52 protein-coding genes (1 of these 52 cut by a window edge) are annotated in these 56428 nt (G+C 61.1%); 34 read left to right on the forward strand and 18 right to left on the reverse strand.

Annotated elements, in window-relative coordinates:
- On the reverse strand, nt 1-462 hold a 462-nt coding region (gene mobF / locus MNBBLIKP_RS05805), incomplete at its 3' end, for a MobF family relaxase (RefSeq protein ID WP_140420534.1).
- Nucleotides 463-465: 3 nt separating this feature from the next.
- Nucleotides 466-771: a hypothetical protein gene (locus MNBBLIKP_RS05810; RefSeq protein WP_088308412.1), complete on the reverse strand. Its 306-nt coding sequence runs from the start codon at nt 769-771 to the stop codon at nt 466-468.
- A 766-nt stretch (nt 772-1537) separates the two neighbouring features.
- Here MNBBLIKP_RS05810 and MNBBLIKP_RS05815 point away from each other — a divergent pair.
- Nucleotides 1538-2455, forward strand: coding sequence for a carbon-nitrogen hydrolase family protein (locus tag MNBBLIKP_RS05815; RefSeq protein ID WP_088308414.1), 918 nt, complete (start codon nt 1538-1540; stop codon nt 2453-2455).
- Between the two features lie 8 nt (nt 2456-2463).
- On the opposite strand, the gene MNBBLIKP_RS05820 is transcribed toward MNBBLIKP_RS05815, so the two are convergent.
- A complete protein-coding gene (locus MNBBLIKP_RS05820; protein WP_088308416.1) occupies nt 2464-3468 on the reverse strand; it encodes a helix-turn-helix domain-containing protein in 1005 nt (334 codons plus the stop codon).
- A gap of 215 nt (nt 3469-3683) precedes the next feature.
- Here MNBBLIKP_RS05820 and MNBBLIKP_RS05825 point away from each other — a divergent pair, with 215 nt between their 5' ends.
- From MNBBLIKP_RS05825 to MNBBLIKP_RS05870, 10 genes are all read left to right on the forward strand, one after another.
- Nucleotides 3684-6023, forward strand: a complete 2340-nt coding sequence (locus tag MNBBLIKP_RS05825; RefSeq protein ID WP_088308418.1) for a TonB-dependent receptor — start codon at nt 3684-3686, stop codon at nt 6021-6023.
- Between the two features lie 89 nt (nt 6024-6112).
- Nucleotides 6113-7450, forward strand: a complete 1338-nt coding sequence (locus MNBBLIKP_RS05830; protein ID WP_088308420.1) for an MFS transporter — start codon at nt 6113-6115, stop codon at nt 7448-7450.
- A 3-nt stretch (nt 7451-7453) separates the two neighbouring features.
- On the forward strand, nt 7454-9073 hold the full coding sequence (locus MNBBLIKP_RS05835) for a GMC family oxidoreductase (RefSeq protein WP_088308422.1): 1620 nt from the start codon (nt 7454-7456) through the stop codon (nt 9071-9073).
- The gene (locus tag MNBBLIKP_RS05840) at nt 9070-10560 is read left to right on the forward strand and encodes an aldehyde dehydrogenase family protein (protein WP_088308424.1); all 1491 of its coding nucleotides are present in this window, start codon (nt 9070-9072) and stop codon (nt 10558-10560) included. Before MNBBLIKP_RS05835 ends, MNBBLIKP_RS05840 begins: the two co-directional genes overlap by 4 nt.
- Nucleotides 10560-11657, forward strand: coding sequence for a M14 family metallopeptidase (locus tag MNBBLIKP_RS05845; protein ID WP_088308426.1), 1098 nt, complete (start codon nt 10560-10562; stop codon nt 11655-11657). The genes MNBBLIKP_RS05840 and MNBBLIKP_RS05845 overlap by 1 nt, the downstream gene beginning before the upstream one ends.
- A 15-nt stretch (nt 11658-11672) precedes the next feature.
- Nucleotides 11673-12662: an MDR family oxidoreductase gene (locus MNBBLIKP_RS05850; RefSeq protein WP_088308427.1), complete on the forward strand. Its 990-nt coding sequence runs from the start codon at nt 11673-11675 to the stop codon at nt 12660-12662.
- Between the two features lie 9 nt (nt 12663-12671).
- On the forward strand, nt 12672-14207 hold the full coding sequence (locus MNBBLIKP_RS05855; RefSeq protein ID WP_088308429.1) for an AMP-binding protein: 1536 nt from the start codon (nt 12672-12674) through the stop codon (nt 14205-14207).
- Nucleotides 14204-15400: a thiolase family protein gene (locus MNBBLIKP_RS05860; RefSeq protein WP_088308431.1), complete on the forward strand. Its 1197-nt coding sequence runs from the start codon at nt 14204-14206 to the stop codon at nt 15398-15400. The genes MNBBLIKP_RS05855 and MNBBLIKP_RS05860 overlap by 4 nt, the downstream gene beginning before the upstream one ends.
- Nucleotides 15397-15828, forward strand: a complete 432-nt coding sequence (locus MNBBLIKP_RS05865) for a Zn-ribbon domain-containing OB-fold protein (RefSeq protein ID WP_088308432.1) — start codon at nt 15397-15399, stop codon at nt 15826-15828. The genes MNBBLIKP_RS05860 and MNBBLIKP_RS05865 overlap by 4 nt, the downstream gene beginning before the upstream one ends.
- Complete coding sequence (locus MNBBLIKP_RS05870) at nt 15821-16201, forward strand: hypothetical protein (protein ID WP_088308434.1); 381 nt, start codon at nt 15821-15823, stop codon at nt 16199-16201. Before MNBBLIKP_RS05865 ends, MNBBLIKP_RS05870 begins: the two co-directional genes overlap by 8 nt.
- Nucleotides 16202-16606: 405 nt before the next feature.
- Here the strand turns inward: MNBBLIKP_RS05870 and MNBBLIKP_RS05875 are convergent, their stop codons facing one another.
- The 8 genes from MNBBLIKP_RS05875 to MNBBLIKP_RS05910 all read right to left on the reverse strand — a co-directional run bounded on the left by MNBBLIKP_RS05875 (nt 16607) and on the right by MNBBLIKP_RS05910 (nt 25165).
- The gene (locus MNBBLIKP_RS05875; protein ID WP_088308436.1) at nt 16607-17767 is read right to left on the reverse strand and encodes a DmpA family aminopeptidase; all 1161 of its coding nucleotides are present in this window, start codon (nt 17765-17767) and stop codon (nt 16607-16609) included.
- 166 nt (nt 17768-17933) lie between these two features.
- Nucleotides 17934-19211: a fumarylacetoacetase gene (gene fahA / locus MNBBLIKP_RS05880; RefSeq protein ID WP_088308438.1), complete on the reverse strand. Its 1278-nt coding sequence runs from the start codon at nt 19209-19211 to the stop codon at nt 17934-17936.
- Nucleotides 19208-19756 carry a VOC family protein gene (locus MNBBLIKP_RS05885; protein ID WP_088308440.1) on the reverse strand — a complete coding sequence of 183 codons (549 nt, stop codon included), beginning with the start codon at nt 19754-19756 and terminating at the stop codon, nt 19208-19210. Before MNBBLIKP_RS05885 ends, fahA begins: the two co-directional genes overlap by 4 nt.
- Nucleotides 19753-20853, reverse strand: a complete 1101-nt coding sequence (gene hppD / locus MNBBLIKP_RS05890; protein ID WP_088308443.1) for a 4-hydroxyphenylpyruvate dioxygenase — start codon at nt 20851-20853, stop codon at nt 19753-19755. The genes MNBBLIKP_RS05885 and hppD overlap by 4 nt, the downstream gene beginning before the upstream one ends.
- A 102-nt stretch (nt 20854-20955) precedes the next feature.
- Entirely contained in the window at nt 20956-21603 is a 648-nt protein-coding gene (locus MNBBLIKP_RS05895) for a CoA transferase subunit B (protein ID WP_088308445.1), read from the reverse strand.
- Nucleotides 21604-21605: 2 nt separating this feature from the next.
- A complete protein-coding gene (locus MNBBLIKP_RS05900) occupies nt 21606-22580 on the reverse strand; it encodes a 3-hydroxybutyryl-CoA dehydrogenase (RefSeq protein ID WP_088308447.1) in 975 nt (324 codons plus the stop codon).
- A 2-nt stretch (nt 22581-22582) separates the two neighbouring features.
- Nucleotides 22583-23665: an NAD/NADP-dependent octopine/nopaline dehydrogenase family protein gene (locus tag MNBBLIKP_RS05905; RefSeq protein ID WP_088308449.1), complete on the reverse strand. Its 1083-nt coding sequence runs from the start codon at nt 23663-23665 to the stop codon at nt 22583-22585.
- A 96-nt stretch (nt 23666-23761) separates the two neighbouring features.
- Nucleotides 23762-25165, reverse strand: a complete 1404-nt coding sequence (locus tag MNBBLIKP_RS05910) for an FAD-binding oxidoreductase (RefSeq protein ID WP_176399670.1) — start codon at nt 25163-25165, stop codon at nt 23762-23764.
- Between the two features lie 238 nt (nt 25166-25403).
- Here MNBBLIKP_RS05910 and MNBBLIKP_RS05915 point away from each other — a divergent pair, with 238 nt between their 5' ends.
- From MNBBLIKP_RS05915 to MNBBLIKP_RS05925, 3 genes are read left to right on the forward strand one after another with little or no spacing between them, the layout of a single operon-like run.
- The gene (locus tag MNBBLIKP_RS05915) at nt 25404-25919 is read left to right on the forward strand and encodes a YybH family protein (protein WP_088308453.1); all 516 of its coding nucleotides are present in this window, start codon (nt 25404-25406) and stop codon (nt 25917-25919) included.
- Complete coding sequence (locus tag MNBBLIKP_RS05920) at nt 25916-26752, forward strand: SDR family NAD(P)-dependent oxidoreductase (RefSeq protein WP_088308455.1); 837 nt, start codon at nt 25916-25918, stop codon at nt 26750-26752. The genes MNBBLIKP_RS05915 and MNBBLIKP_RS05920 overlap by 4 nt, the downstream gene beginning before the upstream one ends.
- A 6-nt stretch (nt 26753-26758) precedes the next feature.
- Complete coding sequence (locus MNBBLIKP_RS05925) at nt 26759-27904, forward strand: trans-sulfuration enzyme family protein (protein WP_088308457.1); 1146 nt, start codon at nt 26759-26761, stop codon at nt 27902-27904.
- A gap of 12 nt (nt 27905-27916) precedes the next feature.
- Here MNBBLIKP_RS05925 and MNBBLIKP_RS05930 read toward each other — a convergent pair whose 3' ends face one another.
- Together MNBBLIKP_RS05930 and MNBBLIKP_RS05935 are read right to left on the reverse strand one after the other, a co-directional pair.
- The gene (locus MNBBLIKP_RS05930; protein ID WP_140420535.1) at nt 27917-28888 is read right to left on the reverse strand and encodes an ester cyclase; all 972 of its coding nucleotides are present in this window, start codon (nt 28886-28888) and stop codon (nt 27917-27919) included.
- An 80-nt stretch (nt 28889-28968) separates the two neighbouring features.
- Nucleotides 28969-31275 (reverse strand): TonB-dependent receptor, encoded by a 2307-nt coding sequence (locus MNBBLIKP_RS05935; RefSeq protein ID WP_088308461.1) that lies wholly within the window; start codon nt 31273-31275, stop codon nt 28969-28971.
- A gap of 169 nt (nt 31276-31444) precedes the next feature.
- On the opposite strand from MNBBLIKP_RS05935, the gene MNBBLIKP_RS05940 reads away from it, so the two are divergent.
- Nucleotides 31445-32089, forward strand: a complete 645-nt coding sequence (locus tag MNBBLIKP_RS05940; protein WP_088308463.1) for a c-type cytochrome — start codon at nt 31445-31447, stop codon at nt 32087-32089.
- Here the strand turns inward: MNBBLIKP_RS05940 and MNBBLIKP_RS05945 are convergent.
- The 5 genes from MNBBLIKP_RS05945 to MNBBLIKP_RS05965 all read right to left on the reverse strand — a co-directional run bounded on the left by MNBBLIKP_RS05945 (nt 32075) and on the right by MNBBLIKP_RS05965 (nt 37347).
- Nucleotides 32075-32497 (reverse strand): Zn-ribbon domain-containing OB-fold protein, encoded by a 423-nt coding sequence (locus MNBBLIKP_RS05945; RefSeq protein ID WP_088308465.1) that lies wholly within the window; start codon nt 32495-32497, stop codon nt 32075-32077. The two genes, MNBBLIKP_RS05940 and MNBBLIKP_RS05945, sit on opposite strands and share 15 nt — an antisense overlap.
- Entirely contained in the window at nt 32494-33693 is a 1200-nt protein-coding gene (locus MNBBLIKP_RS05950) for a thiolase family protein (RefSeq protein WP_088308467.1), read from the reverse strand. The genes MNBBLIKP_RS05945 and MNBBLIKP_RS05950 overlap by 4 nt, the downstream gene beginning before the upstream one ends.
- Nucleotides 33694-35229, reverse strand: a complete 1536-nt coding sequence (locus MNBBLIKP_RS05955) for an AMP-binding protein (RefSeq protein WP_088308469.1) — start codon at nt 35227-35229, stop codon at nt 33694-33696.
- Between the two features lie 26 nt (nt 35230-35255).
- Nucleotides 35256-36290: an MDR family oxidoreductase gene (locus MNBBLIKP_RS05960; RefSeq protein WP_088308471.1), complete on the reverse strand. Its 1035-nt coding sequence runs from the start codon at nt 36288-36290 to the stop codon at nt 35256-35258.
- Nucleotides 36291-36351: 61 nt separating this feature from the next.
- Entirely contained in the window at nt 36352-37347 is a 996-nt protein-coding gene (locus MNBBLIKP_RS05965) for a helix-turn-helix transcriptional regulator (RefSeq protein WP_088308473.1), read from the reverse strand.
- A 237-nt stretch (nt 37348-37584) separates the two neighbouring features.
- Between MNBBLIKP_RS05965 and MNBBLIKP_RS05970 the strand changes: the two genes are divergently transcribed.
- The 19 genes from MNBBLIKP_RS05970 to MNBBLIKP_RS06060 all read left to right on the forward strand — a co-directional run.
- Nucleotides 37585-39207 (forward strand): GMC family oxidoreductase, encoded by a 1623-nt coding sequence (locus MNBBLIKP_RS05970; RefSeq protein WP_088308475.1) that lies wholly within the window; start codon nt 37585-37587, stop codon nt 39205-39207.
- Nucleotides 39204-40685, forward strand: a complete 1482-nt coding sequence (locus MNBBLIKP_RS05975) for an aldehyde dehydrogenase family protein (RefSeq protein ID WP_088308477.1) — start codon at nt 39204-39206, stop codon at nt 40683-40685. Before MNBBLIKP_RS05970 ends, MNBBLIKP_RS05975 begins: the two co-directional genes overlap by 4 nt.
- Nucleotides 40682-41521, forward strand: coding sequence for a TauD/TfdA dioxygenase family protein (locus MNBBLIKP_RS05980; protein WP_088308479.1), 840 nt, complete (start codon nt 40682-40684; stop codon nt 41519-41521). Before MNBBLIKP_RS05975 ends, MNBBLIKP_RS05980 begins: the two co-directional genes overlap by 4 nt.
- Entirely contained in the window at nt 41518-42867 is a 1350-nt protein-coding gene (locus MNBBLIKP_RS05985) for an MFS transporter (RefSeq protein WP_088308481.1), read from the forward strand. The genes MNBBLIKP_RS05980 and MNBBLIKP_RS05985 overlap by 4 nt, the downstream gene beginning before the upstream one ends.
- A complete protein-coding gene (locus MNBBLIKP_RS05990) occupies nt 42867-43799 on the forward strand; it encodes a carbon-nitrogen hydrolase family protein (protein ID WP_176399672.1) in 933 nt (310 codons plus the stop codon). The genes MNBBLIKP_RS05985 and MNBBLIKP_RS05990 overlap by 1 nt, the downstream gene beginning before the upstream one ends.
- Nucleotides 43796-44860 (forward strand): DUF2817 domain-containing protein, encoded by a 1065-nt coding sequence (locus tag MNBBLIKP_RS05995; RefSeq protein ID WP_088308485.1) that lies wholly within the window; start codon nt 43796-43798, stop codon nt 44858-44860. The genes MNBBLIKP_RS05990 and MNBBLIKP_RS05995 overlap by 4 nt, the downstream gene beginning before the upstream one ends.
- A complete protein-coding gene (locus tag MNBBLIKP_RS06000) occupies nt 44851-45840 on the forward strand; it encodes a threonine ammonia-lyase (protein WP_088308487.1) in 990 nt (329 codons plus the stop codon). Before MNBBLIKP_RS05995 ends, MNBBLIKP_RS06000 begins: the two co-directional genes overlap by 10 nt.
- Entirely contained in the window at nt 45840-46811 is a 972-nt protein-coding gene (locus MNBBLIKP_RS06005; RefSeq protein WP_088308489.1) for an ornithine cyclodeaminase family protein, read from the forward strand. Before MNBBLIKP_RS06000 ends, MNBBLIKP_RS06005 begins: the two co-directional genes overlap by 1 nt.
- Before the next feature lie 104 nt (nt 46812-46915).
- Nucleotides 46916-48031: a muconate/chloromuconate family cycloisomerase gene (locus MNBBLIKP_RS06010; protein WP_088308491.1), complete on the forward strand. Its 1116-nt coding sequence runs from the start codon at nt 46916-46918 to the stop codon at nt 48029-48031.
- Between the two features lie 12 nt (nt 48032-48043).
- Nucleotides 48044-48331, forward strand: coding sequence for a muconolactone Delta-isomerase (gene catC, locus MNBBLIKP_RS06015; RefSeq protein ID WP_088308493.1), 288 nt, complete (start codon nt 48044-48046; stop codon nt 48329-48331).
- A gap of 15 nt (nt 48332-48346) precedes the next feature.
- Nucleotides 48347-49252 (forward strand): dioxygenase family protein, encoded by a 906-nt coding sequence (locus tag MNBBLIKP_RS06020; protein ID WP_088308495.1) that lies wholly within the window; start codon nt 48347-48349, stop codon nt 49250-49252.
- Nucleotides 49253-49261: 9 nt separating this feature from the next.
- Nucleotides 49262-49963, forward strand: a complete 702-nt coding sequence (locus MNBBLIKP_RS06025) for a CoA transferase subunit A (RefSeq protein WP_088308497.1) — start codon at nt 49262-49264, stop codon at nt 49961-49963.
- A complete protein-coding gene (pcaD, locus tag MNBBLIKP_RS06030) occupies nt 49960-50754 on the forward strand; it encodes a 3-oxoadipate enol-lactonase (protein WP_088308499.1) in 795 nt (264 codons plus the stop codon). Before MNBBLIKP_RS06025 ends, pcaD begins: the two co-directional genes overlap by 4 nt.
- Complete coding sequence (locus tag MNBBLIKP_RS17975) at nt 50751-51911, forward strand: LysR substrate-binding domain-containing protein (protein WP_176399673.1); 1161 nt, start codon at nt 50751-50753, stop codon at nt 51909-51911. The genes pcaD and MNBBLIKP_RS17975 overlap by 4 nt, the downstream gene beginning before the upstream one ends.
- On the forward strand, nt 51905-53185 hold the full coding sequence (locus MNBBLIKP_RS06040) for an MFS transporter (protein WP_088308501.1): 1281 nt from the start codon (nt 51905-51907) through the stop codon (nt 53183-53185). Before MNBBLIKP_RS17975 ends, MNBBLIKP_RS06040 begins: the two co-directional genes overlap by 7 nt.
- Before the next feature lie 81 nt (nt 53186-53266).
- The gene (locus MNBBLIKP_RS06045; RefSeq protein ID WP_254912929.1) at nt 53267-54403 is read left to right on the forward strand and encodes an amidase; all 1137 of its coding nucleotides are present in this window, start codon (nt 53267-53269) and stop codon (nt 54401-54403) included.
- Nucleotides 54403-55542, forward strand: coding sequence for an acyl-CoA dehydrogenase family protein (locus MNBBLIKP_RS06050; protein ID WP_217896656.1), 1140 nt, complete (start codon nt 54403-54405; stop codon nt 55540-55542). The genes MNBBLIKP_RS06045 and MNBBLIKP_RS06050 overlap by 1 nt, the downstream gene beginning before the upstream one ends.
- Before the next feature lie 13 nt (nt 55543-55555).
- Nucleotides 55556-55912: a hypothetical protein gene (locus tag MNBBLIKP_RS06055; protein WP_176399674.1), complete on the forward strand. Its 357-nt coding sequence runs from the start codon at nt 55556-55558 to the stop codon at nt 55910-55912.
- Nucleotides 55909-56428, forward strand: partial view of a nuclear transport factor 2 family protein gene (locus MNBBLIKP_RS06060; RefSeq protein WP_088308505.1) — the 5' portion only. Its footprint extends 8 nt past the window's final position; the window shows 520 of its 528 coding nt (coding positions 1-520); the start codon lies at nt 55909-55911; its stop codon lies beyond the right edge, outside the window. The genes MNBBLIKP_RS06055 and MNBBLIKP_RS06060 overlap by 4 nt, the downstream gene beginning before the upstream one ends.

Consider the following 56428-nt stretch of genomic DNA (forward strand, 5'->3'; position numbering starts at 1 on the left):
GTTGGGTTCCTGGTTGCGGTTGGTATCGTGCTGGAACAGGGCAACGGTCAGGTTGTCGGTCTGGACCAGTCGCTCCTTGCCGCCGCGTTCCACCCGCATGAACGCCGCGTTGGCCTCGGCCCATTGCAGGGTCTCGATCACCGCCGAACGGTAGGCAGCGACGATCCGTTCGTCCTTGCCGACCAGCGCCAAGAGCGACCATGACTTGGGCAGCGAGAACGTCAGATCGGTCCCCGCGCGGTGTTGCGCCCCTTCGCGCCCGATGCGCCCGCCTTGGGGCAGTTCGCCGCGCAGGATCGCCTCGAACAGGCGGGGCTCCACCGTCCCCGACAGACCCAGTCGTTCGGCACCTTTGCCAACCCACACGCCCGATCGATCGGCATCGGTCTGAGCATAATAGTTGTCCTTGGCGAAGTACCCTGCAGCACCTCCTGCGGAGCGGACATTGGCCATCGACAGCATGGCTCAATCGCCTCCTCTCGATGCACCAAAGCGCTCGCGATACTCGCGCAGCCGCTTGCCGTGCGCAGCCTGGACCCGCGCCCTGATTTCCTTGTCGGCTTGGGCCATCAGTAGCCCATCGGCCGCGGCCGAAGTGAACAGCACATGGGACATCAGCCGATCCCGGAACGCTGCCTCATCTTGCCCTTCGATGGTTCCGATCACCGCAAGCTTGAGCCACTGGCTGACGCTCATGTGCGCCGCCTCGGCAGCCATTTTCACTGCCTCGTAAAGCTCCTGATCGACATAGCATTGCAGCGCAAAGCGCATGGGGCGTTCTCACATAGGCCGCCCACCTCGGCCGGAAACCCCTCAGCCACGAGACATCACGCTACTGTCTCTGCTGACCTGTAGGAAAGTTGTTTTTATCAAAGCCGGATCAATGCGTTAGACGTATTCTACTTTGATCTGAGTTGGGCAATCTGGCCTGACATTAGATGACATCAGGCGGGGACTTCGCGGCAAACCTCAAACGAATGGCGGAATTGCGCCAACCCCCAACACCGGGCTCCCGGGTACGGTGTGCTTGTAAGCCAGCTGCTCATAGGGTCCCGGAAAATCAATTGTTTCTCTAGTCGAAGGAATGAAGAATGTCCCGCATGGGGGTGCAGCCTGGCGAGGTTTGAGCCTGCCTGGCTTCGTTGGCATGGCAGGCATTCGTCCAAATAATGGGTAGCTCCGATTCCCTTCATTCATTCAGCTACCCTAGCTCAGTGGTAGAAGTTCATGGCGCAATCTGATGGCCGGTAACGTAGAGTGGCACCGACCAGAGACCAGTGCACTTAGGCCGATCGCACCACCATGCGTAGTCGCGACTTTTCAGGCAGCGGCTGAGTTGCCATCTCTAGTTCGGACTACCTATGGCTTGCATAGACCGATGACAGTCAGCTGCTTGCGACCCTCTCCCAACTCTCCATGGGCCGTTGCCAAATTGTGGAATGCCTTTTGATCCCGGCAAACCGATTTCTACTGCGATGATCACGGATGCTGTAGAGAGGATTGCAATTCACATGACAGTAGATGATCTCCGAAACCTATGACGAAGAAACTGATCGCGGCCGCCGTGCAATGGGCGCCCGAAGTGCTCGATTTGGAGCGCGGACTTCTGCGTGCGCGTGATGCGATGGCGGAAGCTGCGCGCAACGGTGCCCAGATCGCCGTCTTTCCCGAAACATGGCTGCTCGGCTATCCCTATTGGGCGAGCATTTCTGTGCGCGATGCCCGCTTTGCTGAGGCGCGACGTTTGTTGCAGCAACAGGCGCTGACCCGCGATGGGGAAGCCATGCGCGCGTTACAAAAGGCCGCCGCCGACACGGGAATTGCGGTTGTCATGGGACTACATGAGCGCGCCGGCGGCTCAATTTACAATGTCGCCGCCTATATCTCCGCAGACGGACAGCTACTCAACCTGCATCGCAAGTTGATGCCGACCAATACGGAGCGCCTGGTTTGGGGACAGGGGGATGGCTCCGACATGCAGTCAGTCGAAATGTCGGGCGCAAAAGTGAATGGGCTGATTTGCTTTGAGCACCAAATGACGCTGGCGCGACACGCGCTGGCGATCAAGGGCGTGCAAGTTCATGCTGCGCTTTGGCCCGGCCATGCTTTCATCAACGGCGTCATCGACGCATCGACCCGGCATATCGCTCACGAAAATGGGTGTTTTGTGGTTGCCGCACGCGAAGTAATGTCAATTGATCGGCTGGGCAAACATCTTCCTGATTTCAGCGACGAACCGGAACGCTGGTACGGCAACGGCGGCAGCGCGATCATCGCGCCGAACGGATCCTATCTGGTCGAACCCGTTTTTGATGAAGAGACGATCCTTTACCATGAGCTCGATTTTGCCCGCATCGATGATGCCAATTGGCTGTTCGACGGCGTGGGGCATTACGCGCGCCCCGATGTTTTTCAGTTGCGTTGGGATGAGTCGCCCAAGACGCCGCGCGCCTGATCGCAGCGTCAGCGACCGCGCTTGCGGACATCCTTGGGCAGGACGCCAAAATGGCGGCGAAACGCGGCTGTGAAATTGCCCGGAAAATTGAAACCGCAGGCATAGGCAACCTGGGTGACATTTTCGCCTTCTTCCTCAAGCAGGCGGCGCGCCTCTTCCATGCGAAACCGGTTGAGCAACTCGCCGCCAGTACCACCGTAGAGCATCTTCAAACCGAAATTCAGCTTGTTGGGGTTGACGCCGACCCGCCGTGCCAGCTCCTTGAGGTTGGGCGGATCGGCCAGCTCGGCATGCAAGATGTGATAGGCTTCCTCCAGACAGTGCCGGTCGCGCGGCGAGAAGGCAAATGGCCGGTTCCAGTCAGAATCGGAAAGCTGATTCAAGTTAAGCAGCGTTTCACACAGAAGATCGACGACGCGTGCCTCGGTTTGCGCCTTGGCGAGAATATTGGCTTCATCAGCGCTAATGATGTCCATCGCGCTGCGCGCCATTGCGGTGTTGAGGGCCAATTGCGCGCCAAATGTCGATTGCAGCCGCCCCTCGACAAATTCGCGGACCGGAACCGGAAGGCTGCCGAGTTCATTGCCAAAAACCGTGCCCAGGCTGTCGCGCGAACAGAACACTGTGATCCAGCATTCCTCATGCCCTTCAAATCGGGATTCGAATTTGGGCTGGCCTTCGGGCTGAAGCAGGATGCCGGCGAACTGCCCGGCCATCGGCACGGCATCTTCATTGCCTAGCGCATAGCAACCTTCGCCCTTCAGGCGAAAGTGCAGCTTCATCACGTCTTCGCTGGTGAAGCATGTGTCCAACTGGCGCTGCAGCACTCCGGCTGCGGTCAGGACTTCAAACCCAAGGCCAGTCTTGATGAAACTATAGGCGCCATTTCCGTTCTTGAAGGAGTCGTGCAGGCGCATTTGACTTGGGGCGACTTTTTCATGCTCGCGCCTCAGATTGTGGGCGATCTGCTTAGGGTCATGCCCACTTGCATAAAGTTCCGATATCGCGCCCATGTGAGTTCCTGGCCTCGCTCAATCGTTTTATGGCAGTCTTGAATCCTTGAGTCGATGCTTTGGGGCCTTTCGACCGGGCCGTGAAGCAACTCGCATTAGAATCGCTGCTGGCCGCATAAGTTTCTTGCCCGGTGCAGTCTATCCATTGTGGCTGGACCAAATGGTGGAGGGCCAGCGCCATGGTCATACCAGTTCGGTTCTAAGGGAGGATCTCAATGCGCAAGATCGCAACTGCCAGTTTCAAAACCACGCTCATCGCTTCGGTTTCTGCCGCCTGCCTCATCGCAGCACCTGCAAGTGCGCAGGATGCGGCAGAAGAAGATAATCCCGGTGACGCCGGCGAAATTGTCGTAACCGCGACCAAGCAAGGCGCGCAGTCGCTGATCGATGTGCCGCAATCGATTAGTGCAGTTGGTGGGGAAGACCTTCAACGGGCCGGTGCACAGGGGATCGGCGATATTGCCGCCAAGGTTCCGGGTTTGAGTGCGTTTGGTGCCGGTTCCAATCAGACCAAGATCAAGCTGCGTGGCGTATCGAGCGCAAGCGAATCCGAACCGCAGGAAACAGTCGCCATCTATCTGGATGACGTTCCGATCACCGGCTCAGGCGGCACCAACAACGAAAACGGGGCCTCGCCAGACCTGGGGCTGTTTGATCTCAACCGGATCGAAGTCCTGAAAGGGCCGCAAGGCACGCTTTACGGCAGTGGATCGCTGGGCGGCACAGTGCGCTACATTCTCAATACGCCCGATCTCAATGATTTTGAAGGGAGGGCTCAGGCTCGCGTTTCAACTACCAAACGGGGTTCTGAATCCTATGGCCTCGATGCAGTTTTGAATATTCCTATCGTCCAGGACAAAATGGCGCTGCGCCTCGCGGGTTCCTTTGCCCACAACGGCGGATGGATCGACAATACGGCTCCGGTGGTTGGGCTTGGCCTGACGCCGACCGGTACGGGCCGTAAAGATGCCAATAGCGACGACAACTGGATGGTTCGTGCAACTCTGGAGATCCGTCCAGTTGAAGAGCTGACGATGCGCGCACGTTACATGCATCGCCAGTTTGACGTGAAGGGTGAAAGCAGCGTCGATACAGCACGCGGCGACTACACCCAGCCCTGGAAAATCGAGCCGTTTAACAAGGACAATATCGACCTCTACGACCTGTACCTGGAATATGATGCAGGCTCGGTAGTGATCAGCTCATCCACATCCTATTTCGATCGCGACACCCTCGACCTGCAGGACACAAACCGTTTCTCGCAGTTGCTGTTCACTGCCAATTCACCGTCCTCAACCCTGATCAATTCCAACCGGCAGAAGGATTTCACCGAAGAGCTGCGTGTGTCGTTCGATACTGGCAGCATGATCAAGGGGGTGGTTGGTCTCTACTACCAGAAGCAGACCAAGGACTTCACTCAGGATGCTCCTAGCCCGGGCCTCAATGATTTTTGCGCTGCCAATGCCGGCTGCTTTGGTAGCCCGGTGCCCATTGCAGACCTCAATCCCGTCTTTCCAACGGTCAATCGTTATGTGGTCGGCAGCTTCCCCAACGTGTTCCAGAGCGTGGTACCCCAGGACCTCAAGCAGTTCGCCGTATTCGGGGAATTGACCTTCAGCCTCACTGAGCAGTTGGACGTGATCGTTGGTGGCCGCTACTTTGATCTGAAGGGCAATTTCGACTACCGCTCGCGCGGTACCTTCTCTTCGCCTGGCGCTGATGCGCGTTCGGGATCCTACCAGGAAGATGGGTTCAATCCGAAGGGCACGATTTCGTACAAGCCCAATGACGATACGACGCTCTACGCTACGGCCTCCAAGGGCTTCCGTGCCGGTGGCTTTAATCAGCCGATCCCCAGCACACCCCAATGCATTGCCGAGCTGAACAGTCTGGGCATCACCAACAGTGCTGTTTCTTTCGACTCGGACAGTCTGTGGAACTATGAAGTGGGCGGTAAGGCCAAGATTGCTGACGGCAAAGTCTATGTTGCCGGCTCGGCTTATTATCTGAACTGGAGCGACGTGCAGGTCCGGCGTCAGCTGGGCTGCGGTTTCACTTTCTTCAGCAACGCAGCCAGTGCGCGCAGCATCGGTTTTGAAGGCTCGATCTCGGCCAAGCCTGCCGACGGCCTCAGTACCGATCTGTCGGTCAGCTATGTCGATGCCCAATTGCAAGAGACTCTTCCGCAAATCGGCGCAAAGGGTGACAGTCTGCCGGGCGTGCCTAATTGGACCATTGGATTTGCGGTCGATTATGAGCGTCCGATCAGCGAGCGGCTTGACTGGTTTGGCCGCGTCGACATGAGCTATGTCTCCAAGTTCCGTTCATCCATCAGCCCGACGGACCCGTCGCGGCGCGATGGCGGCGACTATTTGATCACCAATGTCCGGCTGGGCCTGGCTGGCGAAGGCGACCAGAGCTGGACCTTGGCGCTTTATGCCAACAACCTGTTCGACACGCGTGCGGTGGTCGGTACCCAAAGCAACCTGTTCGGTGACTATCAATTCATCAACCGTCCGCGCGAAATCGGGCTGCAGGCAAACATCAAATTCTAAGCTCGTGGGCTGAATTCAAGATCATGTTACCAGGTGCGCAATGTGCCTGGTAACATTCTTGCCGCAACCGGTTTGAAGGACGCTGTCGCATGATGGAAAGCAGTACCGCTCGAAGTCTGATCTACGCAGGTCCCGCCATCGTTCTGTCGATGATGACCTTTGCGCTCATCGTCTATATCCCGGCCTTTTACGCAACTGAGACGGGACTGTCGCTGGCAGCGGTTGGCGCGGCCTTCTTTGCGGCGCGCCTTTGGGATGCCTTTATCGATCCCTTGATCGGCTATTTTTGTGACAAGACCAACACCCGCTGGGGGCGCCGCAAGCCCTGGATTGCAATGGGGGTGCCGTTTCTGCTGCTTACCGCGTGGTGGTTGTTCGTACCCGGGAGCGAAGGCGGCAAGAGCATCGGCTATTTGCTGGTGTCGATCTTTCTCTTTTACGTGCTGTGGACCGGTGTGCAGATCCCTTACCTTTCGCTTGGCGCGGAATTGTCCTCGGACTATGCCGAGCGCAGCCGCATCGTTGGCTATCGCGAAAGCGCGATGTTCGTCGGCACCATATTGGCTACGGCAATACCTGTGCTGGTTTTCACATCGGGTAATCCGAGCATTGGGCAGATTCTGGAATTGTTTTTCCAGATGTCGCTGATCATCCTGCCGATAACGGCCCTGCTGTTGCTTTGGAAAGTGCCCGAACCAAAACCAGCCGAAAGCCATGTGCCAACGTTAAAGGAAACGTTGGCTGCGTTGCAGCGCAATCGCGCCTTTCTGCGCCTTAACGTCGCGGCATTCCTGCTGTGGCTTGGACTGCACATCTATAACGCAGGCGTGCTGCTGGTGATCCAGCACCAGTTGAAACTGCCGACTTCGATCTTTCTGCAGTTGGTGCTGGTCCAATTTGCGGTTGGCCTGGTCTTCAACCCGCTGTTGATCCGCCTCGCGAACCGCTGGGGCAAGCACAAGACGCTGGGTTTGGCTGCTCTGCTGGTCAGTCTGTCCTTGCCATTGCTCGCGCTGATGCCGACCGGAGACAAGACTGCGGTCATGTTGATGTTTGGCCTGCTCGGCATCACCATTTCGCCGATCTGGGTGCTGCCAACCGCGCTGGTCGCCGATGCGGTGGACCTTGGCCGTTTCAAAGGCGGCGGCGACCAATCGGGCATGTATATGGCAATCTATAACCTGATGGTGAAGTTCGCGCTGGCGCTGAGCGTCGGTGTTGCCCTTCCCCTGATGCAGTTGTTCGGGTTTGACCCGAATACGGGTGCGGGCAGCGAGGCTCTGGTGGCGGTGACACTGCTGCTCCCAGCGGCGGCGCTGGTTCCAGCCGCATGGCTGCTCTTCACCTATCCTCTCGATCAGCGTCGGCTTGGCGTTGTGCAGCGTTGGCTCGCCCGTTCGGCCCGGCGTTCAGAAATCAGAGCGTGAAACATGTCCAAGCAATTTGACTATATCATCATCGGTGGCGGCTCAGCGGGGGCTGTCGTCGCCAACCGGCTGAGCGAAGATTCGGGCACATCGGTGCTCCTCCTTGAGGCGGGGGGCAGCGACATGCACCCCTTTACGCGCATCCCGGCGGGCAGCGCACTTGCCATCGCCAGCCCCAAGTTCAACTGGATGTATGATGTCGAGCCCGATCCGTCACGCGATGGCCGTGTGGACATCTGGCCGGCCGGCAAAGTGCTGGGCGGCGGCAGTTCGATCAACGGCATGATGTTCGTGCGGGGGAATGCCTGGGACTATGACCTGTGGGCACAGAAGGGGGCCACAGGCTGGGACTATGCCGGCGTCCTGCCCTATTTCCGCAAGATGGAAAGCTATGCGCTGGGCAGTGACGATTGGCGTGGTGGCCAGGGCCCGCAGCATGTCGATCGCACGCGCGTACCCAATGAGTTGACCGACCTCTGGGTCAAATCGGCGGAGAAAATTGGCATCCGGCGCAATGATGATCTGAACGGCGCGAGCCAGGAAGGCGTGGGCTATTGCGATGCATCGCAAAAGGACGGCTGGCGGCATTCAACGGCGCAGGCCTATATCCGCGGTATCAAGGGCAAGCGGGCCAATTTCACTTTGGAATTGAAAGCCTTCGTCGAACGGATAATCATCGAGGGTGGTCGCGCGGTCGGCGTGCGCTATTCGAAAAATGGCCGTGGGATGGAAGTACGCGCACGCAAGGGCGTGGTGCTGTCAGCGGGAGCGATCGCTTCGCCCAAATTGCTGCTGTTATCGGGCATTGGGCCTGCCGAGGAACTGGCGCAACACGAGATCCCAATGGTGGTGGACAGCCCCGACGTCGGTGCAAATCTGCAGGAGCATCCTGCGGTCATCATGAGTTTTCACGTCAACAAGCCGTCGCTGGGAGCGAACCGCAACCCCGTTTCCGACCTGCTTCACGGGATGAATTTCATCTTTCGCGGGCGCGGGCCGCTGACCACCGGGATCGGCCATGCCCAGGCGCTGGTGAAGACCGATGATCGTTATGCTGCACCCAATGTGCAGCTCATCATTTCGCCTTTTTCCTACGATTTCGACGAGCGCGGACCAAAACTCTACAACAAGCCCAGCGTTGGCCTTGCGGTGGGGCTCGCTCGCCCGGAATCGCGCGGTACCGTGAGACTCAAATCGGCCGACCCCAAGGACAAGCCGCTGATCAACTACCCTTTGCTCGGCGAGCAGAGCGAAGTCGATCAGATGGTGGCGGGTTGCCGCATTTTGCGCAAGATTGCCCATGCCGAACCGTTCCGTGATGTGTTGGTCGATGAGCGGCTGCCGGGCGCAGAAGTTGAAAGCGATGCTGAGCTGGAACGCTATATCCGGCAATTCGCTTTCCCGATGTACCATGTTTCCTGCAGCTGCCGGATGGGAAGCGATCCTGCGTCGGTGGTTGATCCGGAGTTGCGGGTGCGCGGCGTTTCCGGGCTTTGGGTGGTGGACGCATCAGTGATGCCGACGCTGCCAGCGGGCAACATCAACGCTAGCGCGATCATGATCGGCGAAAGGGGCGCTGACTTGATCAAGCAACAGGCCAAGACGCCGGAGACCGTGCAATGAACGCCGAAATCAAGCTGACTGGAACTGCCACTGACTTGCGCCCCTTCTTTGGCGGAGCTCGGCAGGCAGGAGGTGCTGGCGAAATGGATCGGCTTAATCCGGCCGATGGCAAGACCGGCCAATCGCTGCCGCTTTGTTCACAAAGTGACGTAGATGCCGCCGTTCAAGCGGCGCGCGCCGCGTGGGACGCGGGCTGGCGCAATCTGAGCAGCGGCGAGCGCCAGGCGCAATTGCTCGAATTGGCGCGGCTGGTGTCGGCCCATGCTGAGGAATTAGGCCGACTCGACAGCATCGAAATGGGCAAGCCGATGGGCGATGCGGTTTTCGATGCGCATGTCGCGGCGGGCTTCATCGCTTATGCGGCGCAAGCGATCGACAAAAGGCTGGGCGCGACCGCACCGCATGAGGTCGGCAGGCTGGAGGTGCAGCAGCGTCTGCCGCGCGGCGTTGTCGGTGCAATTGTGCCGTGGAATTTCCCCATCATCAATGCCGCGCTAAAGACCGGCCCGGCCTTAGCGACCGGTAATTGCATCGTCCTCAAACCGTCTGAGATCGCTTCCGGTTCGACCCTGCTGCTGGCCGAGCTCGCGCAGCAGGCGGGGATTGCAGACGGCGTCGTTAATGTCGTCACTGGCGGTCCCGAGGTGGGCAATTGGCTGGTCAGCCATCCGGGCGTGGACATGGTGACCTTCACCGGTTCCACCGCGACCGGCCGCATGGTGATGGCGGCCGCAGCAGCGCAATCACTCAAACCGGTTTTGCTTGAGTGCGGCGGAAAATCGCCACAAATCGTCTTTGCAGATGCCATTGCCAGCCTGGGCGCGACTGCGCTTGCCCAGGCCTGCAGCGGCGCTGCCCTTTGGAACCAGGGGCAGGTCTGCGTCTCACGCTCGCGCCTCTATGTCGAGCGCAGCGCGGCAGACGAGCTGATCGAGGCTTTGCTCGGTCATCTGAAATCGATCCAGCCTTCGCATCCTCAGCAAGTCGGGTGCGCCTTCGGACCACTTGCCAGCAAGGCACAGTATGACAAGGTCTGTGCGGCGATCGCTGCGGGGGAAGCGTCGGGCGCGAAATTGCTGATCGATGGGCGCAAGACCGCCGCGCCTGAAGACGGTTACTATGTCGGCCCGACTTTGTTCGTCGATGTGCCTGCCGACAATGCGTTGATGCGCGAGGAAATCTTCGGTCCCGTCATTGCTCTTGCCCGCTTCGACAGCGAAGACGAGGCACTGCGGCTTGCCAACGACAGCGACTATGGACTGGCCGCCACCGCCTGGACCACCGATTTTGCACGCGCGCACCGGCTGGGCGATGCCCTGGAGGCAGGCAGGGTCGCGATCAATTCGGCGATCAGCAATAAGCCGGGCTGCTGGCAAGCTCATGCATCCGAACCGTGGAAGCAATCAGGCTTTGGCGCCGAAGGCGGCATGGTCGGGTTTGACGCCTACACGCGCCTCAAGTCCATCCAATATGTGTTTGGCGACTAATGTTAGCAGAGATCGAGCCCTGGTTCGCGCATGACTATCGCACCGCGCGCGGGCTCTTCCTGAAAGCCGCTGAGCAGAACGGGCTTTCTGTCCAAAGCATCGTCCATCCCCTGCGCGGCCCCGAAGGCGATGAGTTAGCGACCGATGCCGTTCGGATTGGCCCGCACGACGCCGACAAGCTGCTTGTGCTCACATCAGGCATGCATGGGGTGGAACTTTATTGCGGTTCCATGTGTCAGGCGGCGCTGATCGCGAGCGGGTATTTCTCCAGCTTGCCGGACGGGATGGCCGTGTTGCTGGTGCATGCGATCAACCCATGGGGATCGGCGCATGGACGCCGGGTCAACGAGAATAATGTCGATCCCTGCCGCAACTTTTTGGACTTTGCACGGCCTCTACCGAACAATGCCGACTATCCTCGGCTCCATCCGCATTTGGCCGACGCCGATCGACCCGGCGAAGCCGGTGACAATGCTCGTGCCGCATTGTCCGCCTTACGTGCTGAATGGGGCGATGCGCGGTTCAACGCGGCGCAATTTGGGGGGCAATACGCCAATCCCGACGGCGTATTCTATGGTGGCCAATCTGCGGAATGGACCAACCGCACGATCAGCGGCTTGTTGCGCGAGCATGGCGGCCATGCGCGGCGCGTCGCGACGCTGGACTATCACAGCGGCATCGGACCTTGGGGCGAAATGCTTGGTGTCGTGGTTCATACCAGCGAAGGGCTGGCGCGTGCACGGCGCTGGTACGGCGATGCCGTTCTGGCACCCAACGATCCCGATCAGGATGATCCCGGGTACTATCCCGTCACCGGCCATAGCAGCGACGGATATGAGGCCGCATTGCCGGGTGTTGAGGTTACCGCTGTAGTGCTCGAATTTGGAACCTATCCACTCGACCGGGGGTCCGAGGCGCTGGGCCAGGAACATTGGCTCAACAGCAACAATGGGGACTGCGACCCCGCTGAAGCGCGGGCGATCAAAGCGGCGCTTGCCAGGCATTTCAACCCCGATGATGCCGCGTGGCGGGCCACTGTGTGGGACAAATCGAGACACGCGATCCGGCAGGCGATTGCTGGCCTTGTTGAAGACTAAAGAAGAGAAATACCGATGACTGAATTCAATGCCATCGTTGCCCGCGAAGTGGACCGCCGCTCACAAGGGACGCTGGAAACGCTCACGCTCGATGTTCTCCCGGACCGCGATGTGCTGGTAAAGATCGAATATTCCTCGCTCAACTATAAGGATGCGCTGGCGGTGTCGGGACGCGGCAAGATTTGCCGGTCCATGCCGATGGTGTGCGGAATCGATCTTGCGGGCACGATCGCGGAATCGGCGCATCAGGACTGGAAGGCGGGCGACCGTGTGGTGATCAATGGCTTTGGCATGTCAGAGACTGTCTGGGGCGGCTATAGCCAGTATCAGCGCGTTTCATCGGACTGGCTGGTGCGCTTGCCCGAGACCTTTGCACCGGAGCAGGCCATGGCGATCGGCACAGCGGGCTATACCGCGATGCTATGCGTGCACGCTTTGCAGGATCACGGCGTAACACCGGATGACGGACGGATTTGCGTTTCGGGCGCCTCGGGCGGCGTTGGCTCGGTCGCTCTGCTGCTGCTCGCCAAGCTGGGCTATCAGGCTGTCGCGGTGAGCGGACGACCCGAAACCGAACCCTATCTGCGCGAACTGGGCGCGGTCGATGTGATCGACCGGGCCGAGCTGGACCGCGATCCGCGCCCGCTGGAAAAGGAAGTTTGGACCGCTGGGATCGACTGCGTTGGCAGCAAGACATTGGCGACCATGCTGGCACAAACCCGCTATGAAGGCATTGTCGCGGCCTGCGGGCTTGCTGGGGGCGCCGATCTACCCACCACCGTAATGCCCTTCATCTTGCGCGGGGTGACGCTGCGCGGGGTGGATTCGGTGATGGCTGCCCAACCCCGGCGGCAACGGGCATGGGACGACCTGGCCCGGCTGGTTGCCCCTGCCGAACTGGCGGCCGTGTTCGACATCCGGCCGATGTCTGATCTTCCCAAGCTTGCCACCCAGTTGCTCGACGGGCAGCTGCGTGGCCGTATCGTCATCGATGTGAACCGCTAAGGAAGGGATGTGACAGACACGATCGCCATCCTGTCGGGAGAGCGCAGCCTCAGCCGAAGCGCGCTGACTGCGGCAGCCAAGGGCGCGGCGCGCGTACTCGCCGAACATGGCGTGGGCGCGGGCGATGTGGTTGCTCTGCTCGCGCGCAATGGCTTTGGCTATTTCGTCTTTAACGAAGCAGCGCGGCGGCTTGGGGCCTGCATCACGCCGGTCAACTGGCATCTGAAACCTGCAGAAGTCGCTTATATCATAGCCGATTGCGCGCCCAAGGTCGTGATCGCCCATGCCGATCTGGCAACAGACGCGATGCGCGCCGCCTTTGGCGATAGACCAGTCTTCATCGAAGCCGTCGCGCCGGAGATCGCCGCCGCCTACGGCTTGAGCGAGGCGCAATGCTCGCTGCGCGCTGGCGACGTGGCGCTCAGTGAGGCCGCACAAGTTGCGGAGCCATGGGAAGACGCCCATCCTGCGCCGCCGTCAGCGCTCTTCTACACGTCAGGAACGACTGGCCACCCCAAGGCAGTCAAGCGCGAAACCCTTCCGCCCGACGTTCAGGCCGCGGTGACTGAGCGCACCGTGACAGCGTTCGGGCTTGCCGACGGCAAAGTGACGGCCACGGTGATGACCGGCCCGCTCTACCACAGCGCGCCTTTTGCCTATGCGACCAATGCGCTGCGGCTGGGCGGCATGGTGATCCTGCAACCGCGCTTTGATGCTGCCGAACTGCTTGCGCTGATAGAGCAGCACCGCGTCTCGCATCTGCACATGGTGCCAACCATGTTCAACCGGCTGCTGGCCTTGCCCGATCAGGTGCGCCGCCGCCATGACCTGTCGAGTCTGGTTGCCATCACCCATGGCGCCGCACCTTGTCCGAGCGACGTGAAGCGCGCGATGATTGACTGGTTGGGGCCAGCAGTGCGTGAATATTACGCGATGACCGAATTGGGCATCGTCGCCTGCAGCACCTCTGCCGAATGGCTCGCCCATCCCGGCTCGGTCGGTCGCGCTGCCCCGGGCGTCGATATCCGCATCATGGATGAAGGTGGTGCTGATCTGCCGACAGGCATGGCCGGAGACATTTGCGTGCGCCATGCGGGAACGGACGCTGTCTATTACCACAATGCGCCGGAGAAGACTGCATCGCTGCGCCGTAACGGCTTTGTTGTGACGGGCGACATTGGGGCGCTCGATGCCGACGGCTTTCTGACGATCAGCGATCGGCGGACCGACATGATCCTGTCAGGCGGGGTCAATATCTATCCGGCGGAAATCGAGGCAGCATTGCTTGGCCATCCCGCTGTCGCCGATGCTGCCGTGTTCGGTCTGCCCCATGCCGAGTTTGGCGAACAGGTAGCTGCCGTGCTGCAATATCGCGCGCCCGTGGCGGAGACGGAACTGCGCGCCTTCCTCAAAGAGCGATTGGCCGACTTCAAATTGCCCAAGCTGATCCGCGCGATTGACGCCCTGCCGCGCGAAGATTCTGGCAAGGTGCGCAAACGTCTGCTGCGCGATGAATGGCTGGCGGAACTGGAAAGGGCAGGATGACGCACGGCGTTGCCATCGCCGGATGGTCGGCGCTGCGCGTTGGCAAATACATGCCTGGGCCGGGTGCGCGGGGCATAGTTCCCGAAGCCGACCGGCTGTTTCCGGTCGTGCGCGATGCGCTGGCCATGGCAGGCATTGGCCCCGATCAGGTGGGTGCCGCTTTGTTTGCCAGCAACCCGCCTTCAACCGAACAATTGGGCTTTGCCGTGCAGATGGCCTCGCGGCTTGGCCTCAAATGCCGGGCGATGCTGGCCGAGGTTGGCATCATGGGTCTGACCGGCGGGCTAGCCTTTGACATGGCTGCCGACACGATCCGGCTGGGTCGCAGCGACTATGCGCTGGCGTTGGGCCTTTGCTATCAGGCGAACGAGCGGGTGCCGGTGGCGATGGAACGGGGCAACCGTGTTGTTGGCGATGTCGATTTCCAGTCAATCTATGGCCTGACGCCAATCAGCTGGTACGGCCTTGATGCCGCGCGCTATCTGCACGAAACCGGACAGACACCAGCCGATCTTGCTGCGATCGTCCTCAAGTCGCGCGCCTTTGCCGCAGACAATCCGTTGGCGCAGTTCCGCACACCCCTCACGTTGGACGAAATTCTGTCAGCGGATCGCATTGTCGACCCCTTGGGGCGGCATGATGTTCCGGCCCAGGCCGACGGCGCCATCTGCCTCGTGCTGGCACGCGAGGATATGGTGGCGCATAAAGGCGCGCGCTATGCCAGATTGTCGGGACGCGGCTATGCCCATGACGGGCATTTCCAAATCGGGGACCGCGCCCATGACATCACGGCTTTTCCAGCAGCGCGGCAGGCGGTGGGTGACTGCCTGGCCGATGCGGACTGCGCGCTGGAGGCAGTGGACCTGTTTGAGCTGTACGCACCCTGTTCGATCACCGAGGCGCTGGTCACCGAAGCCATAGGCCTGTTTGCCAAGGGTGAAGGCTGCAGGGCCGCGCGCGACGGCATCAGTGGGCCCGGCGGCGCGCGTCCAGTCAATACATCGGGCGGTTGCCTCGCGCGCGGCCATCCTCCCTCTCTAACCGGTCTTTACGGCTTGCTTGAATGCGCTGAGCAGGTGACGGGCAGGGCAGGGGCGCGGCAGGTCACGGGCGCGCGCCGCGCGCTGCACACTTGCGAAGGCGGCAATTACAATCTCGCTCTGGCCCACATGCTTGAAGGTATTGGGCCATGATCGCGGTGATAAAATGTACGGGAAAGCTGCCGCGCCTCCCGCGTCACAGCCAGCTGACCCGCTGGTTCTGGGAAGGGCTGGATCAGGGCGTACTGCAAACAACGCGCTGCGCTGATTGCGGCAGGCTGTCCTTCCCCCCCCGTCCCGATTGCCCCGACTGTTTGGGCGAACGCACGGAATGGCAAATCCTGCCGCCGAGTGGAACGCTTTATTCCCGCACGCGCATTCATGTGGTTCCCGAGGCCTTTATCGACGCTGCCCCGCTTGATGTCGGCATCATTGATCATGATGCAGGGCTACGGTTCCTGTGCTGGTTGGTGGAAGGCGCACAGACCGCGCCGCTCGACAGCCGATTGGAACTGGTGGCGCTGCGCTATGCGAACGGGACGGTGTTTGGAGCTCGACCAGAGGTGACCGGAAATGCTTGAGTGGATTGTCGAAACCTCTGGCCTAATCCAGCTGACCATTGCGGTGTTGCTGGGCTGGCCGATCTACCTCCACCGCCAATCGGCATTTCTGCAGCGGGTGATCCCCGGTCGTGCGCGCCTGCTGCAATCGCATATCGACGATATCTTTATGGGGATATTGCACATCGTCCTCGCTGGCTATGTGGCCAAGGGCGGACCCATATTGGTTGGCCTGTTCATCTTCGGCAGCTGGATGAACGCGCAGATCTTCCTTTTTCTGGCGCTGTCCAATGATGGCTGTGCGAGCCGATCCTGGTTTCGGATGATTACCTTGCTCTCATTCACGTCTTTGACCGTCGCCTATCTTTGGCTGCTACTGCTGCAATTCGCTTGATTTCGTGATCCTGCAATACTTTCCTGGAGAGACCGGAGAGGCTTGCAGCCACTGTGGAGCGCACAGCCCAAGCCCCGAAGAAATCAGTCGACTGTTCAATTGGTTGAAAAATTGCACCTGCGCCTACCCTCGCCTCCAAAGCACTCCTCAAGTGACGCAATCCTTACGCGAGCCCTTGATTCCAGACGCTTCGAGCAATGCGAAGGTTGCGAAATTTGCTGCAAACGGAACCAGAGCTTGAAGGCGTTTCGCGGTTCGGAGCAACCTGTAACGACAGGACGATTGGCATCACTTCCGTGGGGGCGGGTCTTAGAGTCTTTCCGACCTAGATTGACCCACCGAGACTGGGCCGATTTTGGTCTGTGGACAGCGTTGCCCGACGATCATTTGCGCAAGGCTAAAGCCCTATCGTTTCGCTGGATTTTTCGGTTCGTTGAGGCGGCCATACTTGCGAAGAGCGCCCCGCAGCCTGTCGTGCGGAAGGGCATGAGCCGTGTTGCCGTTGATGCCTGTCATCGTCCGTGCTGCGACCATGGCATTGATCACGGCTTCTTCAGTGGCTTCCACGGTAGCCCGAAACAGCAAGCTCATCGAATCATTGGCGAGGCTGGTTACCTCTGCAGATTTTTCCCGACTCCAGGCGCCTGGGTTCGCGGTAGAGAAGGCAATGAAGATGTCACCCGATCCGTTTGAAGCATAGGAACCGTTGCGGGCAATCCCCATCGCCGCCCGCTGCGCCAGGCGCTTGAGTTGGTGCGGCAACAGCGGAGCATCGGTTGCGACCACGATGATAATCGATCCATTCTCCTGGTTGTGATCACCATAAGTGGTTGTCAGATCGGTAATCTCACGGCCAACCGGAACTCCGGCAACGGTGAATGTATCCCGGATGCCATAGTTGGATTGGACCAGAATTCCCACGGTGTAGGTCTTGCCATCAAGCGTGACCACGCGTGACGAAGTTCCGATGCCGCCCTTGAATCCGTGGGTCATCATGCCGGTGCCGCCGCCCACATTGCCTTCGGCAACCAGGCCCGGTTTCGCATTGTCGAGCGCGGCGAAGGTATGCACTTTGGTGACGTGAAAGCCGTTGATGTCGTTCAGATCACCATCGTAGGTCTCGGCGACGACTGGCAGCATCCAGAAGGTATTGGGCTCGTTGGCGAGCGGCTGGAAAAACTTCTTCTTTTGGGCCCATTCGATGGTTGCGTCGCGAACCGTGCCGACGCTGTGGGTGTTGGTGATCATCACCGGACCTTCCAGCCAGCCGGATTCCTCAATCCAGGTCGTGCCCGTCATCTCGCCGTTGCCATTGAGCGAAAACCAGCCTGCGTAGACAGGATCATAGGTCTTGCCGCGGGGCAGGATAGCGGTAACGCCCGTTCTCACCGGACCCTTGCCGGTCACCAGTTTGCCATTACCCGATATCAGTGTGGTGTGGCCGACCTCTACCCCCGGCACATCGGTGATGGCATTGAGCGGTCCCGGATTGCCGTCGAAAGGGACACCCAGATCTCTTGCCCGCACGGGCTCGGCAGCCGGATTCGTAGATTGCGCGATAGTCATGGGCGGGATGCTAACCAGCAAGAGAAGAAGGAACGAATGGAATGTCCATTTCGGAGCGTGCATGGAATCTCTCTTCTCAATGGCAACAATCCTGAACGTCTCGTTATGGCCTAAGATTATGGGAATAGGCAATGCGCGGGACTGTCGAGAGTCTCATAGCAACCCATCACCCCTGCACCCTGCCCGAACAGGGCCCAAAACCGATCGAGCGATAGCCTTCCCGATCGGCAAACGCTCGCAAGGAAAGTTCGTCGCCATCCTCTAGAAAGCAGCGCTCTTCGCCTCCCGGCAGGGCCAGGGGCTGCGTACCGCCAGCAGCAATTTCCATCAGGCTGCCATAGGCACCGCGGTTTGGCCCCGAAATCGTGCCGGTGCCGAGCAGATCGCCAGGCTTGAGGTTACAGCCGTTGGCGGTGTGATGCGCAATCATCTGGGCTGCGGTCCAGTACATGTTGCTGAGCGGGCCGGAGGACAGCCGATGTGCGTTCAAGCCTGCTTCGCGCATACGGGCAGTCCTGATTTCGACCGCCAAGGTGATTGCAAAGGCACCCGCTTGCTGGTCGGATTCGTCCCAAAGATAGGGAAGCGGCTTGGGATCGCCTTCGAGACGTGCGGGTTGTGCGATCCGGAACGGTTCGAGCGCCTCAGCGGTTACAACCCACGAGGATACCGTGGTTAGAAAACTCTTCGACAGGAAGGGGCCGAGCGGCTGGTATTCCCAAGCCTGCAGGTCTCGCGCGGACCAGTCATTGAGCAGACACAGCCCGCCAATGCGGTCTGCGGCGGCAGCGATCGGAACCGGAGCGCCCAACTGGTTTTCACCTGCGATCCAGACACCCATCTCCAGCTCATAGTCGAGCCTTTGGCTTGGACCATAAGCAGGTTCGGCGGCATCAATTGGCTTGCATTGCCCCCACGGCCTTACAACCGGCTCGCCCGATACGCGAACGCTTGACGCACGCCCGTGATAGCCAATGGGGACATATTTGTAGTTGGGCAGCAATGGATTGTCTGGGCGGAACAGTTTGCCGATATTCGTCGCATGATGAATGCCGACGTAGAAATCGGTGTAGTCGCCGATCTGGAATGGCAGGCGCATGCGCACGTCGACTTGCCGATGCAAGTGCGGTTCGACCAGGTTGCGGTGAGCTTCGTCGCTCAGCAGGGCGAACAAGCGGTGCCGCAGCGCGCGGCGCATTTCAGCTGGCTGGCTGAACAAGGCATTGAGAGTGTCAGTGCCGAGGGGCGGGCGGATGTGCTGCGAAAACTCGGCGGCAAGCGCACCCAGATCGACTATCCAATCACCGATCGCCGCACCGATCCGCGCTTCGTCAGAGCCAGGGTCGAACACGCCAAGCGGCAAGTTTTGTATCGGGAAATCGGCATGGCTATCTGCACCCGGTACCCAGCTTGATGCGGCGATATCATGGGTATGATCGATCACCGATCTGCTCCGGGATCCTCGTGCAGCCAGGCGGCGTGGCGCGGGGCGCGCTTGGTCGCGGCCCACTCGTTCAGCATAGCCGGGGCCACCGCGCGCAGTTCGGCATATTGTTCGCTGGTGCCGATATTGCAGGCCAGTTCCAGCCGGTGGCCATTAGGATCGAAGAAATAAATCGAGCGGAAGATACCGTGATAGGTCGGCCCCAGCACTTCGATTCCCTGGGCTTCGATATGCCCCTTTGCGGCGAGCAGCGCGTCCAGATCTTCCACTTCGAAGGCCAGGTGCTGGACCCAGGCCGGGGTATTCGTATCGCGGCCCATCTCGGGCTGCTGCGGCAGTTCGAAAAAGGCCAGCACGTTACCGCCGCCGCAATCGAGAAAGACGTGCATGTAAGGGTCGTCTTCGCCGGTCGAGGGGACCTTGTCCTCGGAAAAGGCGGTGGTGTAGGTCATGCCCAACACGCGGGCGTACCAGTCGACCGTCTCTTTCGCGTCGCGGCAGCGATAGGCGACGTGGTGGATGCGCTTGAGGCTGGGGGCGGTCACTGCGCGGCTCCTACCACTTGCAAGGCACCGCGGGCGATCTGGTCGCGCTCGATGCTTTCAAACAGCGCCTTGAAGTTGCCTTCGCCGAAGCCTTCATCCTTTTTGCGCTGGATGAATTCAAAGAACACCGGGCCGACCACCGTTTCCGAAAAGATCTGCAGCAGCAGCCGCGGGTCGCCCTTTTCGGTCGAACCATCAAGCAAAATCCCGCGCTTCTGCAATTCCTCGACCGGCTCGCCGTGGCCGGGCAGGCGCTCGCCCAGCATCTCGTAATAGGTTGCGGGCGGCGCGGACATGAACGGGGTTCCCAGCGCTTTCAGCTTGTCCCAGCAGAGCGGAAGATCATCACAGGCAAAGGCGATATGCTGGATCCCCTCGCCGTTGTACTGGCGCAGAAATTCCTCGATCTGCCCGCCGCCGGCCTTGCCTTCCTCGTTAAGCGGGATGCGGATCTTGCCATCCGGTGCAGTCATCGCCCGGCTGGTCAGCCCGGTATATTCGCCCTTGATGTCGAAGAAGCGGATCTCGCGAAAACCAAAGACGCGCTCGTAAAAGCCGCCCCAGTGAACCATGCGGCCGCCATAGACGTTATGGGTCAGGTGATCGATGGTGTGGAAGCCAGCGCCGACCGGATGGCGATCGACCCCTGGCAGGTAGACGAAATCGATGTCGTAGATCGAAAGGTCGCCCGCTTCCTGCCCGGCATAACGATCGACCAGATAGATGATTGAACCGCCGATCCCGCGGATTGCAGGCAACCGCAGTTCCATCACCCCGGTCGCCCCTTCAACCGGTTCGGCCCCGCGTTCGAGCGCCAGTTCATAGGCCTTCTTCGCGTCGCGCACCCGCCAACCCATACCGCAGCACGAAGCGCCGTGTTCGGCCGCGAAATAGGCTGCCGGGCTGCGCGGTTCGTAATTGGCGATCAGGTTGATCCCGCCCTGGCGCCACAGATCGACATCTTTCGAGCGATGCCGGGCCACAAGCGTAAACCCCATCGCCAAAAACACCGGCTCCAAAACGCCCTTTTCTGGCGCGCAGAATTCAATGAATTCGAAGCCGTCGAGGCCAAGCGGATTTTCGAACAGATCGGACATGCGGTTCAACCTCCGGATATAGTTACAAGCGAAACTATATCCGGATGAGGTCTCGATGCAAGAGCCCGGACTTATGCAAAAGCGAGCAATCCTACTGCTGGATCAATCCTGGACTGCGACCTCGTATTCCGCTGTCGTCAGCGCCGCGATATCATCCAGGTTCACGCCCGGAGCCAGCTCGATCAATGCGAACGGACTGGCGTGATCGGGACGCTGGAACACGGCAAGCTCGGTGATCACCATGTCGACCACATTGCGCCCCGTCAGTGGCAAGGTGCACTCAGGGATAAACTTGGGGCTGCCATCCCTGGCGCAGTGTTCCATCACCACAATGATCTTCTTGACCCCGGCGACCAGATCCATCGCCCCGCCCATGCCCTTGATCATCTTGCCCGGCACCATCCAGTTGGCGATGTCGCCGTTCTCGGCGACTTCCATTGCGCCGAGAACAGCAAGGTCGATGTGCCCACCGCGGATCATGGCGAAGCTGGCGGCGCTGTCGAAGAATGAGGAATCTGGCAGTTCGCTGACAGTCTGCTTGCCAGCATTGATCAGGTCTGGATCGGCTTCGCCCTCATAAGGGAACGGGCCGATCCCCAACATCCCGTTTTCCGATTGCAAGGTCACCTCAACGCCCGGAGGCACGTGATTGGCGACCAGGGTGGGAATGCCGATGCCCAGGTTGACGTAAAAGCCATCCTTCAGCTCCTGAGCGGCGCGTGCGGCCATTTCATCGCGGGTCCAGGGCATCGTCAGGCCTTCCGTCCGGGGGTGAGATCGAGCGCCTTGAGCAGCGAGACAAAGGCGCCCAGCCGCTTGGCACGGTAATCGGCAACATCGACGCCGTTCCAATCATAGAAGCCGGCACCATCGCGCATACCGTTGCGGCCGGACTTCATATTCTCGACCACCGACTGGGGCGCTTTGTAGCGGTTGGCATCGACATTTTTCGCCAAGTAATCAGATGCATAATAGAGGATGTCGTTGCCGCCAAAGTCGATGAATTCGATCATCCCAAGAACGGCATAACGAATGCCAAAGCCCAGACGGATGGCCTTGTCGATGTCCTCGACCGATGCCACGCCTTCCTCGGCTAGTCGGGCGGCTTCATTCATGGCCAGCGCCTGAATACGGGGGATGATGTAGCCGGGCGAGTTTTTCATCACGACCGGGGATTTGCCGATATCCTCGAGACTATCCACCAGCCTTTTGACCGCAGCGTCGCTGCTGAGCGTGCCGCGCGCGACCTCGACCAAGGGCATCAGCATGGCAGGATTGAGCCAGTGGGCGTTGACGAAGCGTTCGGGCTGGGTCCCCATCGCGGCCAGATCGTCGACCGCCATGGTCGAACTCGTTGAGGCCATCACCGCATCGCTCGCCGCGTGCTGGCAGGCCCAGGCGAACAGTTCCTGCTTGGCTTCGGTTGTTTCGGGCACGCCTTCATAGAACAGCGGGATGCTGCCAAGCTTTGCCTCAGCTTCCTCGCGGCCGCACATCGATATCCGCGCCATGGCCGGTTCCAGCGCTGCTGCCGAGCCAATTCCAAGTCCAGCCAGAAACGCCAGATCGTCGGCGATTTCCTTGTGGGCCTCGGCAACCAGTTTCAGCCGGCCAGCCTCATCGCGAGGTTTGACGTCGACCATCAGCACGCTCTTGCCCGCAAAGGCGTAGGCCTCGGCAATTCCACGGCCCATCCGGCCGAGCCCAAGAATGGCTACATCGGCCATAGTCAGATGCCGTCGCGCATAAGAGTGCTCATCTGGTCCCTGCTAAGCCCTGCCAAGCCGAGGTTCTCCAGCGTGCGTCCCTCTGCAAACAGGTCGCGGCCCGTGATGGCCGAGGCGATCGCAAGGAACCCGTTGACGAGCGGAGTCTCGACCCCGGCCCATTTTCCGACCGAACTCAGCATGGAGAGCCCCAGGCGGGTATCCTCAAGCATGTAGCGATGCTCGGTCAGCACGATATGCTCGCGCCAGTCGCCACTGTCAGTCAGCGAGTCATGTGCGCCGCGACCATACATCCATTCATCACCCTCTTTCGCATAGTGATCGGCCAGTGGGTAATGCGGTGCGGCATAGCCAAGCGTTTCGCGGATCCTGATCCGTTCGGCATCGAGCGCATCGGTCGTCCGGCGGATCGCAGGCTGGGTCCCCTCATTGTGGATGTCCCAGCGCTCGAAATGCTCAAGCGGGCCTGCGTTCATCATGATCAGCGGCGGGTGGATGATGCCGCCCGCGTTCATCAGTGCACCCGAAAGCGCATCCTCGATCGGATGGATCGCGGGATAGACCTGCGCCAGCTTTGCCAGCGCCGCAGCGCTGTTGCGGGCCGGAATGCAGCCGGTCGGCAGATGCTTGCCATAGCCCGAGGTTATGACATAGGCTGGACCGTGTTTGCGCGCGAGGTAAGGCAGAGTGCCGGTTTCGCAGAAGGTCACATCGGCCTGGTTGCCGGCATCGCGTGCAGCTTTCAGATAGATGTAGCTGCCGAATGTGCCCGGCGGCAGGAACACAACTTGGCCGTCCTCCCAATAGGGGGCGCAAGCCGCCGCCAGCGATTCCTGGGTGGTTGCCGGAAGCGGGATGACCACCACCTCGGCGCCTTTGATGGCTTCACCAAGATCAGTCGTGGGACGGGCAATTGCGATGTCGCGTTCGCCCTTGAAGTCCTTGACCCGGATTTTCCGACCTTCCAGAACCGCCTGGAATTCCTCTGCGCCACGCCGCCATAAGCGCACGGTGTGCCCATTTTCTGACAGCTCTGCCGCCGCTGCATAGCAACCGTGACCCCCGCCAAGAACTGCAACTTCCATGCTCGATCTCCCGTAACCGTGTCAGGCGGCCATAGCGCAGGCTGACGGCGGGCGATTATGGAAGGGCCACGAATTGCTTTGCGAAGGGCACGCCGATCAAGTGCCCAGATAGGACTGGAAGATGCCGTCAGGGTCGTACTTGCTGCGGACGGCCTGCAGGCGCTTCCAGTCATCGGGCGCAAAGCAGCTGGCGATTTGGGCCGCATCGCGTTCGACATCGATCTCGTTGATGTACCGACCCGAGGCATAGGGTGCGAGCGCACCCGAAGTCTTGCGCAGCCAGCCGATCGCGGCCTCGCCTTTTTCGGGGGTATCGCCGATCGAATAGACCCCGATGTAAAGCTTGCCGTGAATGCGCGCAGCGGCATTTGCGGGGTGCGGTGCGGGATCGATCAGTGACATGACGACATGCGATCCGGGGCCAGGGGAATCGAGAAACTGCTGGGCCAACACCGGCAATGCTTCTGCGCTTCGGTTGGTCCAGATGCTATCGACGCCAAAGAAGCCGTAGTTGAACGCGCCCTTGTAATTGAGCGTCTCGAAATAGCTCTTCTCAAAGCTCCAGTCCTCGCGCGGAACCTTCATCAGCGCAGTCGCGGCAATTGGTTCGGCTGCGATCGCGGCCAACTGCTTTGCGGCTGCGGCTTCCGAGGCGCCAAACAGATTGATCCGGGCAACGCAGGCCTTGGCTTCTGGGCCGGTGGCATCGGGCGCGGCCATCGGGCTGTGGGCCAGAATAATCAGCGGTTCGCAGCCAGCAAGCATGCCGCGCGCTTTCATGTCTTCCAACCAGGCGATGGCTTCACCGGTACGCAAGGCGGGGAAGATGTAGGTCGCCGAAGTGACGATCTTTGGTGCGGCATAGGTTTTGACGTGAAAACGCGTAACGATCCCCGGGAACCCGTTTCCGGCGCCGCGCAGCGCCCAGGCCAGATCGGAATCATTGGCATCGTCAATCATGCGCAGCTTGCCGTCAGCGGTGACGACTTCCGCGCCAATTATGCTGTGCGCCGAAAGCCCGCCCCAGTTCTCCCAGTTGAGACCAACGCCGCCGCCCAGGAGATAACCACCCATGCCCACAGAAGCACAATGGGCAGCTGGAAAGGCCCGGCCTTGCTTGCCCAGCGCAACCATGATGTCTCGGCTCCACACGCTCGGCTCGATCCAGGCGCTCTCACCACCGGGTTCAATCTCGACCTTGCGGAAATTCCACATGTCGATGAGCATGCCCTCGTCGCGCAGGTAATTGCCCCACAAGTTGTGGCCCGAGGATTTGGTCGAGACTTTCAGTTTGTTCGCGCGGGCATAGGCCACCGCCTGTTGCACAGCTTCGACAGTATTTGGCCGCACGATCATTGCGGGCTTGCGAACCGGTTTGCGCGACTGCCAGACCACGCCGGTGCGCCAGGCCTCATAGTCGGCTGCAGAGGGCGTGATGACGCGGCCATCGAGCGACAGCGGGGGCAGCGACCCGAAGCTGCAGCCGCCGAGTGGGAGCAAGCCGACGGCTCCGAGCGAGGAAGCGCCAGCTAGCCACGTCCGCCTGTTCAGCACGAAGCCCCCATCCGTCATCGCCAACCCTCCAGCCGCAGTTTTCGAGATTGCGGTATAAGTCGCAATGCCGATGCCCGTCCTTTGCGCAAGTCCGTCGATCTTATGCGCATCCGAATAATGAACAAGCGAGGCAGCATAGCGACAACCGGCCCGCGCTTGATAGGATGCGGTTGAGAGGTGACCTATGAGAATTTGGCTGACTTTGATGGCAGGGGCACTGGCCGGCTGCACTCCGGCTTCGCAAAGCGGCGGTCCGCAACCCGCGGGCGCAGTCGCCGCGGCAGCGTCGTTTTCGCTTCCAGCGGCGCAGGCCCGGATCGATGCGGACTATATCGCGCCGTTTAAGGCCGGAGATGTCGAGCGTTGGCTGATGGTCTTCACCGATGATGTAGTCGGCCTGCACAACCGCATGCCAGCGATGGAAGGCAAGGAAGGGCTGCGCGGTTTTGGCAGTTTTGTTGCCCAAAACCTTACGGTTCCGGAAATGTCGGTAAACCTGACGGGGATCCGCCAGGAAGGCGATCTGGCCTATACCTGGGGCACCTATCGCAGCCGCCTGCTGATGCGCGCGAGCGGCGAGTCGCTGCCGGGGCATCGCGGCGAAGGCAAGGTGCTGTTCGTGTGGAAGCGGCAACCGGACGACACGTGGAAGATCGCGGTTGATATGGGCAATGATTTGCCGGCACCTGGCGGAGCATGACTGCACGTTCGATCCTGATTACCGGCGTATCCAGCGGTATCGGCGCGGCGACGGCAGAGCATTTTCTGTTGCGCGGCTGGCGCGTGCTGGGAACGGTGCGCCGCTTTGAGGACGCCGCCCACCTGAGTGAGCGCGGGGGCAAGCAGTTCAGCCAGATCTTGCTCGATGTGACCGATGAGGACCGTATTACGCAGTTGCCTGCCGAGGTCGAGGCGCTGCTCGAAGGCACCCCGCTCGACGTGCTGTGCAATAACGCCGGAACCAGCATGCCGGCCGCCACGGTCTATCAATCGGTTGCCGGGTTTAGGTCTGCGATCGAGCTTAACCTGATCGCGCCTTTTGCGATCACCCGCGCGCTATTTCCCTTGCTGCGCCGCCCGGGCGGACGGATCGTATTCATCGGCTCGCTCGCCGGGGTCGATCCCTTGCCCTTTTGCGGCGCCTATTCCGCCGCCAAGCACGGCATCGAAGGCCTGGCAGGGAGCCTTAGGGTCGAGCTCAGCCAGCACGGCATCCGCACGGTGGTGATCGCGCCGGGATCGGTGCGAACAGCGATTGGATCGAAGATTGGGCCAGACACACCGATCGAAGGTGCGGACAGTGAATTCGGTCCTGCTTTTGGGCGCATGGCAGAGCACATGGGCAAAGAAGCCCAAACCGCCCTCGACCCCTTGCGTGTGGCCCAAGCAGTAGAACTAGCCTGCACCGCCCATGAACCGCGCGCCCGCTATGTTGTGACACCGGGCTATGTAAGCAATTGGCTGGGGCCGAGGCTGCTGGGGCGCAAGTGGCTGGAAAGCCGTTGGCGCAGGCGCCTATTCAGCAAGGATTAGTGTACGATGGTCGGCAAACCACCCACCCAGGCAAACCAGCTTGGTAACCGTGGCTTCGGCAGCGGAATCCCGATAATTACCGCAAACTTCTTTCCTGTTGGCCAGGATGATCCGGCACCAGGCTATCTTCCTCCACGCGATCCGACCGATCCGACGCAGCGGGTCGAGTATGCCCGCGCCGGTAGCCCCACGGTATGGGCATTAGAAGAAGTTCTGGCAACGCTTGAGGGGGGCGAGCTCGCGGTATGTGCTGCCTCGGGTATGTCCGCCATTTCGCAATGTCTGCTGGCGCATCTTTCTGCTGGCGACAGGCTTATCTATTCGAAGTGGGCCTATCCCAATACTGTCGATTTCCTGGCCAATCATTTGGGTAGATTGGGCATACAGGCGATCGCATCCGACACCAACGACCTGGCGGCACTTGAAGCAGACCTTTCGCAGCACAGGCCCAAGGCTCTGTTCTTCGAACCACTCAGCAATCCTGCACTAGCCTATTGCCCCGCAAGAGAAATCGCAGCGTTGTGCAAGGCTTTTGGGGTGATTTCCATCGCCGATAACTCGCTGTTGTCACCAGCTATCCTTCGCCCGCTCGAGCATGATGTCGATATTGTCATTCACAGCCTGACCAAGATCATCGGTGGCTTTGGCGAAGCAATGGGCGGGGTGGTGATCGGACGATCCGAACTGATCAATCCGGTTGCAAGGATGCGCTGGACCCTGGGTGGCGTGCTGGCACCGCAGGTGGCAGGCAAGATCCACGACGGCGTTCGCTCTTTAGATCTTCGTGTCATGAAGACCAGTTCTTCGGCGCTTCAAGTCGCGACGAAGCTGGCGACCGATGCCCGCATTGCTGAACTGATCTATCCAGGGTTAGCGAGCTACCATTGGCGCGATCCGTTTGCTGCTGATTGCGGTCATCTCGGGGGCAGTGTGATCACGTTTTTCCACAAGGGCGGAGCCGAAGCCGTCGCACGCATGGCGAACCACAGCAGCTTCATCCGTTTTGGCCCGAGCTTCGGAATGGCGATGACCAGTTGCAATGGCGGCACGGCAAGCGAACGATATTACGACCAGTCGGCGGGTTTCGTCCGACTGTCCATCGGCCTTGAGGATCCGGAGGACATAGTCACCGAACTAGATCGGATCCTTTGAAGCACTTGCAAATTATCGATCAAAGCTGACCGGTTCTTCGTTCAGCCAAAGCTCTGTGATCTTGCTGTCGCCGTTGAGCCGCGCGATCGCCTGTCCTCTCCAGGTTGCGACCGTGCGGTAGCCGGGGCTCTGGCCCCGCCAAGGCGCACGTTGCGAGCTGCGGGCCTGCCAGCGAAAAGCGACCATCGACCAACCAGACATAGGTTCGCCCACAAGTTGCATGTGCAGATCAGGAAAGGCCATCCAAAGGCTGTCGTAGTGCGCGAGCAGATCGGATTTGATCGCATTGCCGCAGTTCAGGCCGTGGACGATCAGCCCGTCAGCGAGCATGCCGGCCACTTCGGTTCTGCGCTGTGCCGGTGCCTCAACCCGGCTGAACGAATTGGTGAAGCGCGTGACGAAGGTATAGCCCTGCTCCTCGCTCAGCCCTGGCCCGTTGAGCTGGGCAGCGATCCGGGCACCTTCATCACGCCCCTTGTCGCCCAGCAACTGGCCCATGCGGTAGGCGTGGTCGTGATTCGACCAGCGCTCGACGATCCGTCCGTCGCTACCATAGCGGAAGAAGGTCTGGCCGCGCAGGGTGACCGGCTTGTCCTTGGCTACAACCCCGTCAAAAGTGCCGTTGAGCGTCAGCATTGAGTGATAGCGATGCGCCCCCATCTCGCCCGCGACAATTCGATCATCCTCGACCAGCGTGCCGTTCTGCAGTTCGAAGAACACTGCCCGGTAGTGCTTTCGGACATCCTCGATCGTTCCGATCCGATCGGGAACCAGTCCGAATACCCTGGCGCCTGGATCGAATAGCGCGATGTAGCGATCATAGGCCGAGCGGCGGTCCGCGCTATTGGCTGTTGCCAATTCGGCATCCATGCCCGCAGTCGTGCGGGCGGCGGCGCGCTGATCGAGCTTGCACGGCCCGGCAGCGGCGGTTCCCGAAGCCGCAAGTGCGATTGCCAATCCGGCCATCAGTTTGCAGACCCGCATGATCGCGCGCTCCATTTAAGCAAAAGCCCCGGACTTCGCTGGAAATCCGGGGCTCGTTGCTGTCGTCGGCAGAGGAAGTCTCAGTACTTGTACTGCAGTGTTACCCCATAGAAACGCGATTCGCCGATGTAGCTGAGCACCGAGGCACCGTCGAAGTTGAACCGCGCGCCGTCGAGCGGGATGCGGAAATCGATCGTGCGATACTTCGTGTCAAAGCAGTTGCGGCACCACAGCGACGCTTCCCAACGATCATCTTCGCCGCGGATGCCGATCCGGGCATTGGCCAGCGAATAGCCATCCTGCGATTCACTGCGATCATTGGTGGTGAAGTAGCTGCTCTTGAATGCCAGATCGCCGTGCACGAAGCCCTTGACCCCGCTCGAGCTGATCGGGAACTCGTAGGTTGCTCCAAACCCTCCACTCCAGCGCGGAGCATGGTCAAGGTCAAAGCCGTTGTTGTCCTTGGTTTCGGCGTAAACAACACCAGCGGTCAGATCGAGTCCATCAACTGGCGAGACACCCGCATCGATATCGACACCCTTGGTGGTGGCCGAACCGATGTTGATCACGCTGAACGAGCCTGACGGCAGCAGCGCCTGGGTTTGCAGGTTCTTGGCCTTGGTATGGAAGAGCGCCAGGTTGAAGCGGCCCTGCGATCCCATGAAGGTGGTCTTGAGCCCGGCTTCGAAGTGATTGACCGTTTCCTTGTCAAAGGTCGGGTCGGACGGCGCGCAGCTGAACGTTCCCGGAAACGGACCGGGGCCACAACCGGGAGGAGGAGTAGGGCCAAACTGCGGGCCCACCAGAATCCCGCCCGCATCGCGGATCAGGCTGATCCCGCCGCCCTTGTACCCACGGCTGTAAGTGCCATAGAGATTGGCCGCATCGCTGACTTCATAGGCCAGACTGACGGTGCCGCTGATCCCGTTGTCGCTGACCTTGGCCGGAACCAGAGTGCCGGCGCCATAGTCGTAAACCATCGGTAACGGGAACGGCTGGGGATAGGTGAAGGTACCGAAGCCATCCTTCTTATCGGACGAATATCGCAGGCCCGCAGTGATCGTCAGGCGATCGAGCTTGGCAATGCCGTGGGCAAACAAACCGTAGCTTTTGCCGTCCTGACCCATGTTGTCGGTGAAGGCCACGCCCGGCACCCAGGGGAAGAAGAAACCTGGGCCATTGCCAGCGATCTGGCTGCCCCAGACGAACTGGTTGAGGCGGCGGATCTTTTCGTCGCTGAAGAAGCCGCCGACGATCAGGTCCAGGTTCTCACCTACCTTGGTCGACAGGCGCAGCTCCTGGGTGAAGGTCTCGATCGATTCGCCCTGGTTGGTGTTGAGGATGTCGGTGCCGACAAAGTCGTTATCGCCCTGGAAAGTGTCTTCGAACGAGCGATATGAAGTGATCGAGCTAAGCGTTACGCCGCCAAGATCGAAATTCACTTCAGCTGACAGGCCCCAGTCTTCGGCATTGAGCAATGGCGCGGTGTTCACCGCAGCACGGCGCCTGGTATCCGAGCGATCGGCAAAGAACGCAGAGCCGGCGGCTGTCGCAAGCAGCTGATTGGCAGCCGTGTCCGCCGCATCAACCTTATAGGGGACCGCGGTTATCGAAAGCTCGTCAGCCTTGGCATAATCGGCAATCAGCCGCACGTTGAAACTGTCGCTCGGTTCAAACAACAGCTGTCCACGAATGTTGAAGCGGTGCTTTTCGCCGTATCCGGCACCGGTCACTGCATCGCGAATATAGCCATCGTCATCGACGAAGCCGGCCGCGACGCGAAACGCTGCCGTATCGCCCAGCGGTACATTGACCATGCCCTGCAGGTTGACGCGCTTGTGATTGCCATATTCGCCGCGCAAGGTGAAAGCGGTTTTTCCCACATCCGGCTTGGCGGTGATGAAGTGAATCAGGCCGGCCGAGGTGTTCTTGCCGAACAGCGTGCCCTGCGGGCCCTTGAGCACTTCGACGCGCTCGAGATCGAGGAAGTCGCTGCCAGCAACCAGGCCCGAGCGCGAGCGGTAAACGTTATCGATCACAGTTCCGACCGAAGGCTCGAAGCCCAGGTTGAACACGCCGGTGCCCAGCCCGCGGATCGAGAAAGCGCCGCCTGCCGAAGGCGGGTTGGTGGTGCGGATGTCAAGGCCGGGCACCTGCGTCTGCAGCGAAAAGACATCGGTGACGCCAGCGTTCTGGAGCGATTCACCGGCGACTGCGTTGACCGTAAACGGAATGTCTTGAACGCTCTGAGCGCGCTTCTGCGCCGTAACGACAATCTCACCGCTGCCGGCTTCGTCGGCATCTGCGTTCTGTGCCAGGGCGGGAGCTGCGGCCAGTGCCGCCCACGTACCACTCGCCAGAAGCAAGCTCTTCCAAGTTCTCGACATGATGACCTCCCGCAATGTTGTTGCCTGAATTTCTGAGTTCACGCCCTAACCCGGGACATTGCTACCTGCTTATGGGATACCCGGCATCTGTTATGCAAAATGCATCCATCGTTGAGATTGGCCGATTTGCGGGCTTTATCGTGGTTCGCCAGCTGGCTTGGAGATACCCATGATTCGCACATCACACTGGATTGCTCCAATCGGATTGCTGGCAGCCGCCTCGGGAATCGCGTTCGCGGCGTCGACCGGCATGCAGGAGCATGAGGTCCAGAAGATGGTCGCAAGCTGCGCCGTCTGCCATGGCAGCAAGGGCGAAGGCATTGAGGCCAGATCCGCACCGCGGCTTGCCGGGCTCGATGCCGCCTACCTGGGATCGCAGCTCAACCATTTTGCGGCGGGCGCGCGCGGGACGCAGCCGGGTGACCCTTTCGGCCCGCAGATGCACGTGATTGCCCAATCACTTGGTCCGGAAGAACGCAAGCGCGCAGCGGCCTTTTACAGCAAGCGATCGGCATCGGCACCCCATGCGACAATCGCCAAAAGCGCTGCCCAAGCGCGCGGAGTCCAGGCCTATGACGGCTGCGCTGCGTGTCACGGCGCGGACGGCATGGGCAATGCTGACATCGGTGCGCCGCGGCTGGCGGGCCAGGCCGACTGGTATATCCTGGCCAGCCTCAAGGCTTACCGGGCTGGCGGGCGCGGCTATGACCCGGCGGACATGGCCGGGCAGCAAATGAAGCAGGCCGCAACAGCTCTGGCAGACGAAGATCTGGCGCCGGTTTCGGCCTATGCTAGCGCACTAGGCAGCAAGTGACCGGGCGCCGAACAGGCAGCCGTTGGTATACCGCGTGACGACAAGTTCAATAGGTGTGTCGAAGCGGGCCTGGGGATCGCCGAGCCATTCCGCAATCAGCCGAACACCTTCATCCAGATCGACTATCGCCCGGGTATAGGGGCCATCGCGCATCAGTGCTGGCGGGCCGGCATGGACGGTGGTGAGTGCATAAAGCGTGCCCCTGCCGTTGGCCTCTGTCCAAAGCGTTTCAGATCCCGGACATTCGGTACAAATGCTGCCGGGGGGGAAACGCAGAGCGGTGCAAGCGGTGCACTGCTGAAGCAGGAACCGGCCTTCACCAAGTGCCTGCCAGAATTGGCGGGTGAAGTGGCCACTGCGCGGTACCGACGGCAAGTCAGCGTTAATGTTGATGATCGGAAGTGTCATTTCGGGCCCTCAAGCACATGGATCAGGGCAGCATTGTAGTTTCCGGATTCGCAACAGTGCATGGCCAACCGGGCACCTTCGACCTGCCGCGCGCCACAACGGCCAAGCAATTGTTCGCGCAGCTCAAGCAAGCCGTAAAGCCCCGTTAGTGCCGGAGGATGACCGCGAGACAGGCAGCCACCCGAAGTGTTGATCGGGATCCGTCCGCCAAGTGAGGTTACGCCCGCAGCGGCATCGAGCGCGCCCTGGCCTTTTGCACAGAACCCGATCGCTTCGCTGACCAGGACTTCGGTTATTGTGCAAGGCGCATAAAGTTCGGCAAGGTCGATATCGCCCAGGCTCACTCCCGCGGTATCCAGCGCCGCGTGGGCGGCCTGCCGGGCGGCCGGAAAGGCGGTCATATCGTGGGGTTTTCCGCCGATTTGGTGATAGCCCTCGTGATGATAGCCGCGGCCTTCCACGGTCACATAGGGCTTGCCACTGGCGCGGGCCGCCTCTTCGCTGGCCAGCACCAGGCAGATTGCTCCGTCGGCTACCGATGGCACTTCGAACAGGCCAAGCGGGGAAACGATCATCCGCTGGGCCAGAACCTCTTCCAGCGTCAATTCCTTGCGAAACTGGGCCAGCTCGTTGGCCATCGCATGCCTGCGGCTTTTGACCGCGATCTGGGCGATCTGCTCTCGCGTTATTCCGGTTTCGTGCATGTAGCGCGCGGCATCGAAGGCATACCAGCTGATCGGGGTAAGACCGAACGGTGATTGGAAATCGACATCGCCCACCGCGCGCAGGCTGTGCTCCATGACCACCGACAAGGGGGCATTGGTCTGGTACGAGATGCCCAGGGCCAGAGCCGTTTCAGCGCGGCCCAGTGCGACGTCGGCCAGCGCCTGATCGAAGGTAAGTCCGCCCGAAACCCCCAGCGCGCTGACCTCAGACACCGAGCCATTGCAACGCAGCCCAAGCCGCGCGGCCATATAGGTCGAAAACCCAAGCTGGCGGGTTGAAGGGCTGGGCGTGACGAAGGCCGCTGTATCGACGGCGATGCGATCCAGCCCCGCTTCGGCCAGCGCTGCGATCACCAGCGGCCCAAGCACATCGAGCTCGAACAGGGCGTCATCGTCTTGGTCGCTGGGCGCCCACCTGCCCACCGGGCTGGCCGCGGCGCCGACAATCGCAACTTTTCGCGGCGCGTTCATTCAGGCAGCGATTTCGCCAAACAGGGTCTGGCGCAGCTTGTGCTTCTTGACCTTGCCCGAATCCTCGCGCGGGAACTGATCGCAGATCCGGATGATGCGCGGCACCTTGTACGACGAGATCCGTTCCTTGAGGAAAGCCTGCACCGCACCCTCGCCAATCTCTGCGCCTTCGCTTGGCTGGACCGCAGCCACGAGCTGCTCGCCGAATTCGGGGTGCGGCACACCAAACACCGCGCAATCGCTCACCCCAGGCATGCCGATCAGCGCTTGCTCGACCTCAGCCGGGTAAATGTTCACTCCTCCGGAAATGACCATGTCGGTCTTGCGATCGGAAATGAACAGGAAGCCGTCCTCGTTGAGATAGCCAATATCCCCGGTCGCTACGAAATCGCCATGGCGCAGTTCGGCCGTCTTCTGCTCGGCACGGTGGTAGGCCACATGGCCGGTTGTTTCGGAATGAACGAAAATCTCACCGGGCTCGCCAGGATCACATTGGCTGCCGTCATCGCGGCGGGTCTGGATCGTGACCCCCGGAGCCGGATGGCCAACACTGCCAGGGTAGCGCAGCCAGTCTTCGCTGTTCGAGATCGCAATGAAGCCAGTCTCGGTCATTGCGTAGTATTCGTGGATTACCGGACCCCACCATTCGATCATTGCGCGCTTCACATCGGGTGGGCACGGTGCCGCGCCGTGAACAACATGGCGCAGGCTGGAGAAGTCGAAACGGCGCTTGTCGTCATCGCCGAGTGCCAGCAGGCGGACGAACATCGTTGGCACCATGTGCAGGTTGGTAATTTGGTACTTTTCAATCAGCTCGAGCAATTCAAGCGGGTTGAATTTCGATTGCAGCACCAGCAACCCACCTTCACCGAGGATCTGCATGGCGTAAGCATTTGGTGCACTGTGATAAAGTGGTCCGGTCATCACCGAGCGAACTTCACCGCTGCCAATGCCAAACGAAACCGCCGCGCGGTGCATTACCGCTTTCACCGCATCGGGCGAAATCGGCAAACGCTTGACCCCTTTGGGCTGCCCGGTCGTGCCCGAGGTGTAGAACATCGGCCCAGTCACCTGCATGCTTGGCCGGTCCCAGGCCTCATGCCCCTCAATCCAGTCGCCCCAGATCGGGAGGGCATTTGATAGGCGGGTCGGGCGCGAAGCATCGTATTGGCCGGACACTTCAGGCGGAGTTTCGACCACGACCAGTTCGCGTCCGGCGCAGACCGAGATCAGCGCCTCATCGACTAGATCGGCATGGGCGATCACGAGTTTGGCCTCGCAGTCGTTCAGGATGTAGTCGATTTCATCGGCCGTCATGTGCCAGTTGAGCGGCACCGTGACTGCTCCAAGCACCGAGGCTGCCATCGTTGCTTCAAAGAAGGCGATGTCATTGCGCAAAAGCAGGGCGACCCGATCGCCCTGCCAGATGCCGGCCTCGTGCAGCGCCGATGCAGCCTTTGCGGTGCGTCGACGTAGTTCATCGAGTGATGCATGGCGATCACCGCTGATAATCCCGTCAAGTGCCTTGTGTGCCATGCTTGTTACTCCGAATTCGGTACCGATCAGGCGTTCACGTCAACCACGACCCGGCCGCGAATCTTGCCATCGATGATGTCGCTGGCCAGGCGCGGAACCTCGCTCATCGGCTCGACCGAATAGATGCTGGCCAGGCGGGCCTTGTCGACCAACTGCGCTAAGCGGTTCCAGGCACGCTGCCGCCGCGCTTGGGATGCCATCACCGAGTCAATCCCGCGCAAGGTCACGCCGCGCAAGATGAAGGGCATGACCGTGGTTGGCAGGCCAGTCCCCCCGGCTAGCCCGCATGCCGCAACGATGCCTTCATAGCGCGTTTGCGCCAGCGCGGTTGCCAGCACCTCGGCTCCGACGCTGTCAACCACTGCCGCCCAGGTTTCGGCTTCAAGCGGCTTGGCTGCGCGCGCCAGTTCTTCGCGGCCGATCAGCCTTGAAGCGCCGAGATCCAGCAGGAAGCTCTCGTTCTCTTGCGTCCGGCCGCTTGCGGCGACGACATCATAGCCCAAGGCCGCCAGCAGCATGACCGCAACCGAGCCGACCCCGCCAGAGGCACCCGTGACCAGAACCGGGCCGTCGCCCGGTTTGGTCCCATGGTCCTCGATCGCCAATACGCAGAGCATCGATGTGTAGCCGGCAGTGCCGATGGCCATGGCCTCCTCGGCCGACAAGCCGTCGGGAATCCGAACCAGCCACTCGGGCTTCATGCGCGCAAACTGGCTATAGCCGCCCCAGTACTTCTCTGACAGCCCGAAGCCGTTGACCAGCACCCGGTCGCCCTTCTGCCAGGCCGGATCCGACGATTCCTCAACCGTGCCCGCCAGATCGATGCCCGCAACCATCGGCAGGCTGCGCGCGATCCGGCCCTTTCCCGAAACGGCAAGGCCATCCTTGTAGTTCAGAGTTGAATGCGAAACGCGAACCAGAACCGCTTCATCCGGCAACTGCTCGGTTGAAAGCTGGGTCAAGCCAGCCCGCGGCTTGCCGTCGACATCTTCGATCAGGATTGCGTTGAATTTTTCCGCCACTGGCGAGCCCTCTTCATAATCGTGTCCAGTCTGTTGCATAGGCCCACCTCAGCGGTCCCGCTTATGGTGTTGCGGCGAAGTGCTTTGCAATTTGCGCGCACTACCGTGCTGCTGCCTGCCTTGCGGTTTTGGGGGTTACGCCGAAATGGCGGCGGAAAGCAGTCGTGAAGTTGCTGGAGTATTCATACCCGACCTCGAAAGCGATTTCGGTGATCGATTCCTCGGTCGTTTCAAGCAAGGTCTTGGCATGTTCCATCTTGAGGCGCTGCGAATAGTTGAAGATCGTTTCACCTACCTGCTGCTTGAACAGGTGCATCAGTTTGGCTTCGTTCACGCCCACTTCGCGGGCCAGTTGGGTAATCGATGGGGGATCAAGAAAGTGCTCGTCGAGCGATTTGCGGACAATAGCAACGCGCTCCGTATCACGTTGACCCAGCTGCACGAACCCGCGCTCAAGCCGATCCTCGCATTCGCTTAGGGCCACGAGCGACAACAGCAGCAATTCGAGCGCCTTGGCCTCAACAAAAACCCGGCGAAAATCGTGCTCGAACTCGTTTTCAACCAAAGCCTTGACCGCGGATGCCATTTGCACGCTGAGCGCGGTGCTGGCGAAGATCGGCTGTCCGGTTTCGCCTTCAAGGCAAGTCTTCAGAATCTTGGGCATCTTGTCGCCCGAATCGTGAAAGCGTTTCAGAATGAATTCAGGCTGGCAGCAAATCGTCACCGATTGTTCGTGCTCGCCCGAGAAGAACCGTTCGGTCTTGGCGATCCCATCCGGGCTAAGCAGCAGGATTAGGGTTTGCTGGTGCACGGTCATCGGCTCTTCGCCTTCAACTTCGATGCTGCTGCTTCCCAACAGGCGAAAGTGGAAATTCAGGGCATTTTGGCTAGTGCGGCGCTGCAATGCGTCTTCAAGGTGAGTGATATCGCCGATCACCACCGTGAAACCGTCTTCAATATCGGTAATCTCGCGAAAGCCCTCAGCTGCCCATGCGGCCGGTTTCAGCCGCAAGCCGTATTCGGGGCGCCAAGGCTGCACCAGATCAGGATCATAGTCGCGCGAAAGGGCATCCGGGCGGCCCGACCAGAGTCTCAATTTTGGTTCAATCGTGTAGGGATTTCCCAAGCTGCCTTGACCTCCCCGGAGCTGACTGTGCCGCTAAGGCTATCCCTTTCTTGCGATGGGCGCCAGCATTGCTCGTCAGGTCCAGCCGCAATCAAGGCAAATGCAAAGCGTTTTTGGTGTTTTCGAATAATCGGCTTGCACGCAATGCGCCTAAGCAGGAGCCTGAGAAGCATATGTGCGCATAAAGCGATGCAAGACGGGACGGATATGACGCGGGCAAGCAGCGAAGAGTGGGATTTCATCGTCGTCGGCGCGGGTTCGTCCGGCGCGGTGATCGCCGCGCGCCTGTCCGAAGATCCCAAATGCCGCGTGCTGCTGCTTGAAGCAGGGCGCGATCACCGACACCCGTTCGTCAGCGTTCCGGCTTTCATGATGTTCTCGTTCCCGCGGCCTGACATGAACTGGCACTATTTTGCCAAGCCTGATGCGTCGCGAGGTGGGCGTATCGACATGTGGCCCGCCGGCAAGATGCTGGGCGGCGGCAGTTCGCTTAACGGAATGATGTTCGTGCGCGGCCACGCCTATGACTATGATCTTTGGGCGCAACTAGGCAACCGCGGCTGGAGTCATGACGATGTGTTGCCCTATTTCCGGCGCCTCGAGTCCAGTGATACCGGGGCGAATGAACAACGCGGCGGAAACGGCCCGCTGTCGGTCGCACAGCCCCGCTCACCCCACCCGCTGGTTGGTCCGCTCATTGCCGCTTTCGACGAGCTCGGCCATGGCCGATCGGATGATCTCAATGGCGCAAAACGTGAAGGCGCGGGAATATGCCAGGCATCGCAGCGACGCGGCGCGCGTCACAGTACGGCGGCGGCCTATCTTGACCCTGCCCGCGGCCGGGCCAATCTGTCGATTCGAACCGGCGCCCTGGTTGAACGAATCGAAATCGAGAACGGCCGGGCCAGCGGTGTTCGCTACAACACTGGGGGGGCGAGCCATACGGCAAAGGCTGCACGCGGGGTGATCCTGAGTGCCGGCGCTATCGCATCGCCCAAGCTTCTGATGTTGTCGGGGATCGGGCCCACCAAGACGCTCAGCCAGCATGGCATTACCACAATTGTCGACAACCCAGCCGTGGGTGCCGACTTGATGGAGCATTCGGGCGCAACGGTCGAGTTCGAAGTTACGATCCCGACGCTGACCAGTGATCAGGGCCCCATCCGCTCACCGATCCACGCACTCAACTATGTTCTGAACCGGAACGGACCGCTCAGCACACCAATCGGGCATGCCCAGGCCTTTGTCCGCACCGAAGACGGGCTTGCAGCTCCCGACATTCAGATCATCCTTTCGCCGTCTGCCCATGAAATTGTCGATGGCAAGGCGAAACGCATTTCACGGCCGCAAATGGCACTGGCAGTGGGTCTGTGTCGGCCTTTGTCGCGCGGATCGATCACGATCAATTCCGCCAACCCAGCTGATCCGCCGGTCATTGATCATCAGTTGTTTGCGGAGGACGCCGATGTTGCGCGTTTGAGTGCTGGCCTCAGGATCGCCTTAGACGTGCTCAAGGCCCCGTCCCTGGCACCGTTTGTTTCGCGCATCGTCTCACCTGCGGACACGAGCGATGCCGGGCTTGCCCAATATATTCGTGAAGCCGGGATCTTGATGTACCACCCCAGCGGCACCTGCAAGATGGCCCCGGGGGCCGACGGCGTCGTCGACTCCCGTTTGCGGGTTAAAGGTCTCGACGGACTTTGGGTTGCGGATGCCTCGATCATCCCGGCCATCCCGGCCGGCAACATCAATGCCACCTGCATCATGATCGGTGAAAAGGCGGCGGACATGATCCGCCAGGATTCGCAATCAAGGAGTGAAGCTGCATGAGCGATACGATCGACCTCACTCCCATGATTGACGGGCAACGCGCAGACCCGGCCTCGCACCGGATCATCACCCAGATTGATCCTGCTAACGGGCTGAAGTCGGGCGAGTTTGCTGCGGCCGGGGCTGAAGCGATTGATCGGGCGGTCCTGTCCTCGCGCAGGGCGTTTGACGGGGTATGGAGCGCGCTGCCGCCGGTAGCCCGGGCCGGGATGCTCAAATCCTTGGCTGGTCTGATCGAAGCCAATGCGCCACGGATTGCGGCGGCCGATTGCCGCGACATGGGCAAGCCGATCGGTGCCGGGATGTTTGAGGCAGGCATGGTCGCCGCCGGGTTCACCCGCTATTACGGCGAAGCGGTTGACAAATGGCCGCGCGGGGCGGTTCCCGCGACCGATGCTGGTGCCTTCGAGATGCAAGTACGCCGGCCGCGCGGCGTTATCGGCGCGATCATCCCGTGGAACTTCCCGGCGATCAATCTGATGATGAAGATCGCGCCGATGCTGGCGGCGGGCAATACCGTGGTGGTCAAACCGTCGGAGTTGTCGCCCGGCTCAGCTTCGATCATTGCCGAGTTGGCCATGGAAGCGGGGCTGCCGCCCGGCGTGCTCAATCTGGTGCAGGGCGATGGTGCTACCGGCGATGCTCTTGTCCGCCATGGCGGCATCGACATGGTAGCCTTCACCGGTTCGACCGCAACCGGCAAGGCGATCATGCGGGCAGTGGGCGAAAGCACGCTCAAGCCGGTGCTGCTGGAATGCGGTGGCAAATCCCCGGAAGTGGTCTTTGCCGACATGGCCGGGCAGGATCTGGATGCGATTGCCGCGGCAATCCTGGGTGGTGCGATGCAGAACCAGGGGCAGATCTGTGTCGCGCGTTCGCGTTTGTATATAGAGGCACCGATCTATGACGAGCTTGTGAGCCGCATCGTGACCATGGCCAAGGCGACCAAGGCGGGCGATCCGTCCAATCCCGAAACGCGCTTCGGGCCGCTGGCCAGCGCGCGGCAAAAGCAGATTGTCGAAGGCTTCATCGCCGAAGCCGAATCCCAGGGCGGTGAGATCTTGTGCGATGGCCGTGGCGCGCTTGCGGAGAGCGGCGGTTTCTATGTCGAGCCGACCATTATCGGGCAATCCGACAGCTCGGCCCGGATTGTCCAACAAGAGATCTTTGGTCCGGTCTTGGCCGTGTCGCGCTTTGAAGGCGAGAACGAGGCGGTTCGATTGGCCAATGCAACCCCCTATGGGTTGGCTGCGACGGTCTGGACCCGCGATCTTGGCCGGGCGCACCGCATGGCGGATCGGATTGATGCCGGTATGACCAAAATCATGACCGCACCGGTGCAGCGTATAGGCGCTGGCTTCTCGCACAGCGCCGAGGCTGCCAAGCAGTCGGGGTTCGGGATCGAGGGCGGTTTTGGAGCGCTGGACAGTTATTCACGGCTCCAGGCTGTCGAATTTCACTACGGCGACACGCCATGAAGCTGAGCTGCCTCTCCCCGCATATTGGCGCAGAGATCTCCGGGATCGACTTTTGCGCCGACTTTGAAGGCGAAACAGCGAGGGAACTTCGGCAGGCACTTTGTGAGTATCAGGTGCTGGTAATTCGCAGCCAGCCACTGAGCGCCGATCAGCAGGTCAAACTTGCCCAGGCCTTCGGTGAGCCGATGCCCGATTCACACCCTAAGTTCGGCTGCGTGGATGGCAACCGCGTGGTGGCGCTGGTGATCAACGACCACGACAACCCGCCTGACATCAACGTCTGGCACACCGACACCACCTTCAAGGATCCACCGGCAGGCGTCTGCATCCTGCACTGTGTCGAGACCCCACCGGGCGGCGGCGGCAATACTATCTGGGCGAGCATGACGGCCGCCTATGAGGCGCTAAGCGAGCCGATGAAGCGTTTTCTCGAGCCACTTACCGCCTACCACCAGCTTCCACTCGATGGCCGCCCGCCCGAACTGATTGCCACGGTAATGGGCAAGGAAATCGCGGCAATTCACCCGGTCATCCGCTGGATACCAGAGATCGAAAAACCCTCGTTGTTCGTCAATCGGATCTACACCCAGCGGATTGAGGGTCTCACAGCCGCTGAAAGCGAGGCGGTGCTGCAGGGCCTGTTCGCCGTTGCTGAAAGCCCCGACCGCCAAGTTCGCTTGAGCTGGAATGCTGGCGATACTGTGATCTGGGACAATCGCTCGACCCAGCACTATGCCGTGGCCGACTATTGGCCAGAGACCCGCGTGATGCACCGGGTCGCCGTCAAGGGTGAAGGCGTCATTCCTTATTCCTCGCAGCAAAGGGCCACCGCATGACCAAGCAAGAACAAGCACGTCTGTGGCCTTTGCTGGCCTATTCCGGACCGATGATCGCCATGTCGATCGTCAACTTGCTGCTGATCGCTTACGTCCCCAACTTCTATGCCGCCGAGATCGGCATCAGCATTGCCACTGTGGGTGCGATCTTCATGGCGGCGCGGGCCTTCGATGCGGTGATCGATCCGATTATCGGCAACTGGTCTGACCGCACGCGCGGGAAATGGGGTCGGCGCAAGCCCTGGATCGCTTTTGGCGTTCCGGCTTTCATGGTCATGACCTGGGCATTTTTTCAGCCACCGGCAGACGTTGGCATGACCTATCTGTTGGTCGCGGCGCTGCTCTTCTATGTGACCTATGCGATCGTGATCATTCCCTACATGTCGTGGGGAGCGGAAATCCGGCGCGACTATGAGGGGCGCACACAGATCAATTCGCTCAGGGAAGCTGGCGGCATTCTCGGCACCATCCTGGCGACGCTCTTGCCGGTGCTGGTCCTGCCGCTATTTGTCGAAGGCGATCCCACATTACGCCAGATTTTGGCGCTGCTGGCGCTGACGATCATTGTTGTCCTGGCGATCACCGTGCCGATCGCACTGCGCTCTGCGCCGCAAGGCGAATTCGAACCGCACCCTCCGCTGGGGCTGTTCGCGGCGCTTGGGCTGCTGCGCAAGAACAAGCCTCTCCTGCGCATGCTGGTCGCGATCTTCGTGGTCTGGCTAGGCGGCGCCTTCCATAATTCGACCATCCTGTTCTATGTCACAGAAGGGCTGGGGTTGGGCCGGGCCGATTTCCTCTGGCTGATCCTTGCGCAATATCTGATGGCGCTGATCTCGCTGCCGGCGTGGAACAAGCTGGCCAACCGGCTTGGACGGCACCGGGTTCTGGTGTTGGGCGCAATGGGCTATTTTCTGGCGCATCAGGGCTTTCACTTCGTGCCCCAGGGCGGGTTCGCCGGGGCCATTGCAGTTTACATTATGGCTGGCTTCATGACCCCGGTGATCTGGGTGATGCCGCCCGCGATCATTGCCGACACGGTCGACTACGGGATGCTCAAAGGCGGCAGCGACGATTCCGCGCTGTACCTCGCGCTCTATGCTTTCGTACAAAAGATGGCGCTGGCAATCGGGGTCGGTCTGGCACTGACGCTGGCCGGAAATCTTGGCTTCGACCCGCAGGCGCCGGTGACCCCGCAAGGAGTTGAGGCGCTCAGGCTGGTCACCTTGATCCTGCCCGGAATCATTGCCTTGGCAGGATGCCTGCTGATCTGGAACTATCCCATCACCCAAAAGCGTCACGCGATTATTCGCAAATGGTTGGCCCGCCGGGCTGGAGGACATCAATAATGAGCAAGATCGCTCCATATATCGCCGCCGCAGTCCAATGGACCCCCTGCGTCCATGATCCCAAGGCCGGCGCGCAAAAGGCCGCGCAGGCAATTGCCGAGGCTGCGCGCCAGGGCGCCAGGTTAGTCGTCTTTCCCGAGACGTTCCTGCAAGGCTATCCCTATTTCTCCGGCCTGCCCGGCGCCTCGCCGGAATTCCAGGCCTGGTTGCACGCGCTGCACGCGGGCGCAATCGACCGGAACAGCGATGCCTTGCAACCGGTCATGGATGCAGCCGCCAAACACGGCGCGCATGTGGTGATCAGCGCCAACGAAAAGGCCGGCGGCACAATCTACAATACCCAGTTCGACATCGGTCCTGACGGCAGTCTGCTGGGCAGCCACCGCAAGATGATGCCGACCCTGCAGGAGCGCCTGGTCTGGGGCCAGGGCGATGGCTCGGATCTGACGGTTTACGATACGCCGCTCGGCAAGATTGGCGGACTGCTCTGCTTCGAACATCATATGGCCCCGGCACGCTACGCCCTGAACGGGCTGGGTATCCAGGTTCATGCCGCGCAATGGCCCGGCTTTCCCTTCATCACCGACATCATCGACGCGGCAAACCGGCAGATCGCGTTCGAGAACGGCTGCTTCGTGATTTCTGCGCGCGAGGTGATGGCGCAGGACCGGATCATGCCGGGCATGCCCGAAAGCAATTGCGATCCGATGCAATATGCGATGAACGGCGGCAGCGCGATCATCGGCCCGGACGGGCAGTATCTAGCCGAGCCTGTTTTCGGCGAGGAAACGATCGTGACCGCTGAGATTGATCTGGAGCGGATAGTCCGGACCAAGGCCTGGTTTGACGGAACCGGCCATTATTCCCGTCCGGATATCTTCCAGTTGCGTTGGGATCGACGGCCCAAGCCGCCGGTGGACATGATTGGATGACGGTCACCACGCGGCCTTTTGCACGCGAGTTTTCGCAGAGCCGTGACCGCTTCCTTGCGGCGACCCGCGCTGGCGCGAGAATCACGAGTATCGTGCACCCATTGAGGGGAAGCACAGGCGAAAGTTTGGTGACCGATGTGGCGCGGATCGGGCCGGACGATGCCGAGCGGCTGGTCGTGCTGATAACCGGGGTGCACGGTGTCGAACACTATGCCGGTTCGGCCAGCGTGTGCGACTGGCTGGAGCGGGGCGGCGCAGCGTCTCTACCGGATGGAATGGCCGTGGTGATCATCCATGCGATCAATCCCTGGGGTGCTTCCCATTGCCGGCGCTATACCGAGGATAATGTCGATCTGGCCCGTAACTTTCTCGATTTCTCAGCGCCTTTGCCAGAGAATCCGGCCTATGAGGGCGTGCATCCGGGCTTGATGCAGTTGGCAGAAGGAGAGGCAGCCCAGATCGTGAACCGCCTCTATGAGCAATTGGGTGAGCGCGACGCGATCGAGAGTCTGATGAGCGGCCAGTACCGTCATCCTGAGGGATTTTCGTTTGGCGGTCATCAGCCAACCTGGGCGCATCGGACGGTCAAGGCCATTTTGCAGGCACAATGTCGCACGGCCAGCCAGGTTTGCATCGTTGAATTTCACTCGGGCCTTGGCCCTTGGGGTGAAGTGTTCCCGGTCTCGATGCAGCAAGGCATAGACCTCGAGCGGGTAAAACGCTTTTTTGGCGAAAATATCATCGCGCCGCGCGCTGAAAAGGGAACGCACAGCGCTTCGGGACACACCACCGATGGCTATGCCCAGATACTGGATGGACGCACCCTGACCTCGATCGTGGTTGAATTCGGGACCTATCCTGCCGCAACATCCTTGCCCGTCCTGCTCGAAGACCACCGCGTTCACGCCAATGGCCTGGCGCAGACCGAAGCTGGCCGGGCAGTCGCCCTGGCCAACCTTGAGATGCATTGCCCGCAGGACAGCGACTGGCAGGAACTGGTGCTGCTGCGCGGCGCGCAAATCATCGATGCTGCGATCAGAGGGCTTAGCCAATGCAACTAGACCAGATTCCCTCGATCGATGATGCGCGCGGGGCGGTCGCCGCGATTGCCGGTTTCATCAACCAGACGCCGGTGCATCGCTGGCAAGGCCGAATGCTGGCAGAACGTCTGGGACCTGATACCCAGGTTATGCTCAAGCTTGAGCTGTTCCAGCGTGCCGGAAGCTTCAAGGCGCGCGGCGCATTGCTTGGGATTCTGGCGCTTGATGACGCTGAGCGCGGACGCGGGGTGACCGCGGTCAGCGCCGGAAACCATGCCATCGCCGTCTCTTATGCGGCGCAGGCGCTGGGCGTCGATGCCAAGGTCGTAATGCAGTCGTCCGCCAATCCGGCCAGAGTCGCGGCAGCCCGGGCCTATGGTGCCGAAGTGATCATCGGCGGGGATGGGCCGGCCTGTTTCGCCCTGGCGGAATCGATCGTTGCCCTGGAAGGGCGCACCTTCATCCATCCATTTGACGGTCATAACGTCACACTGGGAACCGCCACATTGGGCCTTGAGATCTGCGAGCAAGCCGGACCGCTCGACGCGCTGATCATCCCGGTTGGCGGCGGCGGGCTGGCCAGCGGGGTCGCGCTGGTGGCCAAACAACTGATGCCGGACTGCAAGGTCTATGGGGTAGAGCCCGAAGGTGCCGACAGCATGAGCCGCAGCTTTGCCGCAGGCGAACCCCAGCGGCTGGACAAGGTACAGACCATCGCCGACAGTCTGGGGCCGCCGATGGCGCTGCCCTACAGCTTTGGCATTTGCCGCGCCAATATCGACCACCTGCTGACCGTCAGCGACGATGCGATCCGGTCTGCGATGCGGCTGTTGTTCGACGAGATGAAGCTGGCGGTCGAACCGGCGGCTGCGGCCGGGACAGCTGCACTGGTCGGGCCCTTGCGCGATGAACTGGCCGGCAAGCGGATCGGGATCATTGTCTGCGGGACCAATATCGATCCCAAGACCCACGCCGACCTGCTGCGCGAAAAGGATTCCTGATGTCCTCACAACTGCGGATCATCGATGGCGCAACCATCCGCCGACTGGCGCCGCCCGAAAAACTGATCGGCTGGATGCGCGAGGCGATGATCGCCGTCAGCCGCCGCGAAGTTGAACTGCCGCTGCGTCGCGCTCTGGTCTTGCCCGGCGATATGGGCGCGGTCGGGATGATGCCCGGTTATGTCGGCGCAGAGGTCAATTCGGCCGGGGTCAAGCTGGTCAGCCTGGTCCCGCCGGCCCGGCGCAAGGGATCCAGCCATCTTGGCCTGATGGTGCTTTACGATGCCGATGGACTGGTGCCCGAAGCGATCCTTTGCGGCGGCACCGTCACCGCCGTGCGGACATCGGCGGCAACCGCCAATGCCACGGATCTGCTGGCCCGCAAAGATGCCAGCAAGCTGGCCATTCTGGGTTCGGGCGAGCAGGCAGCGGCGCATATCGATGCTTTGCGTCAGGTGCGTTCCATCGATGAGGTGCGCATTTGGGGGATCGATCAGGACAATGCTGAGCGACTCGCCCGTGAGAAAGGTGGACGCGCCTGCTCCTCTGTCGACGAAGCGCTGGATGGCGCCGATATTGTCTGCACGGTAACGGCAGCGAGTGAGCCGATCCTGTTCGGCCGGCAACTCGCCCCGGGCATGCACGTCAATCTGGTGGGATCAAGCTTTCCCGACAAGCGCGAGGCCGACGACGAGGTCGTCACCAGAAGCCGCTTTTTCATCGACTATCTGCCTTCAACCATGGATCAGGCGGGCGAATTTCTTCATGCCCGCGAAGCCGGCTTGGTTGGCGATGACCATATTCAGGGCGAGATCGGGGCTGTGGCCACCGGGGAGATTGCCGGACGCCAATCCGATCACGAGATCACGGTCTACAAGTCACTCGGCGTGGCCGCCCAAGATATCGTGACCGCGCGGCGCATTTTCGAACTGGCGCGCGACGCCGATCTTGGAACACTTGCAAGCGTATGACGTCCACGGCCAGGTGATCAATCCGGCATAGCTAATCGCGCACATGCAATAATTCTTGGCCGTGGCTTTCTGGCAGACCCATGCCCGGGAGATTGGCGGCAGCGATGGTCAGGATTGAACAAGTCGAGGTGGTGATCGCGGACATTCCGACGATCCGTCCGCACGTCCTGGCAATGGCGACCATGCACAGCCAGGCAGTAGTGCTTGTCTTCTTGCGGCGTAGCGACGGCATCGTGGGTGTGGGCGAGGCAACCACCATTGGCGGGCTCGCCTATGGCGACGAAAGCCCCGAAAGCATCAAGATCAACATCGAAACTTACTTCGCGCCGATCCTGAAGAGCTGCGATGCTGATGATGCGGCATCCAGCATGGCACTGCTCTCGCGCCACATCGTCGGCAACCGCTTTGCCAAGTGCGCGGTCGAGACCGCGCTGCTCGATGGATTGGGTCAGGCACGCGGACTGCCGGTTTCCGAGCTGCTGGGCGGGCGCCGGGTCGATCGGCTGGAAGTGGCCTGGACGCTGGCCAGCGGTGATACAGCGACCGACATTGAGGAAGGTGAGCGTGTGCTGGAAGCGCGTCGTCACCGCCATTTCAAGCTTAAGATCGGCAAGCGCGATGTTGCAGCTGACTGCGCGCATGTCGGCGCGATCGCGCGGGCCTTTGAAGGGCGGGCCTCGGTTCGGGTCGATGTCAATCAGGCCTGGACACGTCATCAGGCGGAGCAAGGTGCCGCATTGCTGCAGGATTCAGGTGTCGTGCTGATCGAACAGCCCCTGGCCAAAGCGGACTTCGAAGGCATGGCAGAGCTTGCCGACAGACACGAAATCGCGATCATGGCCGATGAAGCCCTGACCGGGCCGGACAGCGCGCGCCAGCTGGCCAAGGCGCGGGCCGGCGACGCCTTTTCGCTGAAGATCACCCAGTCGGGAGGCCTTGTTCCGACCCTTGAAGTCGCCGCCATCGCCGAAGCAGCAAAGATTGCGCTCTATGGCGGCACCATGCTCGAAGGCGGGATCGGGACTGCGGCATCGGCTCATGTTTTTGCCTGCCTGCCCGATTTAGTCTGGTACACTGAATTGTTCGGCCCGCTGCTGATGGTCGAGGAATTCCTGACCGAACCACTGATCTACCAGGACTTTGGTCTGATCGTTCCCCAGGGCCCGGGCTTGGGAGTCAGCGTCGATCGTTCCAAGCTTGATCGTTTTCGGCGTCACTAAGGAGAATTTGCGATGTTGTTCATGGTGGAAATGGACCTCGATGTTCCCTGGGACATCGACAAGACGGTGTTCGAGGACATGAAGGCGCGCGAAAAGGCGCGCTCGCACGAGCTTCAGCGCGCCGGCAAGTGGCCGCATATCTGGCGGGTTGCCGGGCGCTACGCCAATGTCAGCATTTTCGATGTCGAGAGCGCGGGCGAGCTTCACGACATCATGATGAGCCTGCCGCTCTATCCTTTCATGACCGTGAAGGTAACGGCGCTTTGCCGCCATCCATCCGACATCAACCAAGACGATTGACCCAGGAGCGTCACGATGACCGATATTGTCAAATCAGCAACCGTCCAATCCCTGCTCGATCGCGCCAGCGGCCTAACCGAAGCGGGCGGTGATCCGCGTCTGAAAGCGATTACCCGCGATCTGCTCGAAGCGATCATGATGGCGGTCGAAAAGTACGACATCAGCGAGGGCGAATTCTGGCAGGCGCTGATGTTCCTGCAGGAAGGCGCCAGCGAATTCGGCTTGATCGCGCCGGGCGTAGGGATCGAACACTTCATCGATCTGCATATGGACGCCAAGGATGCCGAAGCCGGGATCAGCGGCGGTACGCCGCGCACCATTGAAGGTCCGCTCTACGTGGCAGGCGCTCCGCTGGTCGATGGCGACCTGACGAAGACCAACGACGTCAACCTGACCAATGACCCCGATGACACCGAAACGCTGACCATGTCGGGCCGGATCACCGGCCCCGGTGGCGAAGCGGTCAAGGATGCGGTGCTGCACGTCTGGCACGCCAACTCGAAAGGGTTCTACTCGCACTTCGATCCGACCGGAGAGCAGAGTGCGTTCAACAACCGGCGGCGGATCAAGCTCGGCGCGGACGGCCGCTATGCCTTCAGCTCGAAAATGCCGCGCGGCTACAGCTGTCCTCCGGGTGGCGCCACAGACCGGCTGATGAAGGCACTCGGCCGGCATGGTGATCGCCCTGCCCACGTCCACTTCTTTATCGAAGCGCCCGGTTATCGGACGCTGACCACCCAGATCAACTTCGGCGATGACCCCCACGCGCACGATGACTTCGCGTTCGGCACGCGCGAGGGGCTTTTGCCGGTTCCGGACCGAAGCGGCGGCAATCCCGCAATCGTGTTCGATTTCGAGCTTCAGCAGGCGCGATCCGATGCCGATCAGGCGCTCTCGGCGCGCCCGCGCACCGAAGCCTGAGGCCGGCGCGTGCAAAAGGTCTATCCCTCTCCGGCCGCGGCGCTTGACGGCATCCTGTTCGACGGCATGACCATCATGTCGGGCGGCTTCGGGCTTTCGGGCAATCCGGAGAGCCTGATCCCCGAAATCAAGGCGGCCGGGGTAAAGGGCCTGACCGTCATCTCGAACAATGCCGGGGCGGATGGGTTCGGCTTGTGGATGCTGCTCCAGACCCGGCAGATCGCCAAGATGATCAGCTCTTACGTCGGCGATAACAAGCTGTTCGAGCAGCAATACCTTTCGGGCGAGCTCGAGCTTGAGCTCAATCCCCAGGGCACGCTGGCTGAACGAATCCGCGCCGGAGGGGCTGGAATTCCGGCGTTCTACACCAAGACCGGCGTCGGCACCGTCGTAGCCGAAGGCAAGCCTGTCGAAGCATTCGAGGGTGAGGACTATGTTCGCGAAACCTGGCTGCGCGCGGACCTGTCGCTGGTCAAAGCCTGGCGGGCGGATACTGCGGGCAACCTGTTGTTCCGCAAGACCGCGCGCAATTTCAACGCGCCGATGGCGACCGCCGGCAAGATCACCGTGGTCGAGGCCGAGGAGATCGTCGAGCCGGGCACGCTCGATCCCGACGCGATCCACATTCCTGGCATTTATGTTGACCGGATCGTCAAAAGTACGATCAATGAGAAACGCATCGAGAAGCTGACCACGAGGCCGCGCGAATGAGCAATCCGCACCACATCGCAATGGATGACGGCTGCCGCATCGCCTGCGATTATCAGCCGCGCGCTGGCGCACCAGTGCTGGTGCTCTCGCCCTCACTTGGCACTGCGATGGCCTTGTTCGATGCCCAGGTCGCGGCGCTGTCTGATCGCTATTCGATCCTGCGCTATGACCCGCGCGGGCATGGCGGTTCGGACGTACCGGTCGGCGGCTATTCGCTCGACCGGCTGGGACGTGACGTTATCGGCCTGATGGATGCCCTCTCGATCGACCGGGCGCATTTTGCCGGGGTGTCGCTGGGCGGCATGACCGGGCAGTGGCTGGGATACCGCGCGCCTGAACGCCTGCTTAGCCTGACCCTGGCCAACACCTCAGCCTATATGGGCCCGCCGTCGGGCTGGGCAGATCGGATTGCTGCAGTGCTGGACAAGGGCATGGAGGCAATGGTCGCCCCGGTGCTCGAACGCTGGTTCACGGCGGGGTTCCGCGCGGCATGCCCCACCGATGTTAGCAGGGTTGCGGCCATGCTGCTTTCAACTGCGCCGCAGGGCTATGCCGGTTGCAGCGCTGCCATTCGCGACATGGACTTGCGCCCCACCGCGCCGCTGATCGCTGTGCCAAGCCTGGTTATTGCTGGAAGCCAGGATCCCGCAACACCGCCCGAACACGCCGAATTTCTGGTCTCGGCGATACCTGACGCCAGGCTGGTCTCGCTTGAGGCCGCGCACCTCAGCAATGTCGAACAGGCCGCGCTTTTCAACTGCGCGCTGGCTGATTTTCTGGAGCGGCGATGACCCAACTGCGGCAGGACTTTCTCGATGGGATGAGCTTCGTTGCCGCGACAGTGAACGTCGTTGCCACCGATGGTCCAGCCGGACGCGCCGGGGTTACAGTTTCGGCAATGTCGTCGGTGTCGGCGGATACCGACAAGCCGGTCCTGCTGGTCTGCGTCAACGACAACAGCTCCGGTGCCGCGCCCATCATCTCCAATGGGGTTTTCACAGTGAACATCCTGCGGGACGATCAGGCCTTCGTCTCGGACACATTCGCCGGACGCTATGGCGACAAGGGGGAGGACAAATTCCTCTGTGCCAGATGGGAGCGCGGCGCGACTGGAGCTCCGGTTTTACGCGGCGCGCTGGCCAGCTTCGACTGTCGGCTTGTGGAAGACCGCGTCGTCGGGCAGCATCATGTGTTGTTCGGTGAAGTGCAGCAGGTTCATTTGGCTGAACAGGGCCGGGCGCTGGTCTATGCCAACCGGTCCTATTCGGCGGCATTCCGCTTGCCACCTGCCCCGAACCAGCGCGGCGAGGCGGCGGGGCAAAGCCTGTGCGTCGCCTGCCTTTCCAGTTTTGCTGCCGTGCATCTGCCGGGTCTGCTGGTCCGTCTGCGCGAGGCCCATCCCGAACTGCAGATCGAGGTGATCGAAGGCGACCAGGCGCAGGTCGCCCATTTCGTCGAAACAGGAACCGCGGCGCTGGGCTTACTCTATGATCGTGCCGTACCCCCAACGCTGGAAGCCGAGCTCCTCACGCCCCAGCAGCCCTATGCCCTGTTCGCGGCCGATGACCCGCGGACACAGTCAGAAACGCTGAGCCTGAACCAGCTTGCCGCCGGTCCGCTCATCCTGCTCGATCAACCACTCAGCCGTGACTATGTGACCGGTCTGTTCGGCGACTGCGGGCTAGAACCCAATGTGGTGATGCGCCCCTCTTCCATCGAACTGGTGCGCAGTCTGGTGGCCAACGGCCTGGGCTATTCCGTGCTGGTAACCCGGCCTGCGGGCGACCTGAGCTATGATGGCAAGCAGCTGGTAGTACGGCCCTTGTCCGGCAATCATGCGCCCATTTCGATCGCCTTGGCCCGCCCCAAGGATAGCCCGTTAACGCAAGAGGCAGCGGCCTTCATCGCCGCCTGCAGCGCTTATTTCGGTGCACTGCAAGCATGCTGAGAATGTTTCAGCGCACGGGCATGTCGGCGCTGCAATTGCGGGTGATTGGGCTGTGTATCAGCATCAACATGCTCGATGGCTTCGACATTCTCGCCATGGCCTATACCGCGCCGGCTGTCGGGAAAGCCTGGGAGCTGTCGCCCGAGCGATTGGGCCTGCTGTTCAGCCTGGGGCTGGGCGGCATGATGGCCGGATCACTTCTGATCGCACCGCTGGCCGATCGCTATGGCCGACGCCCGGTCATTCTGGCTTGCCTGGCAATTGCCACCCTGTCGATGTGCGCGGCGGCTTTGTCGTCCGGGCTGGTAGCGCTTGGTGCTGCGCGGGTGGTGACCGGCCTGGCCATCGGAGCAATCCTGCCTTGCATCAACACCATGGTCGCCGAATATGCAGCGCCGCGCTCACGGGCCATGGCGGTCGCTCTGATGCAGGCGGGCTTTGCGATTGGCGCTTCGGCCGGCGGGTTTCTGGCGGTTTGGCTGTTGGCCCAGTTTGGCTGGCCGGCGGTGTTTCTGGCCGGGGCCCTGTTGACGCTGGCGCTGTTTCCCGCGGTCTTTCTCGGCATGCCCGAATCGCTGGCGTTTCTGGCCAGCCAACCGGAGCGAGAGGCTGAGCATATTGCGCTGCTGGCGCGGTTGGGCGAGATTGCCGATGAAGCAAGGCGCCCGGCTTTGGCGCGTCCGGACCGGTCTGCAGGCCGCGCTGCTCTGATTGAAGTCAGGACACCTCTGGCCTTGGTTGGGTCGATCTTCTTTGCCTGCGTCATGACGTTCTATTTCTTGACCAGCTGGATTCCCAAGATCCTGACCGATGCCGGGACAGGCGAAGGGACAGCGGTTTCAGCGGGCGCTTTGCTGACTTCGGGCGGGATCATCGCGGCACTGGCGCTGGGCTGGCTGTCCTACCGGCGCTCGTTGATTCCGATTGTGGCTGTGGTGACTGTAGCCTCCGCTGCCTTGACACTGGTCTTCGGACGCCTTCCGCCCGACGGTGCGATCTTGCTGCCGATGGCTTTCCTGCTCGGACTGGCGATCAATGCCACCCAGATTGGGATCTACGCCATGATCCCCGGCTTATTCCCGGCCGCGATCAGGGCCAGCGCAACCGGGATCGCGATTGGTGTGGGCCGGCTGGGTTCGGTTCTGGGTCCATGGCTGGCGGGTGGGCTGCTGGCAGCCGGCTGGTCTGTTGAAGCCCTATTTACTGTCATGGCCCTGCCCTATGTCGTGGCCGCAATGCTGATGCTGGGGCTTCGGCGTTGGATGCGGCACTAGCATGAGACGAAAGTTGGCGGCGCATAGGCTCTAGCCAAGATCGAACAATCGCATTCTGCGCTTCGGTTCTATGAAAGTGCCATGACCGCCATGTCCCACACCGCGATTTTTGTGCGCACCTTTCCGCCTAGCCCGGGAAAAGAGCCGGTCGCGATCAAGGATTGCCTAGATATCGCGGGCGAGGTGACCACCAGCGGATCGCGGGCGCTCGCCGGGGCAGAGCCCGCCATTGAGGACGCCGAAGTTGTCAGACGCCTGACTGCGGCGGGCTGCGCCATCGCCGGGCGCGCCAACATGCACGAGCTGGCCTATGGCGTAACCGGGCTCAACAGCTGGACTGGAACGCCCATCAACCCCCGCTATCCCCAGCTCATGCCTGGCGGCTCGTCCAGCGGCTCGGCTGTGGCAGTGGCGGCGGGTTTGGTCGAATTCGCGATCGGCACCGATACCGGTGGTTCGATCCGTGTCCCGGCTACGTGCTGCGCAGTCGTCGGCCTCAAGCCCAGCTTTGGCCGGGTTAGCCGCAAGGGTGCTCATCCGGCGGTGAGCAGCCTTGATTGTGTCGGACCCTTTGCGCGCGATGTCGCGACGATCGAGCGCGCGATGGCGATCATTGCCCCCGATTGGAGCCCGGTCGCGGCCAGTGCGGCAAACCCCCGCGTGGCATGGTATTCGCCGGATGGAGAAGCCGCAATTCAGGCCCATGTTCGCGCTCAGGCCGCTGCCTGCTTCGCGCTGGTCGATGCCGATCTTCCCCTTTTCACGCAGGCTTCGGACGCCGGGCTGACCGTCATTGGCCGCGAAACCTGGAATGCCTGCGGTCATCTGACCGAAACCGGGCTGGTCGGCCGCGATGTCCATGACCGCCTGCTGATGTCAGCCCAGATCACTGACGCGCAGCTCGCCGACGCCGAAGCGGTGCGCCAGTCATTCGCTGCTGCGGTCGACACTCTGCTTGAAACTTTCGTCGCGATTGCGCTGCCGGCCATGACCCATTCCGTACCCAGCCTGCTGGAAATCGCCAGCACTGCTGCGCCCAAGCCGATCACGCTGGCCTGCCGCCCGTTCAACCTCTCGGGCCATCCCGCCATTGTCCTGCCGGTGGGCGAGGTCGATGGCCGACCCGTTTCCCTGCAGCTGGTCGGGCGGCGCGGAGAGGATGAGAAGCTCTGCGCGCTTGCGCGGCAAGTGCCGATTTTCAGCAAAGGAGAAGCGTGATGGACGTTGCTCAATCGAGATCGGCCGAGCCCTTCGCGATCGCGCCGATGCTGGCCGAGATCCGCCAGCGCCGCCGTGAACTCCACAAGCTAGGGCATATCCCGCAGGACCTGGTCGCACAGTTTCAGGCGCTGGGGATCTATCGCGCATTCGTTCCCGAGCAGTTCGGCGGCGGCGGAATGGATGCCGCGACCTTTCTTCGGCTGATCGAGACGATCTCGGCCGCAGACGGATCGGCCGGCTGGGTGGCAAGCTTTGGCTTTGCCACCAAGTACCTCTCGTCATTGCCGGCGAACACTTTGGCAGAGATCTACGGCGAGAGTCCCGACGTGGTATTTGCCGGTGCAGTGTTCCCGCCGCAGACTGCCATCGCCGAAAGCGGTGGATATCGGGTCAAGGGTCGCTGGGGTTTCGGCTCAGGTTCGATGGGGGCCTCGCTGATCGGGGTCGGCATCAAGACCGAAGGAGAAGGCGGCGGCCTGCCCCGCATGGCGGTGATGCCGCGCGACCGGGTGACGATTGAAGAAAACTGGGACGTCATGGGCATGTTTGCCACCGGTAGCCACGATCTGGTTGTCGATGATGTGCTGGTTCCCGAACATTACACCCTGATCCGTGGGGCCCCGCCGTCGATTGATACACCCGCCTATCGTTACCCGACCATGGCCATGGCCGCGCAGGTTCTGGCCATTGTCGGCGCTGGCGTTGCGCGCGAGGCAATCGACGAATTGATCCGGATGGGGACCAAGCAATCGATCACCGGCGCGCCGCTGATGGCAGAGCGGCCGAGCGTGCAGATCGCGCTGGCCCAGATGGAAGCCCAGCTCTGTTCAGCGCGGGCCTGGTTTTATGAAGAGACCGATCGGGTCTGGAGCCTGGCCGCAAGCGGCGGCGAGATCACCAAGCTTGATGCTGCGCGGCTACGGCTTGTGTCCACGCATATCGCCAAGACCGGCGCCGATGTCACCCGCCGGGCGTTCGAGATGTCGGGCACGACTGGTATTTTCAATGCGCACCCACTCTCGCGTCTGCTGATGGACGCGCTGGTTGTGGCGCAGCATGCCTTCATGAATGACGGGACCTGGCAATCGGGCGGCGCGGCACTGCTCGGGCTGAACACGCCGCCGGGCTACCCATGAGAGGAATGAGATCATGACCGAGACCAAGAAAATCAAGGCGCTGTTTTGCGGTGCTGTGCTGCAGGGCTTTTTCGACCTGCCGAGCAGCGAGATCATGGGTGTGCTCAAGGCCACCGGCGGGATGATCCGCACCATCCGCGAGATGGACGGGGTCGAAGTCATCGGCACGATGGACGATGACGAGACCATGGTCGGCACCTCGCCCAATGGCTGGCCCTGGACCTTCTACATCCTTGCTGATGTCGATAGTCGCGACAAGGCGGTTGAGGTCTGCAACCTGTTTCGCACGACCACGGTCGGCGAATACCGACTGTGGAAGTACATGCGGGTCGAGGCGCGGCTGGGCCGCGAACTGGTCATGCCCGAATGAGCGATGCTGCGCTGCTTGCGCGCGTCGAGGCGCTGGAAGGCGAGCGTGCAATCCGCCAGCTGGTCGCGCGCTATTTCCGGATCTGCGATGACCTGGGACCAGACACGCCATTTACCGAGCTGGGTGAACTGTTCACCCCTGATGCGATTTGGGAAGGCAAAGGGCGCTACGCCAAGGCCTTCGGGCATTACGATGGGCGCGAGGCGATCGTGGCGATGATCCGATCCTACTGCCTGCCGGCACCGCACTTCGCGATGACTGCGCACTTCCTGACCGCCGAGAACATCAGCCTTCACGGAGCCGAAGGCACGGGCGAATGGATGATGCTGCAGACCAGCGACTATGCCGATGGCCGCGCGGATCTGCGCAGCGCGCACCTGACAATCCAATGCCAGAATGACGGCGGAACCTGGCGGATAAGCCATTTCCGCACGCTCAACCTGTTTTCACGCCGTGTCGAGCGATGGAGCGACGTGGCCGAGATACCCGTACCCCAACCCTGTCAGACGGAACCCC

It is taken from the genome of Novosphingobium sp. B 225 (genome assembly GCF_002198665.1).
Lineage (GTDB): Bacteria > Pseudomonadota > Alphaproteobacteria > Sphingomonadales > Sphingomonadaceae > Novosphingobium.

What these genes read in the sequence shown, in the direction of transcription:
- MNBBLIKP_RS05810 (WP_088308412.1), bottom strand. Translation starts at nt 771, where the DNA reads ATGCGCTTTGCGCTGCAATGCTATGTCGATCAGGAGCTTTACGAGGCA.
- MNBBLIKP_RS05815 (WP_088308414.1), top strand. Translation starts at nt 1,538, where the DNA reads ATGACGAAGAAACTGATCGCGGCCGCCGTGCAATGGGCGCCCGAAGTG.
- MNBBLIKP_RS05820 (WP_088308416.1), bottom strand. Translation starts at nt 3,468, where the DNA reads ATGGGCGCGATATCGGAACTTTATGCAAGTGGGCATGACCCTAAGCAG.
- MNBBLIKP_RS05825 (WP_088308418.1), top strand. Translation starts at nt 3,684, where the DNA reads ATGCGCAAGATCGCAACTGCCAGTTTCAAAACCACGCTCATCGCTTCG.
- MNBBLIKP_RS05830 (WP_088308420.1), top strand. Translation starts at nt 6,113, where the DNA reads ATGATGGAAAGCAGTACCGCTCGAAGTCTGATCTACGCAGGTCCCGCC.
- MNBBLIKP_RS05835 (WP_088308422.1), top strand. Translation starts at nt 7,454, where the DNA reads ATGTCCAAGCAATTTGACTATATCATCATCGGTGGCGGCTCAGCGGGG.
- MNBBLIKP_RS05840 (WP_088308424.1), top strand. Translation starts at nt 9,070, where the DNA reads ATGAACGCCGAAATCAAGCTGACTGGAACTGCCACTGACTTGCGCCCC.
- MNBBLIKP_RS05845 (WP_088308426.1), top strand. Translation starts at nt 10,560, where the DNA reads ATGTTAGCAGAGATCGAGCCCTGGTTCGCGCATGACTATCGCACCGCG.
- MNBBLIKP_RS05850 (WP_088308427.1), top strand. Translation starts at nt 11,673, where the DNA reads ATGACTGAATTCAATGCCATCGTTGCCCGCGAAGTGGACCGCCGCTCA.
- MNBBLIKP_RS05860 (WP_088308431.1), top strand. Translation starts at nt 14,204, where the DNA reads ATGACGCACGGCGTTGCCATCGCCGGATGGTCGGCGCTGCGCGTTGGC.
- MNBBLIKP_RS05865 (WP_088308432.1), top strand. Translation starts at nt 15,397, where the DNA reads ATGATCGCGGTGATAAAATGTACGGGAAAGCTGCCGCGCCTCCCGCGT.
- MNBBLIKP_RS05870 (WP_088308434.1), top strand. Translation starts at nt 15,821, where the DNA reads ATGCTTGAGTGGATTGTCGAAACCTCTGGCCTAATCCAGCTGACCATT.
- MNBBLIKP_RS05875 (WP_088308436.1), bottom strand. Translation starts at nt 17,767, where the DNA reads ATGACTATCGCGCAATCTACGAATCCGGCTGCCGAGCCCGTGCGGGCA.
- hppD (WP_088308443.1), bottom strand. Translation starts at nt 20,853, where the DNA reads ATGTCCGATCTGTTCGAAAATCCGCTTGGCCTCGACGGCTTCGAATTC.
- MNBBLIKP_RS05895 (WP_088308445.1), bottom strand. Translation starts at nt 21,603, where the DNA reads ATGCCCTGGACCCGCGATGAAATGGCCGCACGCGCCGCTCAGGAGCTG.
- MNBBLIKP_RS05900 (WP_088308447.1), bottom strand. Translation starts at nt 22,580, where the DNA reads ATGGCCGATGTAGCCATTCTTGGGCTCGGCCGGATGGGCCGTGGAATT.
- MNBBLIKP_RS05905 (WP_088308449.1), bottom strand. Translation starts at nt 23,665, where the DNA reads ATGGAAGTTGCAGTTCTTGGCGGGGGTCACGGTTGCTATGCAGCGGCG.
- MNBBLIKP_RS05915 (WP_088308453.1), top strand. Translation starts at nt 25,404, where the DNA reads ATGAGAATTTGGCTGACTTTGATGGCAGGGGCACTGGCCGGCTGCACT.
- MNBBLIKP_RS05920 (WP_088308455.1), top strand. Translation starts at nt 25,916, where the DNA reads ATGACTGCACGTTCGATCCTGATTACCGGCGTATCCAGCGGTATCGGC.
- MNBBLIKP_RS05925 (WP_088308457.1), top strand. Translation starts at nt 26,759, where the DNA reads ATGGTCGGCAAACCACCCACCCAGGCAAACCAGCTTGGTAACCGTGGC.
- MNBBLIKP_RS05930 (WP_140420535.1), bottom strand. Translation starts at nt 28,888, where the DNA reads ATGCGGGTCTGCAAACTGATGGCCGGATTGGCAATCGCACTTGCGGCT.
- MNBBLIKP_RS05935 (WP_088308461.1), bottom strand. Translation starts at nt 31,275, where the DNA reads ATGTCGAGAACTTGGAAGAGCTTGCTTCTGGCGAGTGGTACGTGGGCG.
- MNBBLIKP_RS05940 (WP_088308463.1), top strand. Translation starts at nt 31,445, where the DNA reads ATGATTCGCACATCACACTGGATTGCTCCAATCGGATTGCTGGCAGCC.
- MNBBLIKP_RS05945 (WP_088308465.1), bottom strand. Translation starts at nt 32,497, where the DNA reads ATGACACTTCCGATCATCAACATTAACGCTGACTTGCCGTCGGTACCG.
- MNBBLIKP_RS05950 (WP_088308467.1), bottom strand. Translation starts at nt 33,693, where the DNA reads ATGAACGCGCCGCGAAAAGTTGCGATTGTCGGCGCCGCGGCCAGCCCG.
- MNBBLIKP_RS05955 (WP_088308469.1), bottom strand. Translation starts at nt 35,229, where the DNA reads ATGGCACACAAGGCACTTGACGGGATTATCAGCGGTGATCGCCATGCA.
- MNBBLIKP_RS05960 (WP_088308471.1), bottom strand. Translation starts at nt 36,290, where the DNA reads ATGCAACAGACTGGACACGATTATGAAGAGGGCTCGCCAGTGGCGGAA.
- MNBBLIKP_RS05970 (WP_088308475.1), top strand. Translation starts at nt 37,585, where the DNA reads ATGACGCGGGCAAGCAGCGAAGAGTGGGATTTCATCGTCGTCGGCGCG.
- MNBBLIKP_RS05975 (WP_088308477.1), top strand. Translation starts at nt 39,204, where the DNA reads ATGAGCGATACGATCGACCTCACTCCCATGATTGACGGGCAACGCGCA.
- MNBBLIKP_RS05980 (WP_088308479.1), top strand. Translation starts at nt 40,682, where the DNA reads ATGAAGCTGAGCTGCCTCTCCCCGCATATTGGCGCAGAGATCTCCGGG.
- MNBBLIKP_RS05985 (WP_088308481.1), top strand. Translation starts at nt 41,518, where the DNA reads ATGACCAAGCAAGAACAAGCACGTCTGTGGCCTTTGCTGGCCTATTCC.
- MNBBLIKP_RS05990 (WP_176399672.1), top strand. Translation starts at nt 42,867, where the DNA reads ATGAGCAAGATCGCTCCATATATCGCCGCCGCAGTCCAATGGACCCCC.
- MNBBLIKP_RS05995 (WP_088308485.1), top strand. Translation starts at nt 43,796, where the DNA reads ATGACGGTCACCACGCGGCCTTTTGCACGCGAGTTTTCGCAGAGCCGT.
- MNBBLIKP_RS06000 (WP_088308487.1), top strand. Translation starts at nt 44,851, where the DNA reads ATGCAACTAGACCAGATTCCCTCGATCGATGATGCGCGCGGGGCGGTC.
- MNBBLIKP_RS06005 (WP_088308489.1), top strand. Translation starts at nt 45,840, where the DNA reads ATGTCCTCACAACTGCGGATCATCGATGGCGCAACCATCCGCCGACTG.
- MNBBLIKP_RS06010 (WP_088308491.1), top strand. Translation starts at nt 46,916, where the DNA reads ATGGTCAGGATTGAACAAGTCGAGGTGGTGATCGCGGACATTCCGACG.
- catC (WP_088308493.1), top strand. Translation starts at nt 48,044, where the DNA reads ATGTTGTTCATGGTGGAAATGGACCTCGATGTTCCCTGGGACATCGAC.
- MNBBLIKP_RS06020 (WP_088308495.1), top strand. Translation starts at nt 48,347, where the DNA reads ATGACCGATATTGTCAAATCAGCAACCGTCCAATCCCTGCTCGATCGC.
- pcaD (WP_088308499.1), top strand. Translation starts at nt 49,960, where the DNA reads ATGAGCAATCCGCACCACATCGCAATGGATGACGGCTGCCGCATCGCC.
- MNBBLIKP_RS17975 (WP_176399673.1), top strand. Translation starts at nt 50,751, where the DNA reads ATGACCCAACTGCGGCAGGACTTTCTCGATGGGATGAGCTTCGTTGCC.
- MNBBLIKP_RS06040 (WP_088308501.1), top strand. Translation starts at nt 51,905, where the DNA reads ATGCTGAGAATGTTTCAGCGCACGGGCATGTCGGCGCTGCAATTGCGG.
- MNBBLIKP_RS06045 (WP_254912929.1), top strand. Translation starts at nt 53,267, where the DNA reads ATGACCGCCATGTCCCACACCGCGATTTTTGTGCGCACCTTTCCGCCT.
- MNBBLIKP_RS06050 (WP_217896656.1), top strand. Translation starts at nt 54,403, where the DNA reads ATGGACGTTGCTCAATCGAGATCGGCCGAGCCCTTCGCGATCGCGCCG.
- MNBBLIKP_RS06055 (WP_176399674.1), top strand. Translation starts at nt 55,556, where the DNA reads ATGACCGAGACCAAGAAAATCAAGGCGCTGTTTTGCGGTGCTGTGCTG.